54 protein-coding genes and 3 pseudogenes are annotated in these 54675 nt (G+C 70.2%); 26 read left to right on the top strand and 31 right to left on the bottom strand.

Going from position 1 to position 54675, the window contains the following annotated elements:
- Positions 1–86: 86 nt before the first annotated feature.
- The gene (locus STRTUCAR8_RS14855; protein WP_006376572.1) at positions 87–878 is read right to left on the bottom strand and encodes an inositol monophosphatase family protein; all 792 of its coding nucleotides are present in this window, start codon (positions 876–878) and stop codon (positions 87–89) included.
- Positions 879–933: 55 nt separating this feature from the next.
- Here STRTUCAR8_RS14855 and STRTUCAR8_RS14850 point away from each other — a divergent pair, with 55 nt between their 5' ends.
- Complete coding sequence (locus STRTUCAR8_RS14850) at positions 934–1833, top strand: LysR family transcriptional regulator (RefSeq protein WP_006376586.1); 900 nt, start codon at positions 934–936, stop codon at positions 1831–1833.
- Between the two features lie 9 nt (positions 1834–1842).
- Here the strand turns inward: STRTUCAR8_RS14850 and STRTUCAR8_RS14845 are convergent, their stop codons facing one another.
- From STRTUCAR8_RS14845 to STRTUCAR8_RS14835, 3 genes are all read right to left on the bottom strand, one after another.
- Positions 1843–2451, bottom strand: a complete 609-nt coding sequence (locus STRTUCAR8_RS14845; RefSeq protein ID WP_006376547.1) for an NAD(P)-dependent oxidoreductase — start codon at positions 2449–2451, stop codon at positions 1843–1845.
- 156 nt (positions 2452–2607) lie between these two features.
- On the bottom strand, positions 2608–3243 hold the full coding sequence (locus STRTUCAR8_RS14840; protein WP_006376537.1) for a DedA family protein: 636 nt from the start codon (positions 3241–3243) through the stop codon (positions 2608–2610).
- A gap of 67 nt (positions 3244–3310) precedes the next feature.
- The gene (locus tag STRTUCAR8_RS14835) at positions 3311–4417 is read right to left on the bottom strand and encodes an FAD-dependent monooxygenase (RefSeq protein WP_006376520.1); all 1107 of its coding nucleotides are present in this window, start codon (positions 4415–4417) and stop codon (positions 3311–3313) included.
- 303 nt (positions 4418–4720) lie between these two features.
- Between STRTUCAR8_RS14835 and STRTUCAR8_RS54180 the strand changes: the two are divergent.
- Positions 4721–4960 (top strand): annotated as a pseudogene (locus tag STRTUCAR8_RS54180) (hypothetical protein); the annotation flags it as partial.
- 501 nt (positions 4961–5461) lie between these two features.
- Positions 5462–5688, top strand: a pseudogene (locus tag STRTUCAR8_RS55355) (Tn3 family transposase); the annotation flags it as partial.
- Between the two features lie 67 nt (positions 5689–5755).
- On the opposite strand, the gene STRTUCAR8_RS14825 reads toward STRTUCAR8_RS55355, so the two are convergent.
- Positions 5756–6559, bottom strand: coding sequence for a maleylpyruvate isomerase family mycothiol-dependent enzyme (locus STRTUCAR8_RS14825; RefSeq protein WP_044472215.1), 804 nt, complete (start codon positions 6557–6559; stop codon positions 5756–5758).
- On the opposite strand from STRTUCAR8_RS14825, the gene STRTUCAR8_RS55635 reads away from it, so the two are divergent.
- Positions 6471–6791: a LuxR C-terminal-related transcriptional regulator gene (locus STRTUCAR8_RS55635; RefSeq protein WP_078507203.1), complete on the top strand. Its 321-nt coding sequence runs from the start codon at positions 6471–6473 to the stop codon at positions 6789–6791. The two genes, STRTUCAR8_RS14825 and STRTUCAR8_RS55635, sit on opposite strands and share 89 nt — an antisense overlap.
- Here STRTUCAR8_RS55635 and STRTUCAR8_RS14820 read toward each other — a convergent pair.
- A complete protein-coding gene (locus tag STRTUCAR8_RS14820) occupies positions 6709–7182 on the bottom strand; it encodes a hemerythrin domain-containing protein (protein WP_006376576.1) in 474 nt (157 codons plus the stop codon). The genes STRTUCAR8_RS55635 and STRTUCAR8_RS14820 overlap by 83 nt on opposite strands.
- A 234-nt stretch (positions 7183–7416) precedes the next feature.
- On the opposite strand from STRTUCAR8_RS14820, the gene STRTUCAR8_RS14815 reads away from it, so the two are divergent.
- Positions 7417–9873, top strand: a complete 2457-nt coding sequence (locus STRTUCAR8_RS14815; protein WP_006376535.1) for a SpoIIE family protein phosphatase — start codon at positions 7417–7419, stop codon at positions 9871–9873.
- Between the two features lie 48 nt (positions 9874–9921).
- Positions 9922–10200, top strand: a complete 279-nt coding sequence (locus STRTUCAR8_RS14810; protein WP_006376532.1) for a hypothetical protein — start codon at positions 9922–9924, stop codon at positions 10198–10200.
- A gap of 105 nt (positions 10201–10305) precedes the next feature.
- On the opposite strand, the gene STRTUCAR8_RS14805 is transcribed toward STRTUCAR8_RS14810, so the two are convergent.
- Genes STRTUCAR8_RS14805 through STRTUCAR8_RS14790 form a run of 4 tightly spaced genes read right to left on the bottom strand, consistent with a single transcriptional unit; the run spans position 10306 to position 14724 of the window.
- Complete coding sequence (locus STRTUCAR8_RS14805; protein ID WP_006376569.1) at positions 10306–11556, bottom strand: ABC transporter permease; 1251 nt, start codon at positions 11554–11556, stop codon at positions 10306–10308.
- A gap of 17 nt (positions 11557–11573) precedes the next feature.
- A complete protein-coding gene (locus tag STRTUCAR8_RS14800) occupies positions 11574–12275 on the bottom strand; it encodes an ABC transporter ATP-binding protein (protein ID WP_006376539.1) in 702 nt (233 codons plus the stop codon).
- Positions 12272–13750: a peptidoglycan-binding protein gene (locus tag STRTUCAR8_RS14795; protein WP_006376561.1), complete on the bottom strand. Its 1479-nt coding sequence runs from the start codon at positions 13748–13750 to the stop codon at positions 12272–12274. The genes STRTUCAR8_RS14800 and STRTUCAR8_RS14795 overlap by 4 nt, the downstream gene beginning before the upstream one ends.
- Entirely contained in the window at positions 13747–14724 is a 978-nt protein-coding gene (locus STRTUCAR8_RS14790) for a hypothetical protein (RefSeq protein ID WP_044472214.1), read from the bottom strand. The genes STRTUCAR8_RS14795 and STRTUCAR8_RS14790 overlap by 4 nt, the downstream gene beginning before the upstream one ends.
- Positions 14725–14863: 139 nt before the next feature.
- On the opposite strand from STRTUCAR8_RS14790, the gene STRTUCAR8_RS14785 reads away from it, so the two are divergent.
- From STRTUCAR8_RS14785 to STRTUCAR8_RS14775, 3 genes are read left to right on the top strand one after another with little or no spacing between them, the layout of a single operon-like run.
- A complete protein-coding gene (locus STRTUCAR8_RS14785; protein WP_006376534.1) occupies positions 14864–15556 on the top strand; it encodes a response regulator transcription factor in 693 nt (230 codons plus the stop codon).
- Positions 15553–17049, top strand: a complete 1497-nt coding sequence (locus STRTUCAR8_RS14780) for a sensor histidine kinase (RefSeq protein ID WP_006376584.1) — start codon at positions 15553–15555, stop codon at positions 17047–17049. Before STRTUCAR8_RS14785 ends, STRTUCAR8_RS14780 begins: the two co-directional genes overlap by 4 nt.
- Complete coding sequence (locus tag STRTUCAR8_RS14775; RefSeq protein ID WP_006376545.1) at positions 17046–17612, top strand: hypothetical protein; 567 nt, start codon at positions 17046–17048, stop codon at positions 17610–17612. Before STRTUCAR8_RS14780 ends, STRTUCAR8_RS14775 begins: the two co-directional genes overlap by 4 nt.
- A gap of 111 nt (positions 17613–17723) precedes the next feature.
- On the opposite strand, the gene STRTUCAR8_RS14770 is transcribed toward STRTUCAR8_RS14775, so the two are convergent.
- Entirely contained in the window at positions 17724–18314 is a 591-nt protein-coding gene (locus STRTUCAR8_RS14770) for a TetR/AcrR family transcriptional regulator (protein WP_006376544.1), read from the bottom strand.
- A 148-nt stretch (positions 18315–18462) separates the two neighbouring features.
- Between STRTUCAR8_RS14770 and STRTUCAR8_RS14765 the strand changes: the two genes are divergently transcribed.
- Positions 18463–19401 (top strand): alpha/beta hydrolase family protein, encoded by a 939-nt coding sequence (locus STRTUCAR8_RS14765; RefSeq protein ID WP_006376579.1) that lies wholly within the window; start codon positions 18463–18465, stop codon positions 19399–19401.
- A 59-nt stretch (positions 19402–19460) separates the two neighbouring features.
- On the opposite strand, the gene STRTUCAR8_RS14760 is transcribed toward STRTUCAR8_RS14765, so the two are convergent.
- The 5 genes from STRTUCAR8_RS14760 to STRTUCAR8_RS14740 form a co-directional block, all read right to left on the bottom strand.
- Complete coding sequence (locus tag STRTUCAR8_RS14760) at positions 19461–20282, bottom strand: NAD(P)-dependent oxidoreductase (protein ID WP_006376567.1); 822 nt, start codon at positions 20280–20282, stop codon at positions 19461–19463.
- Positions 20279–21148: an NAD(P)-dependent oxidoreductase gene (locus tag STRTUCAR8_RS14755; protein WP_006376568.1), complete on the bottom strand. Its 870-nt coding sequence runs from the start codon at positions 21146–21148 to the stop codon at positions 20279–20281. Before STRTUCAR8_RS14755 ends, STRTUCAR8_RS14760 begins: the two co-directional genes overlap by 4 nt.
- 109 nt (positions 21149–21257) lie before the next feature.
- Positions 21258–24326 (bottom strand): FG-GAP-like repeat-containing protein, encoded by a 3069-nt coding sequence (locus tag STRTUCAR8_RS48735; RefSeq protein ID WP_006376541.1) that lies wholly within the window; start codon positions 24324–24326, stop codon positions 21258–21260.
- 102 nt (positions 24327–24428) lie between these two features.
- Positions 24429–24989, bottom strand: a complete 561-nt coding sequence (locus STRTUCAR8_RS14745; RefSeq protein WP_006376575.1) for an SRPBCC family protein — start codon at positions 24987–24989, stop codon at positions 24429–24431.
- A 37-nt stretch (positions 24990–25026) separates the two neighbouring features.
- On the bottom strand, positions 25027–26787 hold the full coding sequence (locus STRTUCAR8_RS14740) for a SpoIIE family protein phosphatase (protein WP_006376552.1): 1761 nt from the start codon (positions 26785–26787) through the stop codon (positions 25027–25029).
- Positions 26788–27062: 275 nt separating this feature from the next.
- On the opposite strand from STRTUCAR8_RS14740, the gene STRTUCAR8_RS14735 reads away from it, so the two are divergent.
- Together STRTUCAR8_RS14735 and STRTUCAR8_RS14730 are read left to right on the top strand one after the other, a co-directional pair.
- Complete coding sequence (locus tag STRTUCAR8_RS14735) at positions 27063–27404, top strand: DUF5713 family protein (RefSeq protein ID WP_006376518.1); 342 nt, start codon at positions 27063–27065, stop codon at positions 27402–27404.
- Between the two features lie 85 nt (positions 27405–27489).
- Complete coding sequence (locus tag STRTUCAR8_RS14730; protein WP_006376578.1) at positions 27490–28044, top strand: hypothetical protein; 555 nt, start codon at positions 27490–27492, stop codon at positions 28042–28044.
- Between the two features lie 430 nt (positions 28045–28474).
- Here STRTUCAR8_RS14730 and STRTUCAR8_RS14725 read toward each other — a convergent pair whose 3' ends face one another.
- The 8 genes and pseudogenes from STRTUCAR8_RS14725 to STRTUCAR8_RS14695 all read right to left on the bottom strand — a co-directional run bounded on the left by STRTUCAR8_RS14725 (position 28475) and on the right by STRTUCAR8_RS14695 (position 32225).
- Entirely contained in the window at positions 28475–28954 is a 480-nt protein-coding gene (locus tag STRTUCAR8_RS14725; RefSeq protein WP_006376566.1) for a hypothetical protein, read from the bottom strand.
- Positions 28955–29067: 113 nt separating this feature from the next.
- Positions 29068–30000: a hypothetical protein gene (locus tag STRTUCAR8_RS14720; protein ID WP_044472226.1), complete on the bottom strand. Its 933-nt coding sequence runs from the start codon at positions 29998–30000 to the stop codon at positions 29068–29070.
- A 233-nt stretch (positions 30001–30233) separates the two neighbouring features.
- Entirely contained in the window at positions 30234–30626 is a 393-nt protein-coding gene (locus STRTUCAR8_RS14715; RefSeq protein WP_006376553.1) for a type II toxin-antitoxin system VapC family toxin, read from the bottom strand.
- Entirely contained in the window at positions 30623–30895 is a 273-nt protein-coding gene (locus STRTUCAR8_RS14710) for a hypothetical protein (RefSeq protein ID WP_006376577.1), read from the bottom strand. Before STRTUCAR8_RS14710 ends, STRTUCAR8_RS14715 begins: the two co-directional genes overlap by 4 nt.
- A 123-nt stretch (positions 30896–31018) precedes the next feature.
- Complete coding sequence (locus STRTUCAR8_RS14705) at positions 31019–31309, bottom strand: hypothetical protein (protein WP_006376588.1); 291 nt, start codon at positions 31307–31309, stop codon at positions 31019–31021.
- Between the two features lie 20 nt (positions 31310–31329).
- The gene (locus STRTUCAR8_RS53355; protein WP_199791684.1) at positions 31330–31692 is read right to left on the bottom strand and encodes a hypothetical protein; all 363 of its coding nucleotides are present in this window, start codon (positions 31690–31692) and stop codon (positions 31330–31332) included.
- Between the two features lie 87 nt (positions 31693–31779).
- A pseudogene (locus tag STRTUCAR8_RS53350) lies at positions 31780–31947 on the bottom strand (DUF397 domain-containing protein); the annotation flags it as partial.
- Positions 31944–32225: a Scr1 family TA system antitoxin-like transcriptional regulator gene (locus tag STRTUCAR8_RS14695; RefSeq protein WP_044472213.1), complete on the bottom strand. Its 282-nt coding sequence runs from the start codon at positions 32223–32225 to the stop codon at positions 31944–31946. The gene STRTUCAR8_RS14695 and the pseudogene STRTUCAR8_RS53350, both read right to left, overlap by 4 nt.
- A 237-nt stretch (positions 32226–32462) precedes the next feature.
- Here STRTUCAR8_RS14695 and STRTUCAR8_RS14690 point away from each other — a divergent pair, with 237 nt between their 5' ends.
- From STRTUCAR8_RS14690 to STRTUCAR8_RS14680, 3 genes are all read left to right on the top strand, one after another.
- A complete protein-coding gene (locus STRTUCAR8_RS14690; RefSeq protein WP_006376536.1) occupies positions 32463–32783 on the top strand; it encodes a hypothetical protein in 321 nt (106 codons plus the stop codon).
- Positions 32784–33040: 257 nt separating this feature from the next.
- Complete coding sequence (locus tag STRTUCAR8_RS14685; protein WP_100247554.1) at positions 33041–34291, top strand: acyltransferase family protein; 1251 nt, start codon at positions 33041–33043, stop codon at positions 34289–34291.
- Between the two features lie 218 nt (positions 34292–34509).
- A complete protein-coding gene (locus STRTUCAR8_RS14680) occupies positions 34510–35946 on the top strand; it encodes a hypothetical protein (protein ID WP_006376571.1) in 1437 nt (478 codons plus the stop codon).
- Positions 35947–36023: 77 nt separating this feature from the next.
- Here the strand turns inward: STRTUCAR8_RS14680 and STRTUCAR8_RS14675 are convergent, their stop codons facing one another.
- Entirely contained in the window at positions 36024–37805 is a 1782-nt protein-coding gene (locus STRTUCAR8_RS14675; RefSeq protein ID WP_006376574.1) for an FAD-binding dehydrogenase, read from the bottom strand.
- A gap of 263 nt (positions 37806–38068) precedes the next feature.
- On the opposite strand from STRTUCAR8_RS14675, the gene STRTUCAR8_RS14670 reads away from it, so the two are divergent.
- From STRTUCAR8_RS14670 to STRTUCAR8_RS49670, 3 genes are all read left to right on the top strand, one after another.
- Complete coding sequence (locus STRTUCAR8_RS14670; protein ID WP_006376564.1) at positions 38069–39412, top strand: helix-turn-helix domain-containing protein; 1344 nt, start codon at positions 38069–38071, stop codon at positions 39410–39412.
- Positions 39413–39508: 96 nt separating this feature from the next.
- Positions 39509–40441, top strand: coding sequence for a glycosyltransferase family 2 protein (locus STRTUCAR8_RS14665; protein ID WP_006376560.1), 933 nt, complete (start codon positions 39509–39511; stop codon positions 40439–40441).
- Between the two features lie 263 nt (positions 40442–40704).
- Positions 40705–42945: an AfsR/SARP family transcriptional regulator gene (locus STRTUCAR8_RS49670; protein WP_006376538.1), complete on the top strand. Its 2241-nt coding sequence runs from the start codon at positions 40705–40707 to the stop codon at positions 42943–42945.
- 6 nt (positions 42946–42951) lie between these two features.
- On the opposite strand, the gene STRTUCAR8_RS14655 is transcribed toward STRTUCAR8_RS49670, so the two are convergent.
- Positions 42952–44700: a bifunctional 3'-5' exonuclease/DNA polymerase gene (locus STRTUCAR8_RS14655; protein WP_044472211.1), complete on the bottom strand. Its 1749-nt coding sequence runs from the start codon at positions 44698–44700 to the stop codon at positions 42952–42954.
- 74 nt (positions 44701–44774) lie between these two features.
- Positions 44775–45521 carry a Clp protease N-terminal domain-containing protein gene (locus STRTUCAR8_RS14650; protein WP_006376519.1) on the bottom strand — a complete coding sequence of 249 codons (747 nt, stop codon included), beginning with the start codon at positions 45519–45521 and terminating at the stop codon, positions 44775–44777.
- A gap of 93 nt (positions 45522–45614) precedes the next feature.
- On the opposite strand from STRTUCAR8_RS14650, the gene STRTUCAR8_RS14645 reads away from it, so the two are divergent.
- Positions 45615–46793, top strand: a complete 1179-nt coding sequence (locus STRTUCAR8_RS14645) for a DUF2786 domain-containing protein (RefSeq protein WP_006376580.1) — start codon at positions 45615–45617, stop codon at positions 46791–46793.
- 600 nt (positions 46794–47393) lie between these two features.
- Here STRTUCAR8_RS14645 and STRTUCAR8_RS14640 read toward each other — a convergent pair.
- From STRTUCAR8_RS14640 to rpmB, 3 genes are all read right to left on the bottom strand, one after another.
- On the bottom strand, positions 47394–47942 hold the full coding sequence (locus tag STRTUCAR8_RS14640; protein WP_006376551.1) for a hypothetical protein: 549 nt from the start codon (positions 47940–47942) through the stop codon (positions 47394–47396).
- Positions 47943–48084: 142 nt separating this feature from the next.
- The gene (gene rpsN, locus STRTUCAR8_RS14635; protein ID WP_006376556.1) at positions 48085–48390 is read right to left on the bottom strand and encodes a 30S ribosomal protein S14; all 306 of its coding nucleotides are present in this window, start codon (positions 48388–48390) and stop codon (positions 48085–48087) included.
- Between the two features lie 75 nt (positions 48391–48465).
- Positions 48466–48702, bottom strand: a complete 237-nt coding sequence (gene rpmB, locus STRTUCAR8_RS14630; RefSeq protein ID WP_006376581.1) for a 50S ribosomal protein L28 — start codon at positions 48700–48702, stop codon at positions 48466–48468.
- A gap of 61 nt (positions 48703–48763) precedes the next feature.
- Between rpmB and rpmG the strand changes: the two genes are divergently transcribed.
- The 5 genes from rpmG to STRTUCAR8_RS14605 all read left to right on the top strand — a co-directional run bounded on the left by rpmG (position 48764) and on the right by STRTUCAR8_RS14605 (position 51243).
- A complete protein-coding gene (rpmG, locus tag STRTUCAR8_RS14625; protein ID WP_006376523.1) occupies positions 48764–48928 on the top strand; it encodes a 50S ribosomal protein L33 in 165 nt (54 codons plus the stop codon).
- 9 nt (positions 48929–48937) lie between these two features.
- Positions 48938–49186 carry a type B 50S ribosomal protein L31 gene (locus STRTUCAR8_RS14620; RefSeq protein WP_006376554.1) on the top strand — a complete coding sequence of 83 codons (249 nt, stop codon included), beginning with the start codon at positions 48938–48940 and terminating at the stop codon, positions 49184–49186.
- A gap of 26 nt (positions 49187–49212) precedes the next feature.
- The gene (locus tag STRTUCAR8_RS14615) at positions 49213–50427 is read left to right on the top strand and encodes a CobW family GTP-binding protein (RefSeq protein WP_006376540.1); all 1215 of its coding nucleotides are present in this window, start codon (positions 49213–49215) and stop codon (positions 50425–50427) included.
- 7 nt (positions 50428–50434) lie between these two features.
- Entirely contained in the window at positions 50435–50668 is a 234-nt protein-coding gene (gene rpsR, locus STRTUCAR8_RS14610; protein ID WP_006376563.1) for a 30S ribosomal protein S18, read from the top strand.
- A gap of 302 nt (positions 50669–50970) precedes the next feature.
- Positions 50971–51243: a DUF397 domain-containing protein gene (locus tag STRTUCAR8_RS14605; protein WP_006376583.1), complete on the top strand. Its 273-nt coding sequence runs from the start codon at positions 50971–50973 to the stop codon at positions 51241–51243.
- A gap of 149 nt (positions 51244–51392) precedes the next feature.
- Here STRTUCAR8_RS14605 and STRTUCAR8_RS14600 read toward each other — a convergent pair whose 3' ends face one another.
- On the bottom strand, positions 51393–51902 hold the full coding sequence (locus STRTUCAR8_RS14600; protein WP_078507199.1) for an ATP-binding protein: 510 nt from the start codon (positions 51900–51902) through the stop codon (positions 51393–51395).
- Between the two features lie 346 nt (positions 51903–52248).
- On the opposite strand from STRTUCAR8_RS14600, the gene STRTUCAR8_RS14595 reads away from it, so the two are divergent.
- Positions 52249–53073, top strand: coding sequence for a helix-turn-helix domain-containing protein (locus tag STRTUCAR8_RS14595; RefSeq protein WP_044472220.1), 825 nt, complete (start codon positions 52249–52251; stop codon positions 53071–53073).
- Between the two features lie 93 nt (positions 53074–53166).
- Positions 53167–54636, top strand: coding sequence for an aldehyde dehydrogenase family protein (locus STRTUCAR8_RS14590; RefSeq protein WP_006376557.1), 1470 nt, complete (start codon positions 53167–53169; stop codon positions 54634–54636).
- Positions 54637–54675 lie beyond the last annotated feature (39 nt).

The raw sequence follows: 54675 nt of genomic DNA, 5'->3' as shown, positions 1-54675 counted from the left end.
GGCCGACGTGCGCGGCACAGTGGCCGTCAGTCGTGCCTCTCCCGTTCGTGGCGTGATGGGGGAGAGGGGGAGAGGGGGGGGCAGGGTCAGGACTTCGCTCGGGGGGTGAGGATTTCCAGGGCGGCGGCGTGCACGCCCGGTGCGGCGGCGAGGTAGCTTCCCGCGGCCAGTTCCCACGGTTTGCCCTCGAGGTCGGTCACGGCGCCTCCGGCCTCCTGGACCAGCAGTACCCCTGCCGCGTGGGACCGGACGTTGTCGAACTGCCAGTGCAGGTCCATCCGACCCGCGGCGACCTGGGCGAGCTGATGGGTCACCGGTACGGAGACCCGTACGTAGAGGGCGGAGTTCGTCATCGCGGTGAAGGCGGAGCCCATGCGCTCCGCGAGCTCGGGGTCGTGACCCGGCTTGGCCTGGCCGGTTCCGGCCAGTGCGCCGTCCAACGACGTCTTGGCCGAAACCCGCAGCCGTACGCCGTTGAGGAACGCCCCGCCGTCCTCGGTCGCGGTGAACATCTCGTCGAGGACCGGGAAGTAGACCACGGCCAACACCGGGCGCCCGTCGCGGACGAGGCTCACGCCGATGTTCCAGTCGGGCATGCCGTGCACATGGTTGACGTTGCCGCCGACCGGGTCGACGAGCCACCACTCGCCCGTGGCCATGGGCCCCGAGCCGTGCTCGTCGTTGAGCCACTCCGCGCTGGGCAGAGCCTCGGTCAGCGCTGGGCGCAGCGTTTCGATGACGGTCTCGTCGTTGGCGCGGAGGTTCGCGAGCAGCTCGGGGAGCCCGGAAGGACGGGACTCGGTGGAGTAGCGCGTCATCATCCGGGCGCCGGCGTGGCGGACGGCGGCGACGGTGGCGGCGAGAAGTTCCTGGCTCATGGGATGCTCCTGGAGTTGATCGAAGTGGATCTACGGGTCGTGAGGATTTACTTTTATGCAATTGGACTTGAATCTGCTGACCGTGCTGGACGCCCTGCTCGAAGAGGGGAGCGTGATGGGAGCGGCCGAGCGGCTGCACCTGTCCTCGCCCGCGGTCAGCCGCACTCTCGGCCGGCTTCGCGTGGTCACCGGCGACGACATCCTGGTGCGCACCGGTCACTCGATGACTCCCACCCCGTACGCCCTGTCGGTGCGGGAGGACGTGCACCGTCTGGTCAGGCAAGCCCGTGAAGTGCTCTCGCCGATCCGTGAGTTGAACCTGGCCGAGATGGATCGCACCTTCACGATCCAGTGTCATGACGCGGTGGCCGTGTCGCTGGTACCGGTGCTGGTCGGGAGGATCCAGCAGCTGGCTCCCGGGGTGCAGTTGCGGGTGCTGGCGGAGCACACCGTCGACACCGATGACCTGCGTCACGGCCGCGTCGATCTGGAACTCGGTGGCGGCAGGCCCGGTCTGCCCGAGTTCCGGTCCGAGCCGCTCGGTGACGACCGGCTCGTCGTGGCGATGCGCGCGGACCACCCTTGCGCCGCCGGACTCGACCTGGCTTCCTACGCGGCGCAGCCGCATGTGGTGATCTCCCGGCGTGGCCGCCTCACCGCGCCGATCGACGACATGCTGGCCGCCGAAGGTCTGCGGCGCCGGGTGGTCGCGGCGGTGGCGACGGTGTCCGGCGCCCTGCAGATCGCCGCCCGTGGCGACGCGCTGGTCACCTGCACGGCGATCTTCAGCCACCCGCTCATCACGGCGTTCGGGCTTGTCGCCCGGCCGCTGCCGATCGAGTCTCCGGCGGCGACGATCAACTGCAACTGGCACCAGCGTTACGATTCCGACCCCGCGCACGCCTGGCTCCGTGAGCAGGTCCGGGCGTCGTTCGAGGAGATCGCCGCCTGCTGACCGCTGCGCCTACTCCGCCAACGGCAGGGCCACGGCACCGGGAAAGCCAGGCGTCTCGGCTTCGTCGAGCATCGCCGCGGCCACGGTTTCCCGGCTGACTTTCGCACCGAGGTCGAAGGGAGGCGCGGCCTCCAGGCCGACGGTGCGCCGAGAGGGGCTTTCCGGCCCGTCGGCGAGCATTCCGGCGTGGAAGACGGTGCCCCCGGCCGCGAGAACGGTGTTGTCCGCCTCGACCTTGTCCGCGAGCCGGTCGCCCAGCACCTTGGCGAGCACGCCCGCGCCCTCCCCGGCCACTTCGGCCGACTTGCCCGTGCCGTAGGCGCCGAGCCAGATGACGCGCCGGGGGCCGGCGGCGACGACAGCTCGGGCGCCGGTCAGGAGAACCCCGGCCCGGTCCGTGCCGAGTGCGGAGAGGACCACGGAATCTCCGTCCACCACGGCGGCGATACCGGCCGCGTCGTTCACGTCGCCCGCCACTTTGCGCAGGTTCGGCGAGTCGGGCAGTTCGATTCGCTCGGGATCACGTGCGATGGCGGTCACGGTGTGGCCACGTCGCAGGGCCTGTCGGGTGAGGGCGATTCCGGTCTGGCCGGAGGCTGCGAGGACGGTGAGGTTCATGTCGAGAACGTTAGAGAGGGCGTCACTTAACATCAAGTGCAAGTAACTGACTTGATAAGTTACTCAGACGCAATCGATCTCGTCGGAAGGCCAGGGCAGCGGGAAGGCCAGGACGGCAGGGTGGCGGGAAGTGTGGCGTCCGGAACGGCAATTCACCTATATCTCCCGTCCGGAAACGATGTCATCCGGATTGACGGGATTGTTACGGCGGCGAATATGTCGTGAGAGCTCCATCGCACCCGTTACCGCGAACGCGAGCCCGACGCCGACGGCGACAGCAAGGAGCGTGTTCTCCTGGAAGAAGACGCCACCCAGGTAACCCGACAGGGCGGTGTAAGCACTCCATGTGGAGGTGGAGATCGCGACGTACAGCATGAACCTGCGCAGCGGGTATCCCACCACCCCCGCCGTCCCTGTGGCGAGATAGCGTCCGACCGGGATGAATCGCGTGGAGACGAGTACGAAACCGCCGCGTGATTCAAGTTCGCGTTTGAACCAGTCATACGCTTTCCGGCGTTTGGTGCCGACCGGCATGCGCTTCAACGCGCGTTCCCCAGTCAACCGGCCGATCGAGTAGGGGACAAGGTCGCCGAGGAAGGCGCCGACCGTCGTCGCGCTGATGACAAGAATGATGTTTGTCTGCCCGGTTGCGCCGGCGATGCCTGCGAGGATCACCACGGGTTCACTCGGGATCAACGGGAGAAAGGAATCGAGTAAAGATACCGCGATGAGTACGGCGTAGAGTGCGGGCGACGCCAACAACGACTCCGTGAGGTCTATCCAGTCCGGCATTTGATATCCGCTTCCTGTCGGGTGGGTGCGGAACTCCGTGGGTGATTTCCCTGTTTTCTCGGCCGCGTCAGGCAGCGGGTGCGGTGGTGAGCATCCAGTGACTGAAATCGGCGTAGCGCTGCGCGAATTCAACTGCGTCGTCGGCGTTCTCTACGGCAGCGGAGTGCTGTCGCACCGCAGCGAAGCGGGCGCTGCGGGCGTGCTCGTAGGTGGTGAGAGCCTTTGCCAGGTCGGCCTCGGCTGTCAGGCTGCCGCGCAGGACGCCGACGTCTTCGATGCCGAGAGTGCCGCCGGAAGCGATGTGAGGAGACAGTCCGTGCGCGGCGTCACCGATCAGAGCGACGCGTGCGCTGGTCCAACGGGGCAGCTCCGGGACCAGCGTGATCTGGTTCTCCAGGATGGACTCCTCCGGCGTTTCGGCGATCATGGAGAGGAGGTCGTCGTTCCATCCCGCCCGGGCCAGATTCCGGGCGCGTTCAAGTGCTCGTTCGCGTTTGCTTCCGGTGAGCGGTCCGGCGTCGAACTGGTTGACCATCCACATGGTCCGATCACGAGCGAACCTCGCGAATCCGCCACGGGTTCGGCGGTGGCCGACGGTGAGTACGGTGGCCTCTGAGTCCTGGTTGCCGGTCGGCACGATCGCGCGCCAGGCGTAGTGGCCGGAGTGCCTTACGGCGTCGCTTCCCGGCACCAGTTGCTTGCGCACACGCGAGTGCACGCCGTCCGAGCCGACGAGTAGATCCGTGCGAAGTGTCTCGCCGTTGGCGAGGTGCACGACGACGTCCGTTCCGGTCTCGGTATATCCGGTCACCTGTGCGCCGAGGCGGATTCGGTCGCGACCGATGGTGTCGGCCAAAAGGTCGTTCAACTCGGGGCGTGGCACGAGGAGGAACCGGTGATCGCTGTCGGTGTAACCCGGGGCGCGGACCGGATCGCCGGCGGGGTTGAAGAACCACGTGTTCTGTTCGATGCCCATGCCGCGAATTGCGGGGCCGATGCCGAGGTGGTCGAACTCTCGCAACGCGTTGGCCCACAGGCCGATACCGGCGCCGGCGGCTCGAATCCGCGGTGCCTGTTCCAGCACGATGACCTCGTGCCCGATGCGTTTGAGGGAGGCCGCAGCTGTGAGCCCTACCAAGCCGCCGCCGACGATCACCGTGGATTTCGTGGACAAATTCTTTGCTCCTTCACGTGACGGACAAGGGATGCCGGAAATGCCGCCGTGAGCCGACAATGCGCTGAAGGGTCATAGCGGAAGTTCAGAAGTTCAGTTGCCGGTTCTTCGGTTCATGTCGAGGGGATGAACCGGGGCGCCCCTCATTCGGCGAAGCACGCCGAGAGGCACATCTCGACACTACGAGCAGTTGCTGAATGCTTCAAATGCAATTTGATCAATGAGGGATTTACCTGCATGCATTTGATCCGGGGCGCACACCGCCTACGGGGAATGCTGCTCGTCCGGGACAGCGCACTGCAGATGGCCTCGGCCGGCCTGCCGGACCGTCAGGAACGGCTGGGTGCCGGACGGGCGGGGTTCGCCGCCGTGGTCGATGCCGAGGAGGACCTGACGGTCGTCGGTGAGGCCGCCGAGGCCGGCGCGGCGCCTCTCGCCGTGCAACTGGCCCCCGACGTGGTCATCATGGACGTCCGGATGCCCGTGTTCGACGGCATCGTCGCCACCCGAGTCATCGCCGGCCACCAGGACGCGCCCCGGGTCACCGAGCGGCGTCTCGCACTCCTGTCGCCCGGCAGGAGAGAACGAGGACATGATGATGTGCAAGAAGTGCGGCGCGCGAAAGCGTCGTTGGCCCCGTTCCTGCTCTCGGTGCCGTTCCACGTCCGCCCGGATAGAAGCTGCCGGAGACGCCGTCGACATCGCGGTGGCGGGAGGACTGCTCAGTTGGATCTGGCGAGGCGTCACGGCAGTCGTACGGCTGGTGCTGCGAGCCCTCAACTGACGGGACCCAGCGGGCACTTCTTGTCTGGACGCCGATTCGTCCGGGACGCCGTTGCGGTGAAACGCCAGGGGGCGATCACCCAGAAGGGGGTTGCCGTCGTCTGATGGTGGTGCCTCGGAAGGCGGCCGTCCGGCCGGGCGAGGAGGTCTGGGGGCGGGCGGCGGGCACGGCGTTCACCCGGTCACGGAGCGGGTCCATGAGATCTGTGCGTTCCAGCTGGGCCGCCGGGTGATGCTGGCGCGGGTCCCGCCGAATCGGCCGGCCGCGCCGGTCCCACCATCCATCAGGCGTACCGCGACGGGATGGAGGACCAGCTCGGCGCGCTCGGCCTGGCCTCAACGTCATCGTCCTCCGGACGACCCGTTACATCGTCGGCGCCCTCGCTCGTCTCCGCACCGATTGCCACGAAATCCGGTACGAGGACATCGCCCGGCTCTCCCCGCTGAAGCACAAGAACCTGAACCTGCTCGGCTGCTACGGCTTCACCGACGGTCGATGAGATGCGGACGACGAGACCAATGAGGAGAACTGACGGCGTCAGTCGCCGATACGTCCTACTCGTCCGGGTCCCAGGCGCTGAGCTGGTCGAAGAGACGGCGGTCGCCGTCGAGCTTCAGGGAGTTGAACGGAATACGGTCGTGCAGGATGAGGACCAGCTCGTCGGCCGTGCCCCAGACGGAGGCGGAGGTGGAGGCGTTGGCCGCGTCCTGGTCGGCAGCGGTGTCCGATATGGTGCCGGGCCCGGGAAGACGGGCGCTCCGTGCGCCGCCGGCGGAGAGCGAGAGGCGCCAGGAGCGGCCCTCGGAGGCGTGGAAGTCGATGACAGCGGGCCCGTGTGGCCAGGCACTCGTCGTTGCGACGCAGGTGGACAGGAACTCGTCGACACCGTCGAGTGCCACCTCGGTCGGCAGCGGCTCCGGGGCACCTATGGTGATCTGGGCGTCGTAGGTGTGCACCGCCATCTGCTGGAGCTGGTGCCTGGCCACGGCACCGGTGGTCGGCGGTGACTGCAACGTCTCCCACCACGTCCAGCAACCGCGATCCGGGCCGGCCTTCCGCAGTGCGTCCAGCAGTTGCTCCGTGGACTCCGCCAACCAGGCCAGCAGCGCCTCGCGCTCCCGGGGCGCAAGGCGCGCGCCCGCCGCTGCCGACTTGGCCGGAGCGGGCCCGGCGGCGACGGTGGCGGCCCAGTCGCGGCGCCCCTCGCCGATGTGCTGCGCCAGATCGAACAGCGTCCACTCGGGGCAGGTCGGCACCTGTACGTCGAGGCTGGGCGCGGAGGCGACCGCGGCGCGGAAGGCGGTCGAGCGTTCGTCGATCAGTCGCAGCAGCACGGGGAACTCAAGTGTCGTTGTCACCCGGACTCTCTATCACCGCATTCCAACATCGGACAGCGATTTTCACAGCCCCCCGGTTCGCCAGGAGCTGAGAGTCGTCCCGCTGGCCGCGGAGGGGCTCACCAACCGGGAGATCGGGACACAACTGCTGATCAGTCCCCGCACTGTGACTACCGATCGGCGCTGGGAACGGCCAGGGGGTCGCCCGGTGCCCTCTTCTTCGCCTTTTCCATCTCTTCGCCGAGCTCGGTGAGGCGGTTGCGGCCCATGGCCTTGCGTACGTCGGGAAACCACTCCTTCTCCTCTTCCTCGACGTGGTGGCGGACGTTCTCCATGAGGACGGTCATCTTGGCGTCGAACCGCTCGTCCTTCGGGTCGAGGTCCTTGAGCTCGGAAAGCATCCACACCACGACGTGGTGCTCCTCGACGCTTTCGAGGACGTGGTCCTTGGTGTCGGGAGCGGACTGGCGGGCGGCCGGATAGAAGATGTTCTCCTCGATCCAGGTGTGCGTGGTGAGCTCGTCGATCACCTGGTCGACGATTTCGCGCTTCTCGGCGTGGGCGTCGTCGTCGGCCTTCTCGAACCGCTTGAACAGCTTCTCCACGGTCTTGTGGTCTTCCTTGAGCAGCACGATCCCGTCCACAGGTATCTCCTCGCCCTAGTTCACGCCGTATCGGGCGGCGCGGTCGGCCGCCCCAACGCCGTGTACCCCGGGTATCGGCGCACAGCGCATGGACACGGCCGAGTCGACTCGGAAGAGCGAGCAGGCGTACGCCATATCCCTCGGGATCCTTCGGGGCACGCCTCCGAGGGGCGCAGTGCCGGGCGATACGTCATAGAATCGTCCATATGCCATCCGCCAGATGGGACGGCCTTCATGATGTTCCCCAGGGAGGTAACGCCGGACGGAACGCATGGACCGTTCGAGACGGCGAACGTCGCCGCCGCCGTGATCGATGCGAAGGGCACGGTCATCGGCTGGACGGGGGCCGCCGAGCGGCTTCTGGGATACGGCGCGGCGGAGGTGCTGAACCGTTCCGCCGCCGTTCTGCTGGCGCGGTCCGAGGACGCGCCACGGGCGGCCGAGGTCGTCGAGGAGTGCGGAACCCGGGAGAGCTGGGGCGGCCTGGTGGGCGCCCGGCACCGTGACGGCCGCCGGGTCGAGGTCGGACTGCGGGTGACCGCGATGTCCGACACCGACGACCGCAGGGCCTGGCTCGTGTCGGCGATCGACGTGTCGAAGGCTCCTACCTGGGCGGTCAGCGGCGAGGTGCTGGCAGGATTCCTCACCCGCTCACCGCTCGGCATGGCCGTGCTCGGCCCGGACCTGCGGTACGTGTGGATGAACGACACCCTGGAGCGCTACGGCGGAGTGCCGCGCGACGAGCGGCTCGGGCGCCGGATGTCGGACTCGCTGCCGGGCCTGAACACCGAGGCGCTCGAAGCACAGATGCGGCAGGTGCTGGAGACGGGCAAGCCGGTCGTCGACTACGAGTACCGGGGCTGGACCTGGGCGGATCCGCACCAGGAACACGCCTACTCCACCTCCTTCTTTCGCCTCGACGACCCCGAAGGCAACCCGCTGGGCGTCTGCTACATGGGCATGGACGTCACCGACCGCTGGCGGGCCCGGGAGCGCCTGGCCCTGCTCAGCGAGGCAAGCGCCCGTATCGGGGGCACGCTGAACGTGATGGCGACCGCCCAGGAACTGGCCGACTTCTCGGTGCCGAGGCTCGCCGACTTCGTGACCGTCGATCTGCTGGAATCGGTGCTGCACGGCGACGAACCCGGTTCGGGGCCGGCCGACAGCGCGTATCAGGTACGGCGGGCCGGGCAGCAGTCGATCCACGAGGGCTGCCCGGAGTCGGTGATCGCCACCGGCGACTCGATCGACGCGCCCAGGTCGTCGCCGTACTTCGCGAGCATGGCCAGCGGCACGGCGGTGCTGCAACCGTTCCTGGACCCGGTCACCGCCCCGTGGATCGCGGAGGATCCGGCGCGGGCCAGGAGCATCGCGAAATTCGGGATGCACTCGGCGATGTGGGTGCCGCTGTCCGTGCGCGGCACCGTGCTGGGGGTGGCCTCCTTCATCCGTATGGAGCATCCGCAGCCGTTCGAGGAGGACGATCTGCTGCTCGCCGAGGAGCTGGTCAGCCGGGCCGCGGTGTGGGTGGAGAACGCCCGCCGCTACACCCGGGAGCACGCCGCCGCGCTGGCCCTGCAGCGCAGTCTGCTCCCGCAGAAACTGAACGGCGGCACCGCCATGGAGGTGGCCTCGCGGTATCTGCCGACCGACGCGCGGGAAGGGGTGGGCGGCGACTGGTTCGACGTGATCCAGCTGTCCGGGGCCCGGGTCGCGCTGGTCGTCGGTGACGTCGTCGGGCACGGCCTCAACGCCGCGGCGACCATGGGCCGGCTGCGTACGGCCGTACAGACACTCGCCGACATGGATCTGCCGCCCGACGAGCTGCTGGCCCACCTGGACGACCTGGTGATCCGCCTGACCGAGGAGAAGGGCGGCGACGACGAGCCCATCGCCACCGCCGTACTGGGCGCCACCTGCCTCTACGCCGTCTACGACCCGGTCACCCAGCTGTGCACCATGGCCCGGGCCGGACATCCGCCGCCCGCCGTGGTCACCCCGGGCGGCAAGGTCACCTTCCCCGACCTTCCGTCGGGCCCTCCGCTGGGCCTCGGTTCGCTGCCCTTCGAGTCCGCCGAGATCTCCCTCCCCGAGGGCAGCCTGATCGCCCTCTACACCGACGGCCTCATCGAGAGCAGCGACCAGGACATCGACGTAGGCCTGTCCCGGCTCAGCGACGTGCTCGCGCAGTCCGGTCTGCCTCCGGAGGAGCTGTGCTCGGCGGTCGTGAACAACCTGCTGACCGGCCCGCAGACCGACGACGTCGCCCTGCTCCTGGCCCGGCCGCACGCGCTGGGCGCCGACCGGGTCGCCTCGTGGGACCTCCCGACGGACCCGGCGATCGTCTCGAGCGCCAGGGAACTCGCCGTCCGCCAGCTTCTCGGATGGGGGCTGGAGGATCTGGCGATGACCACGGAACTGGTGGTCAGCGAGCTGGTCACCAACGCCATCCGGCACGGCACCGCACCCGTCAGGCTGCGCATGATCCGGCACGACAAGCTGATCTGCGAGGTGTCCGACACCAGCAACACCTCACCCCGGATGGGCCATGCGCGGACCACCGACGAGGGCGGCCGGGGACTGTTCCTCGTCGCCCAGCTGACCCGCCGCTGGGGCACGCGCTACACCCGCGCCGGAAAGATCATCTGGGCCGAGCAGGACCTTCCGGGGCGGGCGGGATCGGGGGCGTGATACTGGCGGAGGACCAGCCTTGGAACCAGTTCAACAGGAGAGTGCCTGATGCCTGATCGTGGGGCGTGGCTGAAGGCGTTGGCGCGCGTCGCCGACGGCCACGACGAAGCGGGCGGCGGCCCGTGCCCGGCCTGTGGGCGGGACGGACTCCGGGCGCGCTACATCGTCGACGCCGGCAGCAGGATCGGCTACGCGCTGCTCTGGTGCGACGCGTGTCTGCACGGCATCGGGGTGTCCCGTGTGCGCGCTCCGGAAGGCGTGCGGATGTGGCCGATCGGGGATCCGGCCTCGGTCGCGGGTGTCCCGGACTTCACGCACGACGGCTGACGACGGTGGCGTGGCGGGAAGCGCCCTACGGACGGCCGGGCGGGGTGCGCGCGCCCACCTCGCCTCGGTCGCTCTGACCCGCCGCCGCACCGGTGACCGGCGTCGTCAGGAAGGCGCCCGCAGGGCGTCCACCGGTTCCATTCGGGCGGCTCGTAGGGATGGGTAGAGGCCGGCGAGGAGGCCTACGAGGGCTCCGGCGAGAGGGGCGCCGAGGGCCAGGTTCATGTCGAGGACCGGGGTCCACTCCTTGAAGACGGCTACGCCCACCACGACGGCGATGCCCAGGGCCGCGCCGACGATGCCGCCGAGCAGGCCGATCGTCGTCGACTCCAGGAGGAACTGGCCGGCCACCTGCCGTCGTGACGCGCCCAGCGCGCGCCGCAGGCCGATCTCGCCGACCCGCTCCATCACCGTCACGAGAGTGACGTTGGCGATGCCGATCGCGCCGACCACCAGGGAGACCAGGCCGAGGACGAGGAAGAGGCCGTTGACGTCGTTCTGGACGCCGTCGCGTGCCTTGGAGAGATCCTGAGGGGCCACGACGGACAGGGATTTCTCCTTCCCGGGAGCCAGGGCGATCGGCGCCTGGCGTGCCACCTGCCGGGCCGCGCCCATCGCGGTGTTGATGAGGACGCGGGTGACGTCCCGCAGGCCGAGGCGGTCCGCGGCGGTGGTGGGCGGGAGCATCACGGCGGTGGACAGCCGCTGTTCGCGCTGGATACCGCCGAGGATGCCGATGACGGTGTACGACTGGCCCTGGAAGAAGATCGCCGGGGAGTCCTGCACCCGGCCGATGCCGAGCAGCCGCGCCGCCTGGTCGCCGAGCACCGCAACCTGGGCGCGGCGGGTGATGTCGCCGGCGTCGTAGAAGCGCCCGGCGGTCATCGCGCCGCGTACACCGGCGGGCAGGTCCGCCGAGGCGGCGACCACGGCCAGGGTCTGGGCGGAGAGGTCGCCGGGTGCCTTCACGTCGTTGGCCCGCACCTGGACGCTGTTGGTCAGCGGGGAGTCGGCGAGTGTGGCGGCCGAGTCGACGCCGGCCAGGTCCCGGACCGCGTCGGTCCCCGACCAGTCCACCAGCGGCCCGTCGTCCGAACCGGCCGGCACGGGCGGCACCGTCACGGTCACCGAGGTCGCGGTGAGCGCGTCGAACCGGCCGACGATCTGGTTGCCCGCGGTGGAGGCCACCCCGATGGTGATGACCAGTGTGGTGATGCCGAGCACCGTGCCGAGGGTGGTCAGGGCGGACCGTACGGGCCGGGCCATGACGCCCGCGAGGGCCTCCGTCCACAGGTCCCGGAGGTCCATCCAGGGGCGTTCGACGCGGGTTCCCGCCCCGGCCGGTACACGTTTCACTCGGGGTTTCACTCGGATCACTCGGTCTCCAGGGTGAGGCGGCCGTCGGTGATGCGAACGCGCCGGCCCGCCCGGCGGCTGACCGTCTCGTCGTGGGTGATCAGCACCAGGGTCATGCCCTGGGCGCACAGGTCGTCGAAGAGTTCCAGCACGGAGAGGGTGTTCTCGCCGTCCAGGTTGCCGGTGGGCTCGTCGCAGAGCAGCAGGGCGGGGTCACTGATCAACGCCCGCGCGATGGCGACGCGTTGACGTTCGCCGCCGGAGAGCCGGTCGGGCCGGAAACCCGAGCGGTGCCCGAGCCCGACCCGGTCCAGCGCCGCCCGGGCCCGGGCGAGGCGGGTACCTCGCCCGAGCCCGGGGCGCGGTCTGCGGTACGCCTCCGCCAGCATGACGTTCTCGTCGACGGTGCGGTACGGGAGCAGGTGGAAGGACTGGAAGACGAACCCGATGCGGCTGCCGCGCAGCGCGGTGCGTTCGAGGTCGCCCAGCCCGGTGGTCTCGACGCCGTCGAGCCGGTACGTTCCCGCGGTGGGCCGGTCGAGCAGGCCGAGCGTGTTGAGCAGCGTCGACTTCCCCGAGCCGGAGGGGCCGACGACGGAGAGATGCTCCCCGCGCCGCACGGTCAGGCCCACACCGCGCAACGCGTACACAGGGGGCTCGGAGTCGAACGTACGCTCCACGTCGGTGAGTTCGATGACGGCGTCCGGGTCGGGGGTCACTCGCCGACCACCACCTTGTCGCCCTGTTCCAGGGTCCCGCCGGTCGGCTTCACCTCGACGAGTCCGGCCGCGGAGAGCCCGACGGTGACATGGACGTCGCTCACCTTGCCGGCGCGCTCGACCTGTACCCGGGCCTTTCCGTCGGCCGAGGTGCGGATCGCGGCGAGCGGTACGACCAGCACCTCGCCGTCGGAGGCGCCGATCCTGATGGTCACCTTCACCGCGGTCTCGGCCTCGCCGGCCAGTGCGCCGGTGCTGGGCACGGAGATCCGCAGCTGCACCGGGGAGGAGGCGCCACCGGCGGAGGTGCCGGTGGCGGCGCCGCCGGTGCCCTCCTCCGGCGCCCCGTCGGACCCCTCGCCGCCGCTCGTATCCGTATCCGAATCCTCACCCGTGCCTGCACCGGTCGAGGGCGCGGCATCGGCGCCGAGTGCGGAGACGGTGCCCTTCGCCTTCTTGCCGTCCGTCGTCGTCAGCTCGACGGGCATGCCCTTCCTGAGCAGTTCGGCGTCCGTGCCGGGGACGACCGCCTGCACCTCCAGGTCGGAGCTGGTCACGGTGCCGATCGGGCCGGTCGCGGTGTCCCCGGTCTTCACCGTCACCTTGTTCAGCCGTACGGGCAGCTCCGGGAAGAAGACGACCTCCCCGGCCGGGAGCTTCGTCCCGTAGGTCGCCTGGAAGGTGCCGAGGGCGTCGTTCGCCAGCTCCAGCGACTTCTTCGCGGAGCCGACCTGCAGCTGGTGGATCTGTGCGTCGGTGCTGGACTGCGGGCTCGGTGAGCTGGTGCCGCCCTCCACGCCAGTCCCTGTCCCGCTGGTGGTGCTGGTGGTGCTGTTGGTGGTGAGGAGCGTCTCCTGGGCGGAGGACACCGCCTGCTGGAGCTGGCCCAGTTGCTGCTGGTCCTCCGCGCTCGGCTTCTGCGCTTCGTACCCCTTGTCCGCGTACCAGGCGGTGACCGCCGACGCGGTGCCCTGCCGGTAGTTGCCGCTGATCGACCCGGGATCGAACCCGAGCCGCCGCAACGCGCCCTGAAGTTGCTTGACATCGTCGCCGGAGGCACCCGGGCCCATCGCGCGGTACATCGGTACCTTTCCGCGCAGCGCGAGCACCGGACGGCCGTTGACCGTCATCAGTACGTCGCCCTCCTTGACCTCGCTGCCGGCGACCGGCGCCTTGGTGATCCGCTGCTCCGCACCCTCGCCGGCCGCGGCCGAGGACGCCCCGGTGCCGACCGAACCGGCCAGCGACAACGGGCGCGGCGAGGCGAACTCCACCGACCCCGACGCCACCACGGTCGCGACGAGGGACTGCCGCCGCACCGCCACGGTCACCGGGCCGGCCTTCGGGGCGCTGTGCTCGGCGGCGGCGTCGGCGGGGGAGCGCACCTGCGTACCGGCGACCCAGCCGCCCGCGCCGATCAGGACCACCACGCCTACCAGGACGGCCAGTTGCCGACGGCTGTTGAGTCGGCTCACGCGTTCTCCCCCCAGTACGGGTGGGCCTTCTCCTTGGGGAAGTACGCGGCGCGGAACTTCTTGCCGCACTCCAGGTCCTTCAGCGAGATGTCGATCTCCTTGGTGAGCAGCGGCAGCGCCTCCTCCTTGGTCATGCTGCGGGCGTTCTCCGGCACCTGCTGGTCGCGGCGCACCATGTCGGCCATGCCGGTCGGCTGGGTGGTGCTGACCGGGAGGCCCTGGCCCTTCAGACAGGTGGCGAACTCCTGTGCCAGCTGCACCAGTTGGGTGTCACCGTTGAGCGCGAGACCGTTCGCGCGGTTCTCCTCCACCTTGGCATCCCACGCCTTCTTCTCCTCCTCGGCGCTCTTGGCCGGCCCGTTCGCCGCCACCGAGCCCGCCAGTTCGCAGCCGCCGAGTTCCTCACGGCCCTTGCTCTTGGACGGGGAGCCCATCAGCGCCGCCTCGTACGCATTCTTCTGAGCGTCGGTGAACCCCTTCTCGTCGTTGTCGACGGGGCCGACGACCTTTCCTCCCAGCCTCCCTCCCCCGTTACCGAAGGGCGCCTGGGGGTCGTCGGGGTAGACGGCGGCCGCGTAGGTGCCGAACCCGTACTTCTCCCGGGCCTTCTTTCCCGCCGCGTAGTCCTCCGCGTCGAGCTCGGCCACGGCGTCTTGGCCGCCCCCGCTCGCCACGTGCGGGGTGTAGGTGAAGCCCTGCTTCTTCATGCAGGCCGCGATGGTGTTCTCCGAGAGGTACAGCTTCTTGGTGTCGTCGTCCGCGTCGTCCGGGACGTTGAGCTGCACCGCCCCGTCGGCATTCGTCGTACTGTCGTTCGCCGCGTTCGCGCCGCTCGCTCCGTTCGCGGAGGTGGAGCCCGTGTCGGACTTGCCGTCCGAACCGCCGCAGGCGGCCAGGATCGGCAACAGGCCGATCGCCAGGACGGTGGCCACGGAAACGCGGAGCCTCTTCGGCATGCTGGTGTGTGCGGTCATGGTGGAGAGGCTGGCCCCGCGGTGTGATGGGAACCGGCCCGGAGTGTGACCGAACGGCAACAGCCGGCCGCGGGGGGCGAGTATGTGATCGTCCCGTAACAGCCCTGGCCTGGCCTGGTGTCATACGGATACTGAGCACATGCCACGTGTCCTGCTCATCGAAGACGACCGCGCTGTCCGTGAGGGTGTCCAGCTCGCCCTGCGCCGTCAGGGACACGACGTCGCCGCCGCCGGGACGGGCGAGGACGGGCTGGAACAGCTGCGGTGGTTCCGGCCGGATGTCGTGGTCCTCGACCTGATGCTGCCCGGTATGTCCGGGCTCGACGTGTGCCGCCGCATTCGCGGAGCCGACGACCAGGTTCCGATCATCATGGCGACCGCCCGCGGCGACGACGTGGACATCGTGGTCGGACTCGAAGCGGGAGCCGACGACTACGTCGTCAAGCCGGTCCAGGCCCGGGTGCTCGAAGCCCGTATCCGTGCAGTCCTGCGCCGGGTCGGCGGCGCACTCGCCGACGGAACGGTACCGAAGATCGAGACCCACGGTGAACTGGCCATCGATCGGGCCGCGTTGACCGTCACACGCGAGGGCTCACCGGTCGCCCTCGCACCCTCCGAACTGCGGCTCCTGCTGACCCTCTCCGCCTCACCAGGTCAGGTGTTCAGCAGGCAACAGCTCCTGGAAGCCGTCTGGGAACACAGCTACCACGGCGACTCACGGCTGGTGGACGCCTGCGTCAAGCGGCTGCGCACCAAGATGGGCGAGCCCCCGGGGCAGCCGCGCTACATACAGACCGTGCGCGGCTTCGGCTACCGGTTCATGTCCCGGTGAAGGCCCCACCGCCGCTGCGCGGCCTGCGCGGCCGACTGCTGGTGGCGTTCCTGCTGGTCGCCGGTGTCGCCACCCTGACCACCGGCGCCCTCACCTTCCGGGAGGCGCGCACCGGGGTGCTCCAACAGAGCCAGGACAGTGTGATCGCCCAGTTCCGCGACCACGTCAACACCCTCGCCGCCGACCTCGACTTCCCGCCGGACCAGGGCCGACTGGACACGTTCGCGGCCAGGTTGGCGCGCTCCGAACCGTCGAAGAACTGGCGGGTGCTGGCCACCTACGGCGGCCTGAGCGCCACCTCCGCACCCGGAGACAGCTTCGACGAGCTGACACCCGCCCTGCGCAAGGCCGTTGCCGCCGACAGGAGCACCGTCTTCCAGCGGGTGACGACACGCGGCAGCCCCGCACTCGTCGTCGGCCTGCCGGTCACCTACGGCACCGCGGCCAAGCCCACGTCCGACCTGTCCGGCCTCGGCGTTTTCCTGACGGTGCCACAGACCACAGAACAGGCCTACGTCCAGGCCCTGGTCCCCGCCGTCGAGCGGGCCACGGTTCTCGCGCTGGTTCTGGCCGTCCTGCTCGCGCTGCTCGCCGCCCGCGGCGTGCTGCGGCCGGTACGGGAGCTGCGCCGGGCCACCCGCAGCATCGCCGAGGGCCACCTGGACACCCGGCTCGCCGTCAACGGCTCCGACGAACTAGCCGACCTCTCCCACACGTTCAACGAGACAGCCGCCGCGCTGGAGGAGTCGGTGGCCGAACTGCGCCGGATGGAGGCCCGCGCCCGGCGCTTCGCCGCCGACGTGTCGCACGAGCTGCGCACCCCGCTGGCCGCCATGTCGGCGGTCACCGACATCCTCGACGAGGACGCGGCCAAGCTCGACCCGGACACCGCGACCGCCGTACGGCTCATCAGCGAGGAGACCGTCAAGCTGGCCCGTCTGGTGGAGGACCTGATGGAGATCTCCCGCTTCGATGCGGGCGCTGCGGCACTGCACCTCGACGAGATCGACCTCGCCGACTCCGTCCGCCGTACCCTCGCCTCCCGGGCCTGGCTGGAGACGGTGGAGACACAGCTCCCCGAGCCCGGCGCGATCCGCGGGCGTCTCGACCCGCGCCGCCTGGACGTGGTCGTCGCCAACCTGGTCGGCAACGCCCTGCGCCACGGAGCGCGCCCCGTGCGGTTGCACCTGTTCGCGTGGGAGGACCAGGACACGGGACGGCGGGCGGTCATCGAGGTGCGGGACAGCGGACCGGGCATCCCCGACAGCGTTCTGCCGCACGTCTTCGACCGCTTCTACAAGTCGGACTCCGCCCGCACCAGAACCGAGGGCAGCGGCCTCGGGCTCGCCATCACCGCGGAGAACGTCCATCTGCACGGCGGCACGATCACCGCGGCGAACGGTCCGCACGGCGGCGCCGTGTTCACCGTGGAACTCCCGCTGTGGCCCGACGAGTCGACCCACGAAGCAGCACAGGAGGAGAGCCACCCATGAGGCGTGCCCACGGGGTCGTCCGGCCCGCGCTGCTGGCCGCGGCGGCGCTGCTGCTCTCCGCGTGCGGCATCCCGACGACCGGTGTGGTGGAGTCGGGGGAGCCCGGCACGGGTATCCGGTCGACCGTGACGCTCTACCTCTTCCAGGACCATGGCGGTCTGTTCGCGGTCCCGCGTGACATCCCTCAGCCGGCGGGCGTCGAGGCGGCCGTGAACACCCTGTTCGACGGTCCGGACGAAGCAGAACGGCGCGCGGGCCTGACCAGCGGACTTCCGAAGCTGACGAAGGATCCGAGAGTCCGGAGCGAAGGCGCCGGCGTGTGGATCGAACTGGACTTCGACACCAGGCCGCAGTTCGAGAAGACCCTCAAACAACTGAGCGGCTTCTCCCTCAATCAACTGGTCTGTACGGCCGCCAGAGCCCGCCAGGCCGAGGCCCCGGACCTGGGCGTGGTGTCGGTGACGATCACGGCCTCCCTGGGGACCCCGGAGAGCCGCTGGAGCACCAAGGGGGACAGCGTGGTCTGCGCCAAGGCGGGCCTGCTGCCCAGCAGTTCACGCTGATGCCGCGCTGATGCCCGGAGCGACGCTCCCAGCAGCCACCGGCACCGGGCGTCCAGCACCACGAAGCTGAGCGTCGAGCGGCAAACGGTTCCAGGCACCCGCCCGGCGTCGTCAGTCCCTCGCCAACCCCCGCAGGAGCAGTTCGACCAGGCGCCGCGGGTCGTAGCGCCCGTCGCTGTCGTGCCCGATGCAGAGGTTGCCGATGCCGCGCATCAGCTCGTAGGCCTGGGTGCCGGGCCTGATCTCGTCGGCGTCGACCGCCGCGTCCAGCAACCGGGCGCAGACGGGGACCAGGCGGTCGAGGAAGTAGGCGTGCAGGGCGTCGAAGCCACTGGTGTCCGACTGCATCGCGTTGGCGAGGCCGTGCTTGGTGACCAGGAAGTCGACGAACAGGTCGACCCACTGACGGAGTGCCACGAGCGGTGAGCCGGCGCCCGCCAGCAGGCTCGGGCCGGCCTCGGCGCAGGCCTCGACCTGGTGCCGGTAGACGGCGACGACCAGGTCCGCCCGCGTCGGGAAGTGCCGGTAGATCGTCCCCATCCCGACGCCCGCCCTGGCCGCGATCTCACGGATCGGCGCGTCGACGCCGGACGTGACGAACACCGCGGCGGCCGCGGTGAGGAGCGTCTGCTGGTTGCGCTGCGCGTCGGCCCGTTTGCCTCGGGTCGGCAACTCCCCCGGCCTGCCTGCAGAGTTCGCCACGCTGTCTTCCTCCGCCTTCTCCGCCTTCTGCGCCGTCCACGCCTTCACCGTCTATGTCTTTTCCACCTTTGACAAAGCGGAACAGTGCTCCGTATCGTAAACGGAGCAACGTTCCGCTTAGGCCCTCAGTGTAAGGGAAGTGCGCGTCATGACGGGAACCCCTGTCCTCTCGATCGCCCCGATAGTGCTGCCGACCCCTGACCGGGCCGTGGACCTGCGGTTACGTGTCTCCGCACCCGCTGTGTCCGTCACCGGGAACGGTGACCTGCCGGTCGTCCTCCTCTCGCACGGCCAGGGCTACTCGAACAACCTCTCCTCCCTCAACGGCTACGCCCCGCTCGTCAACTACTGGGCGGCACACGGCTTCGTCGTGATCCAGCCCACCCATCTCAGCTCGACGACGCTGAACCTGCCCGCCGACACCCCCGGCGCACCCCTCTACTGGCGATCGCGCGCCGAGGACATGTCGCGCGTCCTCGATCGGCTCGACGAGATCGAGGCCGCCGTTCCCCAACTCCCCGGGCGGCTGGACCGGGACAGGGTCGCTGTCGCCGGGCACTCGATGGGCGGCCACACCGCGAGCCTGTTGCTCGGCGCCAGGCTCACCGACCCGCAGGACGGGGAGGAAGCGGACCTCACCGAGCCCCGGATCAGGGCGGGCGTACTGCTCGCCGCGCCCGGCCGGGGAGGCGATGCCCTCACCCCGCACGTCAGGGAGAACTGGCCCTTCTTCTCGACCACCGACTTCTCCCGTATGACGACACCCGCGCTCGTGGTCGCCGGTGAGAAGGACGCCTCCGCCCACCTGACCGTCATGGGCCCGGACTGGCACACCGATCCGTACACCCTCGCCCCCGGCCCCAAGTCCCTGCTCACCCTCGTCGACGCGGAGCACGGTCTCGGCGGCATCTCCGGGTACGACGTAGCCGAGACCACGGACGAGAACCCGGCGCGGGTGTCCGCACTCCGGCGGCTCACCTGGGCGTACCTCCGCAGCGAGCTCTACCCCGGCGACCCCGCCTGGCGGACGGCGCGAGACGAGCTGACGGCCGACACCGACCCGGTCGGCCGGGTGGAGTCCAAGTGACCGGGTGACCGGTGGGCCACGTGACCGGCTGCCCGGCGGGCTGTGTGCTCAGGGTGTGATCAGGGCCGGTCGCTCGCACGCATCCCGGTGACGAACCGCCTTGCCACGTCCACCAGTTCGCTGCCGGGAGCGTCGCCGAGCAGGTCCGCCGTCAGGGTGACGTCCTTGGTGAGGGTCGCGTCGGCCGGCGTACCGGCGATCCCGGCCAGGGAACCGGCCCGCAGCCGTACGCCCGAGGCGACGCAGGCCGAACTGCTCGTCGTCAGGATGGCGGCGAGGCCCGCCGGGTCGATGCCCAACGCCTCACCGGCCCGCATCGCGTCGTCGGCGAGGGCGATCTGAGCGGCGAACAGGGTGTTGTTGACGAGCTTCGCGTACGACCCGGCCCCGACCCCGCCCAGGTGCACAACCTGTCCTGAGAGCGCGGCCAGCAGCTCGGCAACCTCGGCCAGCGCCTCCGCCTCCCCGCCCACCATGATCGTCAACTCGCCTGCGAGAGCCCGGCCTTGGCCCCCGCTCACCGGTGCGTCGAGGACGCGGAGGCCGTACGGTGTCGCACGCTCGGCTATCCCCCGTATCTGCGCGGGGGACAGCGTGCTGTGGACGAGCACCACGCTCCCTGCCCCGAGGGCGCCGGCCAGCCCGTCCGGCCCGAACAGGACCTCCTCCACGCCCGCCGCGTCGAAGACGCAGATGCCGACCGCGTCGACCCCCGCGCCCAGTTCGGCAGGGGTCGCCGCGAACGTCACGCCCTCCGCGCCCGCGAAGGGTTCGAGGGAATCCGGTCGTCGGGCGTACAGGGTGAGGTCGTGACCCTCGGCCCGGATGCGCTGTGCCATCGGCAGCCCCATGTTGCCGAGCCCGATGAAACCGACCTTCACGATGCCGCCCTCCGAGTCCCCGTGCCCTGGTCGTCCGGTGTCCGCGCAGCCCCCAGCACCTTCTCCGCCACCGCCTCCGAAGCCAGCACCGTCCCGATGATCCCGAGGTCGGCTCCCGCGTTCCGCGCGACCTCGTGCACCACGGTGACGTCCTTGCGCATGAGCGTCGCCAGCCGTTCCGCGACCGCGTCGACCGAACCCCCGCCGGCCACGACGGCCAGGGCGCGGCTCGCCCCGCTGCCGTGCGGCAACGCGCCCAGGAGGGTCCGTTCGTCGATCCCGAGCGAGCCCGCCAGCCGTACGGCGTCGATCGCGAGCCCGACCTGGGCGACGAACAGCGCGTTGTTCACGAGCTTCACACGCTGCCCGTCCCCGGCTTCCGCCCCGACCCGCAGGATTGGTGAGGCGTACGTCGCCAGCAGCGGTCGTACGTCCGCCAGAACCGTCTCGTCCCCGCCCACCCACAGCGTCAGTCGCCCTTCGGTGATGTCCTGCGGGCTGCCCGAGAGCGCCGCGTCGAGCACCCTGATCCCGCGCTCGACCGCGCCCTCCGTGAGGAGTCGGGCGGTCGCCGGGTCGGAGGTGGTGTGCTGGACGAGGGTCGCCCCGGGGCGCATCGCCGTGAGGGCGCCGTCCGGGCCCAGGCACACCGACCGCACCTGCTCGTCCGTCAGGACGGCGACGAACACGGCCTCGGCGCCCCGGACGGTCTCCGCGACCGTTCCGGCGCAGGTGAGGCCGTCGGCCTCGGTGGACGGACGGGACTCCGGGCGGCGTACGAGAACGGTGACCTCGTGGCCGGCGGCCCGCAGGCGGTCGACGATCGGGCGGCCCATCCGGCCCGCCCCGATGAATCCGAGCCTCACTGCTCCTCCGGTGTCGGCCGCACAGCAGGATCAGGTCTTTGGTTCTCAGGTTCTCCTGAGTGAGAAGAAGGTTCTCTTCCCGCTCAGGACAGTAGCGGTGCCCCGCGCCTCAGTACAGCCCCTTGTACGTCTGCCAGCCCGTCGCGATCCTCGTACGGGGCCCGAACGACCCCTTGCCGTTCCCGGAGTTGCGCCACACGTTCCCGGCCGTGTCACGCGAGACGATGTCCGCCCTCGCGTCGCCGGTGATGTCGCCGACGCCGATGACGGCGTTGTAGTTCGAGCCCCAGTTGGCGGCTACCTTCACCCGCGCCTTGAAACCGCCGGTGCCCGTGCCGTCGAACCGCCACAGGGTGTTGGACTTGTCCTGGGCCAGCAGGTCGCCGCGGCCGTCGCCGTTGAAGTCGCCGACGCCCACGATCCTCTTGTACGCCGACCAGTCGGCGGCGATACGCACCCGTGCGGCCAGCCTGTTCCCGCTGGTCCCCTTGTAGAGGAACACCTCACCCGTGGACGCCTTGCGCGCGATCAGGTCGGGGCGGCCGTCGCCGGTGATGTCGCCCGGGTAGGTGAGGACGTTGTACTGGTTCCAGCCGGTGCCGAAGGAGGTGCGCGCGGTGCTGGTGGTGAAGGTCTGCGCGTGCCCGGTCCGGTACGCCCGCAGCTCGCCGCTGCCGAACCGGACGAGGATGTCGTTGTCGCGGTCGCCGTTCAGGTCGCCGAACGGGACCAGCGTCACCGTGGAGGGCCAGCCCGAGGCCGACATGGTGGTGCCGAACGCACCCTTCCCGTTGCCGGGGATGTAGCTGATGACGCCGGACGGCTTGAGGCCGACGACGTCGCCGATGCCGTCGGGCTCCCAGGAGTTGTTGATGTAGTCGTGGCGTACCGGCGCCGCGGTGGAGATGTTCACCGTGCGGGACATCGTCAGCGTCGCGCCGGAGCCGTCGGCGGGCGGAGCTGTCAGCGTGAACGTGTACGCGCCGTTGGGGACCATGACACCCGCCGTGTCGCGCAGGTTCCAGCGCACGGTCGGTGCGCTGTCCGCCTCACCACCGGTGAACGTACGGATCAGGGCGCCGGTGGCCTTACTGGTGATCGTGGCCTTCCAGGACGAGGCGGGCCTGCTCAGCAGTCCGCGCCACTGCCACCACGGGTTGGTCTCCCCGTCGCCGTCGTGCTTGTTGTCGGTGGCCTCGGACTCGACGATGCCGAGCGGCTGGGGGACGACTCCGCTGGGTACCAGATGGATCCGGTTGGCCGCGTCGACGTACGCCGCAGGTCCGCCGAACTTGTCCACGGTCCAACTCGCCCCGCGCAGGCTGGAGTTGCCCGCAGCGAGCTCGCCGATCTGCCGGGTGGCCGCGCTGCCGTCGGCGAAGTCGGTAAGGAGCAGAACCCCGGCCGAGGTGTCGTGGCGTACGAGGTAGCCGTCGCCGAGCAGGGCCTCGCCGGACGGGACGGGGATGTTCTTCTTCGTCGTACGGTCCCAGACGCCGGCCGACGCGGTGGGGCCGCAGGACCAGTAGACCCAGCGACCGACGGTCTGGAGTTCCTTGGCGACGCAGGGAGCACCGGTGCTGACGGTGTCGGTCGTCCTGCCGGTCTTCAGGTCCCGGGCGGTGACGACGCCGTTGGCGGTGCCCGGGGTCCAGAGCCGGGATCCCCAGACGGAGGCAGCGGTGACGGAGCGGGTGAGGATCGGGTTCGGGTCCGTGTTGACGCCGAGGTCGCCGACGTACTGCCTGGCGGGGGAGGTGCCGTTGACGATCACATAACGGCCGGTGATGTCGAGGACGCTGCCGGAGGCGGACGGCATGAAGAAGCCCGCCGGGTCGGCGTCGATCGACTGGACGTACGACCCGATGGACGGGTCGGGAGAGTCGCTGAACGTCACCGCGAGCCCGCTGCCGGTGGCGTACGGACCCGCCCCGCGGCCGTCCCACGTCTGCCAGGTCGACGGTCCCGGCGAGTAGGACGTCCCGGTCGTCGAGATCCGCCGGGTGTAATAGGCGCCCATGAAGCTGCTGTTGGCCTCGTCGGTCGCCAGGTTGCCGTTCTGCAGCGACAGATGATCGATCCGCGCGGCCACCGCCGGAACAGCGGTCACCTCTGTCAGCGTCGGCGCGTCCGCCCCCGTGTCGGCGACCTTCCGTACCGCCCAGTGCCCGGAGTCGGCACCACCCGCGACCAGCAGGCCGCCGTCGGGCGTGGGCGTGAGCGAGGTGCTCGCGTGCGGGAGCAGGACGGCCGGGTCACCGCCCGCCAGCGGGACGGCCATGAGCCGTTGGCCGGAAGTGCCGGAGCCGGAAGACGAGGGGACGGAACGGGCGACCACCAGCCAGCGCCCGGCGATGCCCAGATAGGGGGTGCCCTCGGTGCCCGGCAGCGTCACCGTCGTCTCGGCGGCCGAGAGGTCGGCGCGGTCCAGGACGTGGGCGGTGGTGAGTGTGGCGGACCAGACCAGTCTGTCCGCGCTCAGCGCGACGGCCGTCGGCGCGGTGGACACGATCACGTCGCCGGTGACCTTCGCGGCGGCCAGGTCCACCAGGGCGAGGTGGCGCTGACCGCCGAGCGCGTAACTGATGACGGCGGTGTCGGCGTCGCCGCCCAGGGCGACGAAATTGCTGGTGATCCCGGTCGGCCAGCCGTCGACGGTCGTGCCCTCGGCGGGCGCGCCGTCGCCATAGAGCCACAACCCCCGGTTTCCGGCGGCATCCCGAGCCTGCGTCAGCACATGTCTGCCGTACGTGGCCCAGTACGCGCCGTGGGTGAGGGTGACATCGGTCGACGTACCGGCGGCCATGTCTCGCAGGACGACCTTCGAGGTCGACGAGACGACATCGGTCACGGTGTCGGACGACGAGCCGAGGTACGCCGCGAATTCAGCCCGGGGGAGTTCGCCCAACTCGGTCGTCGTACCGGTGCCGTACGACGTCCAGAGGTAGCCCGACCGGCCCTCCTGGGCGTGGAGATAGCCGCTCGGACCGGCGGAGTACACCCGGTCCCCGCGCGGGACATACCGGCCCGACTGGAAGACGGTGTCCGCGCCGGCCGTGGCGGCAGCGGTGGTCTCCGCGCCCGCTGGGACGGACAGCGGGCCGGGACCGGCGGTCACGATGAGAACGGCGAAGGCGGCTGTGGCGCCACGGGCAGCGGTACGGCGACGACGGGCCAACGTGGGTCTCCTGGACAGCGGCTGGACGGAAAAGAGATGGTCCAGCCCCCCGGCTGTCCCCCCATGACAAGCGTCACGAGGTTAACAGCGGCCCCACAGCCATCAGGTCAGGTACTGGTCAACATTCCGCACGCTTCGGACATCCCGCTCGACGGTCCGCGCGAGAATCCCCAACGTCGCCCGCAGCGCCGACTCCTGGAGGATGGGGAACACCCCGGCGGCCCGGTAGCGCTCGTGGATGCGGCTCCAGTCGTAGTACGAGGTGACCTCGGTGCCGTCCGCGGTGGGGCGGAGCCGGTAGCCGAAGTGGTGGTTGACGGAGGGCTGGAAGCCGGGGGACGTCGGGGTCCACTCGATGAGCGTGTCCTGCTCGAACCGGGTGATCTCCACGGTGACGTCGTAGCGGCCCATCGGCCGGTCGTTCAGCGCCTCGCGGTCCATGTGCACGACGAACGAGTCCCCGGCCGCGCGCACGGCCTCGCCGTCGGCGGCCTGGAGCATGCCCGAACTGTCGATCGCCACATGCCCGTCGGGGTCGCAGAGAAGGCCGAATATCCGGGCCGCCGGTGCCGCGATGACCCGGACCACCTCGAACCGCTCCACCACCTTCGCCTCCTCCACTTGCCCTTCCTCCTCCTGCTGCTGCGCTCGCTCCGCTGCCATGGCGCTTTTGCTCCCTCTCGTCGACCGGCCGGGAATTCTAGCTTCCGGGCAGGTTGTACCGGGCGGCGACCAGCGCGATGTCGTCCTCCGGGTCGATGGGGGCGACCTGGTCGAGGACCAGGTCGAGAAGGTCCTCGGGGGCCGGGCAGCCCCGGATGCGGGTGAGGCGGCGCAGAGAGGCGTCGATGTCCTCGTGGCGGCGTTCGATCAGGCCGTCGGTGTAGAGGAGAAGGGTGTGGCCCGGCTCGCAGGGGGCCGTGAAGGAGTCGTAGCGGCTGTGGCCGGTGCCCAGCGGCGGGCCGGGCGGCACGGGGAGGAGCGTGGCCAGGCCGTCGGGGCGGAAGACGACAGGGGGCAGGTGCCCGGCGCTGGCGTAGGTGCAGGTGCCGCGGCGCGGGTCGGCGATGGCGATCAGGCAGGTCGCGGGGCGGTCGGCGGCGGTGGTGTGCAGCAGGTGGTCGAGTTCGAGCAGGATGCGGTCGGGGCCGGGTTCACGGGCGGCGACCACACGCAGCATGGCCTGGTAGCGGCTCATCGCGACGGCGGCCTCCAGACCGTGGCCCATCACGTCGCCGAGGGCCAGCAGCGTACGTCCGTGGTCGAGGGCGACGGTCTCGAACCAGTCCCCGCCGACGAGCACACCCCGTCCGGCGGGCCGGTAACGGTAGGCGACATCGATGTCGGGGTGCGGCCGGCCCGGCTCGGCCAGCAGGGCGCGCTGCAGCTGGACGACGGCGTCGTGCTCGGTGGTGTAGCGGCGGGCGTTGTCCAGGCTGATGGCGGCCCGGCCGGCCAGGTCCTGGGCGATCACGGCGTCGGTCTCGTCGAACACGGGTGACTCGCCGGCCCGGACCATGGTGACGGTGCCCACGTCGTGGCCGCGCGCGGTCAGCGGCACGATCAGGGCGGAGTGGATGCCGGCGGCCAGATAGGCGGAGACGTTCCCGGTGTGGGCCCCGGCGCGGCCCATGTCCTGCTCGTCCATCAGGTTGTCGATCACCGGCCGCCCGGCCGCCAGGCACCGGACGACGGACGAGCCGGGCTGGTGGTCGACGTACTCGCCGGGCCGCCCCAGTGGCCGCATCACCGTCTCCAGCTCGGGCACCGCCGCGAGGGCCGCCCGGCGCAGCCGCAGCGATCCGTCGCGGGGCGCCCGGCTGGTGCCGTGCTCGGGGAGGACCTTCACGGTGGCGGCGTCGGCGAGCTTCGCCACCAGGAACTCGGCCAGCTCCTGGCAGGTGGTGTCCATGTCCAGGGTGGTACCGACACGGGTGGCGGCCTCGTCGAGCAGGGCGAGTCGCTCGCGGGCCCGCTCCAGCTCCCGCTGCTCCTGCCGGGCGGCGGAGATCTCCAGGACGATGCCGACGATGCCGAGGGTCTGGCCGTCCTGCCGCAGCCGGTGGTAGGCGCCGTGCCAGTAGCGGCGCTCCAGGGGTGAGTCGGCCTGCGTGTGACCGCTGGAGATCGTCTCGCGGGGGACGCCGTCGTCGATGACGGCCCGCAGTACGTCCTCACGTGCCTCGACACCCGGGACGACCTCGGCGACGGTACGCCCGATGTGCTCGGCGGCCGGTACGCCGTTCATCCGCGCCAGGGTGGCGTTGACGTACCGGAAGCGCAGCTCGGTGTCGAGGACGGCGATGGCGGCGGGCGTCCCGTCGAGAATCTGCCCGAGCAGCTCACGCACCCGCGCGGACCAGACGCGCCAGAAGCCCGGATCACCCTCCGGCGCCTCCACGCCCAGGCCCTCACCCTCACTTTTGCCCGCGCCCATGTCGCCGGCCCGCTGCCGGTCCACTCCAGCATCCGATCACGAGTCGGGGGGGAGCGCATGTGGAGGTGGGGAGGAGATGTTCGGGCCACCTCGCGTTCGTGCCGCAGCCGAGCGCTGGTCATGGCTCACCGTCGCCCCCTCTCCCGGACGGCTGACGGCCTGCCTGCGGCGCCCCTGGGAGGGGCCGGCCCCGCCGCATGCGGGCTGCTCACGACCGGTCGGACCCTGATGGACACCATCGTTGTCAGTGGTGGCGTGCATGATCGGCGCATCACTTCTTCTCTACCGGGGCGGGACACATGCCGATCACGAACCAGCAGGCAGCGGGGCACGCGTTTCTGGGGCTGATGTACGAGGACTCGTACTACCCCGACCACGTCGTCGACAAGGGCAGGACGATCCTGGTGCGGCTGTGCGAGCGGATCGAGGCCGAGCAGCCGTCGGATCTGGCAGCCCTGTACGTGTTGACCCACGCGGCGACGGAGGAGTTCAACCTCCTGGACGCGGAGTTCGGGGCCGCCGGGAGCGAGATCGAGACGGTTGCCCGCGAGGAGATCGGCGAGAACTTCTGGTTCGTCGCACAGGCCTACGGGTTCACGGACGCGGACGTGGAAGAGCTGATCGCCACCCGGGAGTGGTGAGGGACAAGCCGGCCGCAGCGGCAGGCTCGTGCGCGGCTACGCTTCACGGCACAGCCGCTCTGGAGCAGGACCGGGGGAGCTACCGGTGAACCGACCGCTGCTGTTCCTCGACGTGGACGGGCCGCTCAATCCCTACGCGGCCCAACCGGAGAGGCGTCCCGTCGGCTACACGACTCTCCGAGTGCCTCACAACAGCGGAACCTCGGACGAACACCGGGGACTTTCGTCCCGGCGGCGCCCCTTGCGGGTCTGGCTCAACCCGGAGCACGGGCGATCACTTCTCCAGCTCGGTTACGAACTGTGCTGGGCCACCACATGGATGGACAAAGCCAACCGGTGGATCGCCCCGGTACTCGGGCTTCCCGAACTCCCCTTCGTCGATTTCGGCGACGCGTTGTTCCAGGACCGCCCCGACGGGATTCACTGGAAGACCGCTCCCCTCGTGGACTACGCCGACGGCCGTGCCTTCGCCTGGGTGGACGACGAACAAAGCGTTCTGGACCAGGCGTACGTGGCCGCCCACCACCACGGGCCCGGGCTCCTGCACCACGTGAATCCGCGAATCGGCCTGCTCGAAGACGACTTCCGCACCCTCGCCGACTTCGCCGAATCCCTGGACACTCCCCAGGCCACCGGCTGAGCGAGTTGTCCCCTTCACGGACGGCTGGGGCAACCCGAGGGGCGCAGTCACACGTTGATGGCTACGGTGCCGTCCCGGCCCGTCACCGCCAGGACCGCTCGCCGACCTCACAGTGGTAGCAACGCGCGACAACGCCGTCGTGGTTGTACCACTCGTGCGCACCGCAGTCAGCGGTGCCTTTCCCGGCGATCCCCCGATCGACCAGGAACCACGGCAGGCCCCGCCGTAGCCGGGTCCGCCACCGATACCTGCCCTTGCGCGTCATGAGGCCAGGCTACGGCTGCCGTCATCAGCGCTGCCGGAGACCGGTACGACGGCGTTGCCGTCGGCGGTGCGGCGTCTGGCGGACGTGAGCGGGCCACCGTACTGCTGGGCGCAGTTCGACGGCCCGCTCGTTCACCTGTACACGCGGCTGGGACGGCGAGGTCGGTCAGGTGAGCCAGCTGTTCGCGGCGCAGCCGGAGCTCTGCACCCACCGGTGGGAGGAGATGTGGGTGGGCACGCTGCCGCTGGTGTACTGGTTGTCGGTCACGTCGTCCGCGTACAGCTCGTACGGTGAGAGGCAGACGTACCCGTGCTCGTAGGCGTAGTTGAGCGCCAGGTAGAAGGCGACGACGTCGTTGCCCCCGATCGTGCCGTTGTTCGCGACGGACTTCGGCTGGTTCCAGTCGCTGCCCTGGAAGGGCCCCGAGCTGTCGCTCCAGTCGGGGTCGTTGCCGGGGGTGACTCCGAGGAGCGTGCCCGTGCAGTCGTACCCGGACCAGGCGCGGACGTTACCGTCGCGGCCGTGGCTGCTCCACTCCGCTGCGCAGTACCCCTGGCTCTGCACCGCTGCGTGGGCGGACGCTGGGACGGCGAGACCGAGGGCCAGCAGGCCCGAGGTCGCGATCGCTGTGGTCAACTTGCGCATGTGTACTCCTGGTTGTCTGTCTCATCGGAGATGTGCTGATCCCACGGTGGTGACCATGGACGTGGTGCGTGACCGTGCGCGCCGTCGTCACGGGAGATCCTGAAACGGGGGTCTCACGTGCGCGGTTCGACGACCTCCGCGGCCCGGGCGAGGGCCTGGAGCTGGAGGCGCGCGTAGGTGTCGAGGTCGCTGCCGTACCGGCTGCGAAGCCTGTTGACGTAATAGGTCTCGCGCTCGTTTCCGATGGACCGGAGCGAGGTGTTCTTCGCGCATGTCGCATCGGCGACCGCGAGCTTCCGTTCCGCCTCGAACGCCTTGTCAGGGCCTGTCTTCAGGCCCTGCTCGACGGCTGCCTGACGGGCCTCTTGGGGATTGCGGAACGGGTGACCGGCACGGGTCATGCACCGGGACCAGGAGACCAGCGCCGAAGCGAACCGTTTGTCGGCCATCACCTGGGGGACGTACAGGGGTTGCAGACCCATCGTCGTCTTCTCCGCACGGAACCAGGCAACCGGCTCTCCGTGCAACTGTCTCTCCGCCTCTGCCACACAGCCGCCCACCCGCTTGCGGACTGTCCCGCCGGTGGGCACCTTGGCCGTGATCACGGGGGCCTCGACGCCTTCGTCCAGGGCCTTGTCGTACGCCGCACGTCGCTCGTCGGAGAGGCCTTTGCGGTAGGCGAGGTTTCTGTTGGTGAGCCGGGCGCGCTCGTGCTTGGCGTCGATACGGCTGCCGTAGCCGTGCTTGTTCGCCCAGGCGACATCGTCGGTGACCCAGCCGAGCGTGCGGCTCTCCTCAAGGCTCAGCCGCTCCGCCTCCCAGAAATCGAAGCCCTTGCGCGTCATGCAGCGTTTGATCAACCGCTGTTGGGCATCCGCGATACGGAGCTGCTCGGCGTCGGTCAGCTCGCGCAGTTGCTTGCTGTCGGCCGAGTTTCCTCGCTCGGCCCCAGGCTGCTTCGCATCCCGCTCCTGCGGGCCACACCCCGTAGTGACAACGCCCAGAGCCGCCGTCACGACGAGCGCAGCAGCGCACATGCGCTTCATGAACACCCACTTCCCCCGATGCGGCGCGTAGTCCCGGTCCGCGGTTGCCGCCCTGCGGACCGAGAGCAACGTACGCGGCGAGGCGCCGCCTGCTGTCCTGACATCTGTCAGGACCACTCAGGCCGCTACCGGAGCGCCTTGCACGACCACGACCAGGAAGCACGGGGTGCGTCGGCGAGATCAGCTTCGTGTCTGCGACGCGTACGACGACACCGCCGCCGGAGAGCCGACAGTCAGACCTTGATCACATGGGCACTCGTGCCGCACAGCCTGAAAAGATCCTCGGGGTCCGAGGTCAGGACGGTCACCGGAGCCGGTGAGGCGAGTGCCGTGGCGGCGACGATCGCGTCGAGGGCGTACTTGTGCCCGTGCAGGCCTGCTGCGGCGAGCAGCTTGCCCGCGTGACGGGCGATGGCCTCGGTGGGCGGGACGATGTTGACGCGGGACACCACATGGTCGAAACGGGCCTGGCTGGTCCTGGGATCGCGGGCTTCGACGAGGGTGACGGAGCTGACGACCACACGAATGTCCTCGGCTTCGGCAGCGGCGAGCCACTCGGTGAGCTCGGGTGTGCGTCGTACGACGTTGGACAGCCCCTCGCAGTTTAGAACGAGCGTCCCCGTCACACGGCGTCCGCCGAGTCGGCCGTGCCTCCACGCAGCAGCGCCCGCTTGGCCTCGACGGCGGCCTGATCGACCGGGCCGTGTTCGGCTTCGGCTTCTTCGATGAGTTCGCGCAGCCGGTCCCGCTCCAGCTGGCGCTGGATGAGGGCTTCGACGTACGCGGACATCCCTCGTTTGCCGGTCCGCTCCTTGAGGGCGGCGATGGTGCCCTCATGGAGAGAGACGGAGACGGGGCGGACGGGGCCTTCGCCGGGGGCGGGGGGTGTGGCCATGCCGCCGACCTTAACAAGAGTTTTGTTATTCAGACTGATCACACACTCGAACTCGTGGCGGGCCGCTACGAGGAAGGCTCATCGCACAGGGAAGCAGGCCGCGGGTCTCCGAATGGGTGGTGGTCAGCGCCACTCGGCCGGAATGTGGGCCACCTGCTCCAGCAGGTCCCAGTCCTTCGGGCGGGAACCGGGTGAGCTCCACGGGGCACCCTGGCCGAGCCAGTACCCGCGGTAGCTACGGATCCCCATGACGCCGACGTCGCTCATGCTCGGCTCGTTGCCGCAGCACGGGCAGACGGCACCTTCATTGGGCCAGCCCTGTTCCCAGAAGGGCTCCACTCCGTCGTCGTATCCACAGACGCGGCAGACGGTCTCCCACTCGGGGCCCGGCGGGCTCCCAGGTTCGGACGGCATGCGGTGGTGCGACTCCTGCTTCAGCGGAACTCGTGAACCACCTGGATCTCGCCGACGATGTGGTCGTTGAGGTCGTCCAGTTCCTCGGCCGGAATCCAGAGTTCGAGGATGGTCCGGCCGCCGGCCTGCTGGACGGGATACCGGCTCAGGAACTCCGAGTCGACCTCGAACCGGGTGACGAAGCCGGCACCGTCATGCTTCACGTTCCAGTCCCGCGCGATCTTGACCGCGTAGTCCTCGTTGAGGACCGGATAGAAGATCGGCTGCTCAGGCAGTCGAGGCGGCCACGCACGCCAGTTCAGATCACGGACCAGGTCCAGTTCCTTGGGGCCGGTAGGACGCCACAGGGTGGTGGTCGGTGCATGCCGGCTGGTCATGTGCATCGCTTTCTGAACCTGTGATTCTGTGAAACTCGTCGCTGAGGCCTCACCGCGAGCGGCGCGACCGAACTCCCCGTCCTTTGCACCGACCAGGAACGCCTGCCGGCCGCCGGGGGCGAAGGTGAGCAGCGGTCCGCTGAGCCGGTCCTTGCTGTCGCGTACGGCTCGGCCGCCGGTGATGGTGTCGGCGACCTCTACGCAGTTGCTCTGTGTCCCCGAGTACGACGACTTCCGGAAGGTGCCTGCAACCTCGGTCACGATGTGTCTTCCTTGGTGGTCCGCAGTACACGCCGGATGAGCCTCGTACTCGCGTCCGGTGTCAGTGCCGCCGAGCGTAGTAGGTCGTACGCGTTGGCGTAAGCGGTTAGATCCTCGGGCCCTTCGAGGACCGATGTGCCGCGCAGGTTCTCCAGGGTCACGGCTTCCACCGTCGGTTCCGCGTCGAAGCTGAAGGTGGAGAAAGCAGAGGTCAGGGCAGCCAGTGCACCCGCGCTGAACGGCAGCACCTGCACGGTGATGTTCTTCCGCTTCCCGATTGGCCTTCGTTGTCAGTGGCGGATTTTAGGGTGTGGCCGAGAGGCTGGAAGAGCGGGAGGCCCTGGCTTGGGCCCGGTCAACCGGTTCGGCCATGCCGGTGAACCTCGTTGAGGACGTGCCGCGTTCGCGCCAGGTCTTCGCGGAGGAACAGTTCGCCCCGCTCTTCGACAGGCTCGGCCTTCCTCGCGCGCCGGAGGGTGAGGAGGGGCACGACGAGGACAAGGAAGCGGGCCGAGATGGGTTTCGAGGGTCAGGTCTGGCGCCTGGAGCGGGACAAGGTGTTGCTCGGCGAGATCATGATCGAGGACGCCGACTTCCCCTGGCTGAGCGGGCGTTTCGTACCCGAACCGGCGTTCGCCGCAGTCGAGCCGTGGTTCTCCGAGACGCTCGCCCTCCTCGACGCGGAGCGGTACGACGAGTTCGAGGACACCTACGACCGCATCTCCCGCGCCCTCACCCTCGTAGCCCCGTCAGGCCCCGTTGCAGAATTCCTTTTGCACATTCAGGGAAGTCAGGCCTGGTTCCGGTGGAGTGACGAACCCTTCGGCGAATCGTAGGAGGACGGGGCTCCGCACCAACATCAACAGGAACAAAACCTTCCACATCTCGTCGAAACTCGACCTCATCCGCTCTACAACCCTCGTTCTGCTCCAGAAGTCTCTGTGCGTGAACCTTGAGGTTCTACGGTGTTCGCGGGTTTGCCGTGATTACTGCTGGGCAAGCGCCCGCCGTTCCGCTGCCGGCCGTCGTCGTCGTTCTCGGGGCGTGGCCGGTTGACGTGGGCGAGCTGTGTGATGGGGGAAATCGGGTGTCGATGCAGGACGCGGACAGTGGGCCGCCGATGCGGGGGCGGGTCATGGGCGGGATGCAGAAGGTGATCCCCTCCCCACGGCAGCCGCTCCCGCTCGCCACGACCGAGCAGTCGCGCGGGCCCGCCGGGACGACGAAGAAGCCCACCCGGACGGCCGCGAAGCACGCCGCCATCCCGGGGCGCGGTGACCGCCGGCTCTACGCCATCGACGGGCTCCGTCTGCTCGCCGCCCTCGTCGTGGCCCTCCACCACTACGCCGGAACCTGGCGGGCGAACCAGCCGGGCAACGTGATCTGGGACCGGCCGGCCTCCGACATCATGCCGACCTGGTTCCGGTTCTCCGCGTACGGCTGGGTAGGCGTCGAGATCTTCTTCGTGATCAGCGGGTTCGTCATCTGTATGTCGTGCTGGGGGCGCACCCCTCGACAGTTCTTCACCTCCCGAGTGATCCGCCTCTACCCGGCGTACTGGTTCGGCATCATCTTCACCTCCGTGGCTCTGATGGTCATGCCCGGTGTGTGGCCGCGGCACCGGGCACGTGACATCCTGCTCAACTTCACGATGATGCAGTCCGGTTCGTTCGGCCCGAACGTCGACAACGTGTACTGGACGCTGTGGGCGGAGCTGCGCTTCTACCTGCTCTTCATGGCAGTCGTCGTGACCGGGCTGACGTACCGCAAGGTCGTGGTGTTCTGCTGCCTCTGGGGCGCCGCCGCGATGATCACGCCGGCGGCCGGCTTCCGCCCGGCGACGCTGATCGTCAACCCCGAGGGTGCCTGGTACTTCATCGCCGGCCTCGCCCTCTACCTCATGTACCGGTTCGGCCAGGACCTGTTGCTCTGGGGCATCCTCGCCCTGACCTGGCTGATGGGGCAGCGGGAACTGGGGCATCGCATCGACACCGTCGAACGGGTCTCCAGCTGGCGCGGAAGCACACTGATCTTCACCGTGTTCCTGCTGGTGATGGTCGCCGTCTCGCTCGGCTACACCGACCGTATCCGCTGGAAGTGGCTGGTCACGGCGGGTGCGTTGACCTACCCGTTCTATCTGATGCACTACCTGGTCGGTACGACGCTCATCAACCGGCTGCGCGACATCATGGACGCCCGGCTTCTGGTCGTCTCCGTCATCGCCGGCTTCCTCGCACTGAGCTGGCTGGTGCACAAGTTCGTGGAAGCGCCCCTGGCGCGGCTGATGAAACGCGGACTGGATACGTCGTTCGCGCGACTGCGCAACGCCTCGTCCGTGCCCTGACCGGCCGACGGCCGACCGCGCCCCCTCTACCGAAACCCCGGGTCACCCTCCTGGCCCGGGGTTTCCTCCTTCCGCCGAACTCCCGACGTGCTGCCGCCGCACTTCCGCCATGGCAGTTCAACCTGCGTGCACAGCAGGGGCGTTGACCCGCCCAGGGTGCGGCAGCAGAATGAGCCAGCGCGTTCGTGAGAGCGCTCTCAGACCAGCAGAGGAGACCCATGAACGGCAGAAACGGCAGGTCCGACAGAGAAGACGCGCCAGGTCCCGCGCTCAGCCGCCGGGCGCTCATCGGTGCCGCCGGCCTCGGCGCCGTCGCGCTCACGGCAGCCGGATCGGGCGTAGCGGGTGCCTCCAACTCCCTTACTGGCTACGGGAGTTCCGTCGCGCCCGCCGAGCGCCGCGCCCACTCCTTCCTCGCCGCCGCCATGGACGCCTACCCCGACCACGGCGACATCCGCCTCACTCAGAGCTACACCGACCAGGCGGGCCTGTTCAGCACGGCGTTCACCTACGACAACGCCCTCGCGGTACTCGCCCACCTCGCCACCCGCACCGAGGCCGGCCGGCGCCGGGCCGTCGCCCTCGGGGACGCACTGCTGTACGCGCAGTCGCACGACCCGGCGTACGACGACGGCAGGCTCCGGCAGGCCTACAACGTCGGGCCGTACGTCTTCTTCGACGGGGTCGCGCAGCCCGACGGGTTCGTGCGGGCCGACGGCACCGCCAACGTGGGTACGCAGTTCGGGTTCACCGGTACCGCCGTGGGCGACATGGCCTGGGCCGGGATCGCGCTCGCCGCGCTGGCCCGCCGGACCGGGAAGCGCCGCTTCGTCGACGGCGCCGTACGGATCGGCACCTGGATCCAGGTGAACGCCAGTACCGAACAGCCCCTGGGCGGCTACAAGTTCGGCGTCGACGGCGGCAACGCGAAACTGCCGTTCAGCTCGACCGAGCACAACACCGACCTGGTCGCCCTCTTCGGGCAACTCGCCCTGCTCACCGGGGACCCGGTGTGGCGGCAACGGCGGGCGACAGCGCGGGCGTTCGTCGAGAAGATGTGGGAGCCGGTCGGCACAGCGGGCGCCGGGTTCTTCTACACGGGCACCAACGACGGAGTGACCGTCAACAAGTCCCCGATCCCCGAGGACACCCAGACCTGGACCCACCTCGCCCTCAACTCCCGCAGATACTCGCGGTCGTTGGACTGGGCCGCCACCGAACTCGCCGTCCTGGACCGGGCCGACCGCACCAACAGCACGGTGCCCGCGGGACAGTCGTACGAGGGCGTCACCTTCAGCTCCGCGAGCCTGCTGGCGAACGAGGCCGCCCCCATCGCCGAGTTCCAGCCGAAGCCCGACCGCAACGGAGTCTGGTTCGAGGGGACCGCGCACCTCGCCCTCGCCCTCCGGGACCGCGCCGGACACGGCGACGAGGCGCGCGCCCACCGGCTGATCGCCTCCGCCGAGCGGGCCCAGGAACTCCTCGGCACGGGCCAGACCGTGGGCACCCTGGCCCTGCCCGAACGCGCCGGGGTCGTCTCGGCGAGCAGCCCCCTCGACACGGGCTTCGGCTTCGGCTACTACCCGTACCGCCACACGGGCGCCACCGCCTGGTACCTGCTGGCGGCGACCCGCACGAACCCCCTTCGCGCGTAGCGGCCCCGTCGGCCCGGCCGGGCAGACCGGGCCGTCCGCCGGGGGTACGGTGAACCGCCGTACCCCCGGCTACGCCGTCAGGCCGTCGCCGCGGCCGCCGCTCTGCCCGCCTGGCGGCCCGAGAACAGGCAGCCGCCGAGGAACGTGCCCTCCAGCGACCGGTATCCGTGGACGCCGCCGCCCCCGAAGCCCGCGACCTCGCCGGCCGCGTACAGACCGGGAACCGGCGTGCCGGTGGCGTCGAGGACGCGGCCCGACAGGTCGGTCTGGAGGCCGCCGAGTGTCTTACGGGTGAGGATGTTGAGGCGCACGGCGATCAGTGGTCCGGCCGAGGAGTCCAGGATCTTGTGGGCCGACGCCGTACGGCTGAGGACGTCACCGGGGTAGGAGAGGGCGTTGCGGATGCCCATCACCTGGGCGTCCTTGCTGTACGCGTTGTCGATCTCACGGTCCCGGGCCTCGATCTGGCGCTGGAGCGCGGCCAGGTCGATCAGGCTCGTGCCGGTCAGCTTGTTCATGCCCCGGACCAGCTCGGGCAGTGTGGTCGACACGACGAAGTCCTCGCCGTACTTCTTGAACCGTTCCAACGGCTCGGGCGTCTGCCAGGCGCGCGAGAGCAGCATCCAGACGTCCTTGTTGGTCAGATCAGGGTTCTGTTCGGATCCGGAGAGCGCGAACTCCTTCGCGAGGATCTTCTGGGTCGTCACGAACCACGAGTAGTCGTAGCCCGTGTCCATGATCGACTTGAGGGTGTGGAGGGTGTCGTAGCCCGGCATGTCGGGTGCGGAGAACCTCTTGCCGGTCGCGTCGAACCACATCGACGACGGGCCGGGCAGGATACGGATGCCGTGGTTGGCCCAGATCGGGTCGTAGTTCTTCAGACCCTCCGTGTAGTGCCACATCCGGTCCGGGTTGACGATCCGTCCGCCCGCCTGCTCGGTGATCCCGAGCATCCGTCCGTCCACGTGCGCGGGCACGCCCGTGATCATCGACTTGGGGGGAGTGCCCAGCCGGGCCGGCCAGTTCTGCCGTACGAGATCGTGGTTGGCGCCGATTCCGCCGGACGTCACGATCACCACCTCGGCGTTCAGCTCGAAGCTTCCGACCACCGTCCGTGAACTGGCCTTGCCGCGCGCCGCGGTGCTCGGTTCGAGAACCGCCCCGCGTACGCCGGTGACGGTGCCGTTCGTCCGGATCAGCTCGTCCACGCGATGGCGGTGCTTGAACGTCACCAGCCCGTTCGCCACCGCCGTCCGCACCTTCTTCTCGAACGGTTCCACCACGGCGGGACCCGTGCCCCAGGTGACGTGGAAGCGCGGTACGGAGTTGCCGTGGCCGTCCGCGAGGCCGCCGCCGCGCTCCGCCCAGCCGACGAACGGGAACCACTGCATGCCCAGGCCGGCCAGCCAGGCCCGCTTCTCACCGGACGCGAAGTCGACGTACGCCTGCGCCCACTTGTAACCCCAGTGGTCCTGGCCGAGCGGGTTGTCGATGTCCCGGTCGAAGCCGGCCGCGCCCTGCCAGTCCTGCCAGGCCAGGTCCTTGGAGTCCTTGACGCCCATCAGGCGCTGCTCGGCGGAGTCGACGAAGAACAGCCCGCCGAACGACCAGAAGGCCTGGCCACCCAGGTTGGACTCCGGTTCCTGGTCGAGGAGCAGCACCTTGCGGCCCGCGGCGGCGAGTTCGACCGTGGCGACCAGCCCGGCGAGCCCGTGGCCCACGACGATCGCGTCGGCCGACGTAACCGCCGCCGAGGCGGCGAACGCCGTGCCCGTCTGGGTGAGGGCGGTCGCGGCGACCGCGCCGCCTGCCAGCGTCAGTGCCCGGCGGCGGCTGACAGGGTCAGTCAAGTGCTCCATGGGGGTGCCTTCCGGGGGAGAGGACGTGCGGCGGGTGCGGGTGCGGGTGCGGGTGCGGGTGCGAGTGCCGATGCGGGGCCGGATGCGCGTGCACGGGCGTGTGGGCGCCCGTGAAAAGGGTGTGTCGGTGGCGAGCCTGGGGTTACCGTCGGTAGCGCTCAGGGAATCAGGTCGGAACGGCAGCGCGGTAGTAGCCGGGAACCAACGCGTCCGCCCCTCCGTTGTGTGTCGGCGACACCGCACCGACGCGAAGGGGGAGGCCCATGACGGCCCTCACCGACGTCAGCGACCTCAGCGAGCGCCCCGAGCGGCGGCCCAAGAGGCGGCCTGAGCGGTCCGAACGGTCCGAGCGCGAGACCGTCGCCGAGGTGCTGCGCGCCATGGCGGCGGACGCGGGTGTCCAGAGCGAACTCGTGCGTGCGGCCCGCAAGCACTCCCCGGAGGTGGCCCGGCTCGCCGAGGCGGAAACCCTCTGGCACGTCACCGCCATGATCAACGCGGCCGGCGCCTGGCTGGGTGCGGATACGGATACGCATACAGAGGACAGCGACGAACAGGGCGTCGACGCCCAGGACTTCGCCGCCGCCCTGTTGCTCGGCGCCGACCGGGCCGGGCAGGGCGTCCCGATGACCGCCGTACTGCGCGGAGTTCAGGCCGCCCACACCCGCGCCGTCGAGATCACCGTCGACCGCTGCCGCTCGGCCGGGGTGCCCGACGCCGCCCTGCTCTCCGCCGTCCTGCGCCTCAAGGACTACGGCGACGCCCTGCAACGGCACGTCGTCCACGGGTACCGCGTCGCCGAGGGGGACAACCCGCACGAGCTGGGGGAGAGCCGGGCGCGGCTGCTGCGCCGGCTCCTCGTCGAAGGTGAACCGCCGCCTGACGCCGAGGAGTTGGCGGCGGCCGGGCTGCGCCGGGACGCCGTACGCCACCTTCTGGTCGCCGACCCGGGGGGCGAGCCCGCCCGCACCCGGCGGCTGGCCCACCGCCTCGCCGCCCTGCGCGGCTGTCACTTCGGCACACTCGACGGACGGCTGGTGGGCCTGTACCCGCGACTGCCGGCGGGCGAGACGATCGGGGAGGGGGGCGGGGACGCGGAGTCGGAGGAGGAAAAAGGCGCGGGCGTGGGCGGCGGGGCGTTCGTCGTGGTGTCGCCCGCCGTCCCGCTGGACGACCTCCGGGCCACGTACGGCCTCTGCGTCCGCGCCCTGGACCTCGACGGGCAGGCGGCGGCGCCGTCACCGTACGGACGCCACGGTGTGTACGAACTCACCGAACTGGCCGCCGAGATCGCCCTCGCCGACCAGCCCCTCCTGGGTGCCTGGCTCAGTGCCCGTCTCCTCGCCGACCTCGATCCACGGGACGACTTCCACCGTCAGATCGCGGTCACCGCGCTGGCGTTCCTCGACCACGGCCGCCGCCTCGACCGGACGGCGGCTACCCTGTTCACCCACCCCAACACCGTCCGCTATCGCCTCGCCCGACTCCAGCAGCTCACCGGTGAGTCACTGACGGACGATCTCCCAGGCATTGTCTCCGGGCCATTGGGTAGCGTGCACTGGTGGTGGGCGCTGCGGACATGGTTGGGGCCAGGCTCCGACCAATAGCCGTAGGGTGTCGAAGCCGTAGGGTGTTATGGATAAGAGACGTACTCAATGCGTACTTAATACATCCTTACTGTAAACAGATAGCATCCGACCGCGATGGTGTACGTCGGCGGCCGGAACGAGGTGGGTCTGGTGGGTGGCATGGCGGTGGAACCGCGTATCGCGGTGGCCGTGGTGACCATGGGAAACCGGCCCGTCGCGCTCAACGCGCTGCTGGAGTCGATCGCCAAGCAGGACCTCGCCCCCGACCGCATCGTGCTCGTCGGCAACGGCTGTCCACTGCCCGAACTCCCCGGCCTCTCCGGTGAGGTCACCACCATCGAGGTCGACGAGAACCTCGGCTGCCCGGGCGGCCGGAACGTGGCCCTGGCCCGGCTGCGTGAGTTCGGCGACATCGACGTCGTGGTCGACCTGGACGACGACGGTCTGCTCATCGACCCCGATGTACTCACCCGCGTACGGGACCTGTACGCCGCCGACCCCCGCCTCGGCATCGTCGGCTTCCGGATCGCCGACGAGAACGGCGTGACCCAGCGCCGGCACGTCCCCCGGCCCGGCGCGGGCGACCCGATGCTCGGCGGGTACGTCACCCAGTTCCTCGGCGGCGGCCACGCCCTGCGCATGGAGATGCTCGACCAGACCGGCGACTGGCCCGCCGCCTTCTTCTTCGCCCACGAGGAGACCGACCTCGCCTGGCGGGCCGTCGACGCGGGCTGGAAGATCCTCTACGAACCGCGTCTCCTGCTGCGTCACCCCAGCACCTCGCCCGCCCGGCACGCCATCTACCACCGGGTCACCGCCCGCAACCGCGTCTGGCTGGTCCGCCGCAGGCTCCCGCTGCCGCTGATCCCGGTACACCTGGCCGTGTGGATCGCGATCACCGTCCTGCGCGGCGGCTCCACACGCACGCTGCGAGCCTGGTTCGCCGGCTTCGTGGAGGGCCTGCGCGAACCGGCCGGCGAACGCCGCCCGATGCGTTGGCGCACGGTGTGGACACTGACCAGGCTGGGCCGCCCGCCCATCCTGTGAACCGGGTGACCAGAGGCTCTCCGAGAGCCCTTTCGGCAAGCCCGCCGCACACGCCACGCGATACGAGGGCCCCGGTCGTCACCTCTGGCGACCCGGGCCCTCTCGCGTATCCGGACCCGGCCGCGACGGCGACACTCCCCCGAGCTGCGCGACATACGCGCGCACCCTCGGGCCGGCTCCGTTGAGGTGATCACATCAGGCCACGCCAACAGATCGCTAACATGGGAAGCGGTTGGCGGACGAGAGGGCAGTGAGGCGACGACATGCGGTGCGGTCTGCGGTTCGGACTGCTCGGCGCGCCCGTCCTCTATGACGGCCACGCCCCCAACGGCCTTGCGCGAGAGGGAATCCAGCCGATCCCCGCCCCTGTTCCGGGTCAGCCGATCGGCAGCGTCAAGGTACGGACGCTGCTCGCCGCCCTGCTCCTCGAACCCGGCCGGGTCGTCCCGGTCGAGACGCTCAAGGACGCGCTGTGGGGCGGGGCGCCGCCGGCGTCCGCGCAGGCCTCGCTGCACAACCACGTGGCCCGGCTGCGCCGCCTCCTCGACGATCCGGCCCGGCTGCGAGCGGTGCCGCCCGGCTATCTGCTGCGGGTCGGCCCGGGCGAGCTCGACGTGCACGTCTTCCACGCCCACGTCGAACGGGCGCGGGCCGCCCACGCCAACCAGGACTGGCAGCGCGTCCTGACCGAGTGCGCGTCGGCCCTCGCACTGTGGCGCGGCGCCCCACTGACCGGCCTCCCGCCCGAGACCTTCGGCTACGCGTTCACTCAGCGCCTCACGGAGGCCCGTCTCCTCCTGCTGGAATGGCGCTACGACGCCGAGCTGTACGTCGGCGGCCCCCGACTTGCCTCCCTGGTACCGGAGTTGACGGCCCTGACGGCCGAACACCCGCTGCGCGAGTCCTACCACCGCCAGCTGATGCTCACCCTCCACCGCACCGGCCGCCGAGCCGAGTCCCTCGCCGTCCACCGCGACCTGCGCAACCGCCTCCTCGAAGAACTGGGCGTGGAACCGGGCCCGGCGATCCGCGCGGCCCACATGGAGGTACTGAGGCTGCCGGGGGACGCGGTGCCTCCGGCGACCACAGCGGATACGACGGGGCCGACAAAACCGGGCAGCCCCGCCGCTCCGGCCGGACCAGCTGACCCAGCGCGTCCTGTGCGGTCGAGGGGCCCCCGGGGGCTGACGGCACATGGGGTCCCGGGCGGAGTCGTGCTGCCCACCGCCCTCGCGATTACCACTGACCTCAAGCTCCCCTACGTCCCCGCACAGCCGACGTCGGGTTCGACCCCACGGCCGGCCCCCGCCCCCACGCCGCGACGCGGGCCGTCGGCAGCACAGACCTCCGCGCCGTCACCATCCCCCGCCCCATCACCGCCCTCCGCGCCGACATCGCACCCCATCCCCACCCCGACCCTGCCTCCCGTGCCCCGCCCTGCTCAACTTCCGCCACCTCCGGCCCACTTCACGGGCCGTACCGCCGTCGCGGACGACCTGCGCCGGATCCTGGCCCCGCAGGTGCGCCCCCGGTCCGAGGGTGCGGCCGGTGCCCCCGTGGTCGTGGTCCACGGGATGCCCGGCGTGGGCAAGAGTGCCCTGGCACTGCACGTCGCCCACGCCCTTCGGGAGCGCTTCCCGGACGGGCAGCTCTACGTCGACCTCCACGGCGGCACCGCCGACGTGCCCCCGCTCGCTCCCGCCCAGGCACTTGCCGCGCTGCTGCGCGACCTCGGCGCCGATCCACGCCGTGTCCCCGAACACCCGGACGGGGCAGCCGCGTTACTGCGTTCCCTCCTCGCCCCGACCCGCACCCTGCTGGTCCTGGACGATGCCGAAGGGGCCGCGCAGCTAAGGCCGTTGCTTCCGGCGGGCCCCGGCTGCGCGGTGATCGTCACCAGCCGTTCCCCGCTGACCGCCCTCGACGGCGCCCACCGCTTCCCCCTCGCCTCCCTGACCGGCGCGGAGAGTGCCGAGTTGCTGCGCGCGGTCTCCGGGCGCGGTGGCCTCGACGCCGACCACCCCCTCGTCGAACTCACCGGCCGCCTCCCGCTCGCCCTGCGCGCGGTCGCAGCCCGGCTCGCCGCCCGCCGGGCCCTCACTCCGGACATGGCCGCCGCTCAACTGGCCGCAGGAGAAAGCAGGTTGCCGTATCTGGAGTACGACGACCTGAGCGTCCGCCGTTCCCTGGCCGGCGCCCACGACGCGCTGAGTGTCTCCGCCCGCGAGACCGACCGGGACGCGGCCCTCGTCCTGCTCCGCATCGGCGCCCTGGACCTCCCCACGTACGACGCCCCGCTCCTGGCCCGCCTCACCGCGACCGACGAACGCCGGGCCGGGGCGGCCCTGGACCGCCTCGTCGACGTATCCCTCGTGGAGGAGACCGCGTACGGCCGGTACGCACCCCACGACCTGGTCAGGGACTTCGCCCGTGAACTGGCCGCGGCCGAGGCGGCGACCGGCGACCCGACGACCGGCGAAACACCGACGCCCGGCCAGGGTTGACGCGCGTCACTTGGCGTCGGCGTAACACTCCACCACCGCCGTACTGAACGGAAACCGCACCGGCGTCTCGCCGAACGTCAGCCTCCCCGCCAGCTCCGCCGCCTCCCGGATCGCCGCCACGACCGTCTGAGCCTCCTCCTCGGGACAGTGCACGATCACCTCGTCGTGCTGGAAGAAGACCAGCTCGGCAGCCATCCCCGCACAGCTCCGGCGCAGCGCGGCGAGCAGCAGCAGGGTCCAGTCGGCCGCGCTGCCCTGGACGACGAAGTTGCGCGCGAAGCGGCCCCGGGCACGGGAGTTGGAGGAGGCGTACCCCGGCACCCACTCCTGCGCCCCCGCCCCTGCCCCGCCCGCGCTCCCGGCGGTGTCGACGCCGCCCTCGTCCTCCGGGAGCGGGATGCCGGCCTCCTCCGCCGAGTCGTCGGCGGTGTCGGCCCGCACCGCCGGGGGGCACGTACGCCCCAGCCAGGTCCGCACGAGCCGCCCCTCCTCTCCCGCGCGGGCGGCGTCGTCCACGTACGCCACCGCCTTCGGAAACCGGCGTCTGAGCGCGGCGAGGTTCTTGAGGCCGTCCCCGGAGGTCTGCCCGTACACCGCGCCCAGCACGGCGAGCTTGGCCTGCTCCCGGTCGCCGGAGAACGCGCGGTCGGAGACGGACTGGTAGAGGTCGCTCTCCCGCCCCGCGACCTCCATCAGCCCGGGGTCGCGCGAGATCGCGGCGAGGACGCGCGGCTCCATCTGGTCGGCGTCGGCGACGACGAGCCGCCATCCAGGGTCGGCGACCACGGCGCGCCGGATCACCTTGGGGATCTGCAGCCCGCCCCCGCCGTTGGTGACCCAGCGCCCGGTGACCGTCCCGCCCGCGAGGAACTCGGGCCTGAACCGCCCGTCCCGGACCCAGTCCTGGAGCCAGGACCAGCCGTGCGCGACCCAGATGCGGTACAGCTTCTTGTACTCGATCAGCGGCTTCACGGCCGGATGGTCGATGCTCTGGATCTCCCATCTCCTCGTGGACCGCACCTTGATCCCGGCCTGCGCGAAGGCCTTGACGACATCGGCGGGCAGATCGGGCCGCACCCTGCGCCCGAACGCCGCCGACACCTCGTCCGCCAGCTCGGCGAGCCGCCGGGGCTCACCCCCGCCCGCGTACCGCTCGCCCAGCAGTTCATGGAGGAGGTCCCGGTGGACGTCCGCGCGCCACGGCAGCCCCGCCGCGTTCATCTCGGCGGCCACCAGCATCCCCGCCGACTCGGCGGCCGTCAGCAGCCGCATCCGGTCCGGGTGCGCGGCCCGGTCGTGCCGCCGCTGCTGGTCGGCGTACACCTCCAGCAGGTCGGCCAGGGGCACGTGCACCGGCCCCGGTTCGAAGAGCGGCGACTGCGCGCCGGGTTCGGCGGACCGCTGCGGCGGATCCGGCGGTACGGGACCACCGCGCAGCCGGGCGAGGGCCGCCGCCGCCGACCGGGGCTCACCGAGCCGCCCCTCGTGGCCGAGCAGAATCGTCTCGGCGTCCTCGATGTCGTAGCACCGCTCGACTCGCACCCCCGTGGCGAGCAGTCGCGGATAGACATCGGGGGTGGACCGCCACACCCAGCGTGTGACATCGGGCCGGTCACGGACGGCCGCGCCGAGATCCGCCTCCCGCCGCACCGGCCCGGCGGGCAGCCCACCGGGGCCGAGGGGGGCGATCTCCACACCGCCGTCCTCGGCCGGAGCGAGCGCCCACCGCTCGGCCGTCTCCGCCACGCCTGCCATGCCCGTGAGTCTGGCAGGAGGGTCTGACAACGCCTGTGACCAGCGCGTTCAGCTCTGCCTTCCGGATTCGCCCGTCAGCTCGGCTGCTCGCCCTGTTCCTCGAACTCGACCTTGATCTTGGCGAGGGCCGCGGTGATGTTCTCCTCCGCCGCCGGCTTGGTGAGGCCGAGGCCGGACAGGAGCCCCTCGCCGTTCTCGAACTCCAGCAGCGCCAGCAGGACGTGCTCGGTACCGACGTAGTTGTGGCCCAGGCGCAGGGCCTCGCGGAAGGTGAGTTCGAGGGACTTCTTCGTGTCGGAGTCGAAGGGGATGAGGGCGGGGACACTCTCGGCGGGTGCCGGCAGACCCGCGGTCGCGGCCTCGCGCACGGTGTCCAGGGAGACACCCTGCGCGGTGATCGCCTTCGCCCCGAGACCCTCCGGTTCGGCGATGAGACCGAGGACCAGGTGTCCGATGCGGATCTGGTCGTTGCCGGCGGACTTGGCCTCCTCCTGGGAGACGACCACCACGTTCCTGGCCCGTGGCGTGAAGCGGTTGAAGCCCTGGCTCGGGTCGAGATCCGACTCGCCCTTCGGCACGAACCGCTTCTGCGCGGCCTGCCGGGTGACACCCATGCTCCTGCCGATGTCGGTCCAGGAGGCACCGGAACGGCGTGCCTGGTCCACGAAGTGCCCGATCAGATGGTCGGCCACGTCGCCGAGGTGATCGGCGGCGAGCATCGCGTCCTGGAGCTGGTCGAGGGCGTCGGTGTGGACTTTCTTGATCGCCTCGATGAGGTCGTCGAGGCGTACGGAGGCCCGTACGGGCTGATGGCTCGTCATGTGTCAACCCTAGGTTGGCAGCAACAGGACTGTCAACCCGAAGTTGACAGTCGGTGTCGACGGCATCGAACGACGCCATGAAACGATCGACGGGTGACCAGCAGCACCCCCCTCCCGCCCGACCCGCCCGGCACGGTCGAGCGCGCCTTCGAGGCCGCCCTGTACGCCGACACGGACACCTCCCTCGACACGGGCGCGTCCCTGCTCGCAGCCGACCCGGCCGCCGACGCCGAACTCGCCCGGCGCGGCGCGGAGTTCGTGGCGTCGGCCTGGCGCCGGGGCTGGCAGCCGGCTGACGTCGTACGTCTCGTGCGGCGCGAGCTGGACGACGTACACGTACGCCTGGTGTCGGCGCTGATCACCGCCCAGGCACCGGACGACCGGGCCCGGGGCCCCCGCTGGACGGAACAGCTGGCCGAGCTGGCCGCGACCCCCGCCCCACCGCGCGCGGACCGCTTCACGCACGCGACGACGGTCCTGGAGCTGTACCGCCTGCTGCTGGGGCTGCCGACCCTCGAGTCCCTCGACGAGCAACCGACGCCACCGGGGAAGAGCGCCCGCCGGACGCATCCGGAATCCCGCATGCTGCCGCGTATCCGCGCGCTGCTGGCGAAGGCGGAGGCGACCGGGTTCCCCGAGGAGGCCGAGGCGCTGAGCGCGAAGGCCCAGGAACTGATGGCCCGGCACAGCATCGACGAGGCCCTGCTCGCGGCCGGCGCCCCGGCGGCCGACGCCCCGCGCGCGCGGCGCCTCGGTGTGGACGCTCCGTACGAGGAGGCCAAGGCGATCCTCCTGCACGCCGTGGCCGACGCGAACCGCTGCCGCGCGGTGTGGAACGAGGCGCTGGGCTTCTCCACGGTGGTGGGCTTCGAACCCGACCTGGAGGCGGTGGAACTCCTGTACACGTCCCTGCTGGTCCAGGCCACGACCGCGATGACCAAGGCGGAGGCGGCGCAACGGGCCAAGGGCCGCAACCGGACGAAGACCTTCCGGCAGTCCTTCCTGGCGGCCTACGCCCACAAGACGGGCACCCGACTGGCGGAAACGGCGGCGGCGGAAACGGCGGACGCCGCGGCGGCGACCCAGACCGCCGCCGCCCTGCTCCCGGTCCTGGCCACCCGGGACCTGGCGGTCACCGCCCACCTGGACCAGATGTTCCCCACGACCACGACAACCCGCCTACGGGGCATCACGGACGAGGCAGGCTGGACAGAGGGCACCGCAGCAGCCGACCGAGCCCAACTACGAACCCGCCCCCGCCTGCACTACTGACGAGGCCCAATGGAGCGCCCGCCCTCGCCTGCGTGACTGACGGGGGCCCAATGGTGCGTCCGCGCGGCCGACTGGCGGGAGTCCGATGGGTGCCCGTTTCCCGTGGCCGACTGTCGGGGCGCACCTGCGGGTCTGCCTTCACGCTGGGCGACTGACCCGATGCCAGTGGGATGGCCGCCTTCGTCCGCGTGACTGACGAGGCCCAATGGAGCGCCCGCCCTCGCCTGCGTGACTGACGGGGGCCCAATGGTGCGTCCGCGCGGCCGACTGGCGGGAGTCCGATGGGTGCCCGTTTCCCGTGGCCGACTGTCGGGGCGCACCTGCGGGTCTGCCTTCACGCTGGGCGACTGACCCGATGCCAGTGGGATGGCCGCCTTCGTCCGCGTGACTGACGAGGCCCAATGGGAGGCCTGCGTCCGCGTGGCTGACTGGCGGGAGTCCGATGGGTGCCCGTTTCCCGTGGCCGACTGTCGGGGCGCACCTGCGGGTCTGCCTTCACGCTGGCGATCGACCCGGGCCCAATTACGGGCCCGCCCCCGGCTGCGCGACCGACCCGAGCCCAATGGGGCGCCCATCCGGTCCGCACGACCTACCCGATCCTCAGGACCCCAGCCCCGCCGTCGGCAGCCCCGACGGCAGCGAGCCGCCCTGCGCCTTCGTGTACGTCTCGGTGCCGAGGCTGCCGGTCCAGGTGACCTTCATCGACGTCTTGTCGACGGAGGTGACCATCCCCGAGGCCCGGTCCTTGCTCTTGTCGCTGCACGTGAGGTGGATCATCTGCATCCCCGCCTCCTTGCCCGCCGTACCGCTGCACACGTTCCCGCCGGTGGCGAACAGCCCGGCCTTCGCCCCGGTGATCACCAGCGCCACGGCACTGCCCTTGCTGGTGGTCAGCCAGCTGCCCGCCAACTGACTGTCCGCGGCCGGCGAGTCGCTACCACCGCTCGCGTCCCCCGAACCCGCGGACGAGCCCGAGGACGACTCCGACGAGCCCGACGAGGAATCCGCGCCGGAACTCGGACTCGCCGACCCGTCGCCGGACCCCCCGTCGCCACTGCACCCGGTCAGCGCGAGCGCGGCAGCCACCGCGACCACCGACGCCACACCAGCCCTGCGCGTCAGCACGCGCGCGTACGTCACCGAAGTCACCGGAAGCTCCCAAGCAGTCAGCCGCTGTGCGTTAGCCGTGAGCAGCGGCCATCGGGGCCGCACGACCGCAGCAAGCTACCAGGGTTCCTTGTCAGCGGATGAGGAGGCCGGAGTCCGCGGCCCCCCGGCCCGGGGGAGCATCTCACCAGGACGACTTGCGCACCCCCGGAAGGAACCCGGCATGCGCCTGCTCCCGCAGACCGACCCGGGAGAGTCCGAACGCCCGGAAGTACCCGCGGGGCCGCCCGTCCACCTGGTCCCGGTTGCGCACGCGCGTGGCGCTCGCGTCACGCGGCTGCCGTTCCAGCTCCCGCCGGGCCGCCGCCCGCTCCGCGTCCGTCGAGGCCGGCCGCCGGACGATCTCCTTCAGCTCGGCCCGCCGCAACGCGTACCGGGCGACGATCTCCTGCCGCTTCTCGTTCTTCGCGATCTTGCTTTTCTTCGCCATGTCGCTCCTGTCTCCCTGTCCTTTGTCCCCGGTCCTCGCAGGCCATCTCGGGCCGTCTCAGGCCCTCTCAGACCCTCAGACCTTGACCCCACGGGCCCGAATCCGGGCCACCGCCGCCTCGACGCCGATCGTGTCGACGGTCTTGATCCCCTTCGTGCTCAACCGCAGCCGGACGTTCCTGCCCTCACTGGGCAGCCAGTACCGCTTGGACTGGATGTTGGGGTTGAAGCGACGGGACGTACGCCGGTGGGAGTGGCTGATGTTGTTGCCGAAGCCCGGCTGGGCGCCGGTCAGCATGCAGTGGGCGGACAAGGTGACGCACCTCTCTCGGTCGAGTTATGCAAATGGAAGTCGTTTTCAGTAAGATACCAGCATGGCTCGCAACGAACTCCGGCCGGTCGTCAAGCTCCGGTCCACGGCCGGGACCGGCTTCACCTACGTCACCCGCAAGAACCGCCGCAACGACCCGGACCGTATGACCCTGCGCAAGTACGACCCGGTCGCCCGCCGCCACGTCGACTTCCGAGAGGAGCGCTGATCAGCCGCCATGCGTGAAGGAATCCACCCGGCGTACGGGCCCGTCGTCTTCCGCGACCGGGCCGCGAACCACGCCTTCCTCACCCAGTCCACGATGACCAGCGAGAAGACGATCGACTGGGAGGACGGCAACACCTACCCCGTCGTCGACGTCGAGATCTCGAACATCAGCCACCCCTTCTACACCGGCACGGCCCGCGTCCTGGACACGGCCGGCCGCGTGGAGCGCTTCGAGCGCCGGTACGGCAAGAACCACTAGCAAGGACTGAGGGAACACACGTGCAGGTGCATGAGCACGGGCCCTCCGGGGCTCACGAACTCTCCGTGGCGATCGTCGGCGGGCTGCACGCCGACGCCCGCAAGGCGACCGTGGCGCGGCTGCTCGCCGACGTCCCCGGCAGTGTCGTACTCCACCACGACCTCGCCACGGCCGTGGCCGGCACGGTCGTCCGGACCGTCAGCGACGCCACCGGGATCCTCTCCGCGGGTGAGGCGCCCCTGGTCAATGACTGTGCGTGCTGTGCCCTGCGCGAGGACCTCGTGCCGGAGCTGCGGCGGCTCGCGGACGCCGGGCTGACCCGGCTGGCGATCGTCGAACTGTGGGACTCCGTCGAGCCCAAGGCGATGGCCGAGGTGGTGACGTCCGGCGGCCTCACGGTCACCGGCGTCATCACGGCCGTCGACCCGGCGCTGCTGCTGCCGTACCTCGGCAACGGCGACGACCTGGCCGAAGGCGGCCTCGCCGCCGCGGCCACCGACCAGCGGACGGTCGCGGACACCTTCGCCCGCCAGCTGGAGTACGCCACCGTCCTCGCCCTCGTCGACTCCCCGGAGGCCGACGACGAGGACCGCGAGCTGCTCGCGCAGCTGCACCCGACTGCCCGCCAGGTCCCGGTCATGGGCGGCCACCCACGGGACCTGGCGGGCGCCCCCGACGCCGCCGACGGGAGCGCGGCCCCGCTCTCGGCTCTCGCCTCCGCCGCGCTGGCCGGATTCGATGTCGAGGCCGCCGCCGCTGCCCAGCACCCGGCGTGCGCGCTGCTGCCCGCCGAGGCCGACGCGCACGGCGTGTCCACCTTCGTGTGGCACCGGCGCCGCCCCTTCCACCCGGAGCGGCTGTACGAGGCGCTGGAGGACCTGACCTGCGCCGCCGCGCGCAGCCGGGGCCGGTTCTGGCTCGCCGACCACCCCGACACGCTGCTCCACTGGGACGCGGCGGGCGGCGCGCTGTGCGTGGAGAGCGCCGGCCCCTGGCTCGCCTCGCTCCCGGACGCGGCCTGGGACATGGTCGAGCCCGTACGCCGGGCCGCCGCCGCCCTCGACTGGCACCCCGAGCACGGCGACTGCTGCCAGCACCTGGTGTTCACGTCCCCCGGCCTTGACCGCGACGGACTCGAACAGCTCCTGGAGTCCTGCCTGCTCACCGACGCCGAGTACGCCGGCGGACGCACCGCCTGGAAGCGCCTGCCGCCCGCCTTCGACACCCTCCTGGAGGTCTGACCCCGCCATGGCCCGCAAAATCGAACGCAAGCCCCTCAAGGCTCGGCCCAACCCGCTGGACGCGGCCAAGATCACGTACATCGACTACAAGGACACCGACCTGTTGCGGAAGTTCATCTCCGACCGCGGCAAGATCCGCAGCCGCCGGGTCACCCGGGTCTCGGCCCAGCAGCAGCGGCTGCTCGCCCGCGCGATCAAGAACGCCAGGGAGATGGCACTCCTGCCGTACGTGTCCCGGTAGCCGAGCGTGCCCTTGCCCGACCCTGGTCCGACCCCGCCCCCGCCGCCCCCACCCCCGCACCCCCGTCTCCGTGGTCCCAGGAGGCGGGGGTGCGGCGTGCGGGGGAACGCGCGGGGGCGTGCGTGCGTCAAGGTGAGTAGCGGAGTGAACACCCCGCGTGCACGTGCATCTGCTTGTGCGTATGCCTGTGCATAAGCCCCTGCATCTGTCCACGCGTCTGCACGTGAACAGAGTTATGATCCGGCACAGTTGACCATTGCACCATTGGCCTCTTCAGCCAGTGCACCACCAGGGAGCGACCTGTGGACCACGACGTGTACGGCGTTGGCGCGGCCGATGACTCCGGCGTGTACAACGGCATGGCCGCCGCGCGGCTGGAGGTCGCCTGGCAGAAGAGCCGGCACAGCAACTCGCAGGGCTCCTGCGTCGAGTTCGCGAGACTGCCCGGCGGTGAGGTGGCGGTACGCAACTCGCGCTTCCCCGACGGCCCGGCGCTCGTCTACACGCGCGCGGAGATCGAGGCGATGCTCCTGGGCATCAAGGACGGCGAGTTCGACCACCTGACGGCGAGCTGACCGTCCTGCGGTCAACTCGCCCCAGGATCAAGGCGAACAAGCGCGCAAGGTGCAAGGCGTACAAGCTGTGCAGGTCACGCGGGTCACCTCGGCCACTCCGGGCACCGCGACGCGCGTAGAAACCCGGCGCGAAGAAACACCGCGGTGCCTCACTCGGCGGAGTGCAGTCCGAACAGCGCCCAGACGACCTTGCCGCCCAGCGCGCCCGAGAGCGGATGCCAGCCCCAGCTGTCGCTGAACGAGTCGACGAGGAACAGGCCGCGCCCCGACTCGGCCGAGAAGTCCTCCGAGAACTCCTCGGCGTCGTACGCCACCGGACACTCCCGGCTGGGATCGCGCACCGCGCACACCAGCCGCTCGGTCCAGCGCATCAGATGCAGCCGTACGGGCGGCTCCTGGGCCGACGCGTGCGGGGGATCCGTGGGCAGCGCGTGCCGGAGGGCGTTGGTGACCAGCTCGGAGACGACCAGGCAGACATCGTCGAAGCGGTCCCCGATGTCCCACTGCGCGAGTGTTCTGCGGCTGAACTGCCGCGCTTCGCGCACAGCTTCGAAGCGGGCGGGCAGAGCGCACGACGCCGCGTTGGACACGGTCGAGGGATCCAGTGGCGGAAGCCCCTGCCTTAACGGCTCGAGCATGGTCGATCCATTCGTCCCCATGCGAGGCACTCCCGGGAGATCGCGGTCGTTGCGATGCAGTCATTGCGATGCAGCGGTGGCGCGAGACCATGGTTTCCGATGCTCACGGCGGATGCAAGGGCAGATGCACGTGCACGTGCCCCAATTGGACCCTCCCGTACCGCTTCTTGGTCATTTTTTCCGCCAACTTTTCACCTGTGGCCGGTCTTCCCCTTGCCTCTTCCTGTGCGTACGCTCTGACGTCTTCCCATTTGAGTAACCGGACGAGTACTGCTCGGAGTGATTTAGTGGCAGACTGCGGCCCCTGGAGAGGTTGGGGAGGGTGACGAACGTGAGCGCGGGAGAGCCGGGATCGGTGGTGCGGCGCATGCTGCTCGGATCGCACCTGAGGCGACTGCGTGAGGCGCGGGGCATCACGCGAGAGGCGGCGGGTTACTCGATCCGCGCGTCCGAATCGAAGATCAGTCGTATGGAGCTGGGCCGGGTGAGCTTCAAGACACGGGACGTCGAAGACCTGCTGACGCTCTACGGCATCAACGACGAGGCCGAGCGCGACGCTCTCCTCTCGCTGGCCAGGGAGGCCAACGTCGCGGGCTGGTGGCACAGTTACTCGGACGTCCTGCCCAACTGGTTCCCCACCTACGTGGGTCTGGAGGGCGCGGCATCCCTGATCCGCGCCTACGAGGTGCAGTTCGTGCACGGTCTGCTGCAGACCGAGGCGTATGCGCGTGCGGTCGTCGGCCGCGGTATGAAGGGCGCGAGCCCCGCCGACATCGAGCGTCGCGTCGCACTGCGCATGGAGCGCCAGAAGTACCTCCAGTCCACCGGCGGCCCGGAGTTCCACGTCGTCCTCGACGAGGCGGCGCTGCGCCGGCCGTACGGCGACCGCGAGGTGATGCGCGGTCAGCTCCAGCACCTGATCGAGATCTCCGAGCGGCCCAACGTACGGCTGCAGATCATGCCGTTCGGCTTCGGCGGGCACTCGGGCGAGAGCGGCGCGTTCACGATCCTGAGCTTCCCGGAGTCCGACCTGTCCGACGTGATCTTCCTGGAGCAGCTCACCAGCGCGCTGTACCTGGACAAGGCGGAGGACGTCAGCCAGTACGAGACGGCGATGAAGGAACTCCAGCAGGACAGCCCCGGGCCGGACGAGAGCCGTGACCTGCTCAGGGGCCTGCTGCAACTCTCGTAACCGGGTTCCCTGATACCCCCCAACTCCCTTCGGCCGCACGTACGATGACGTGCGATCAGACCGTGATACGGGATTGAGGGATTGAGGGATCACATGTCAGCGCCCGAGTACTACTTCACCGATCTCGCGCAGCAGTACATAGGCGGTGAGTGGCGCCCGGGCACGGGCTCCTGGGACATCATCGACTTCAACCCGTACGACGGTGAGAAGCTCGCCTCGATCACGATCGCCACGGTGGACGAGGTCGACGAGGCGTACCGAGCCGCCGCCGCGGCCCAGAAGGAGTGGGCGGCGACCAGCCCGTACGCCCGCCGCGCGGTCTTCGAGAAGGCCCTGCGCATCATCGAGGACCGGGAGCGGGAGATCGCCGGCGCGATCATCGCCGAGCTCGGCGGTACGCACCTCAAGGCCGGCTTCGAACTGCACCTCGCAAAGGAGTTCCTGCGCGAGTCGATCCGTCTGGCGCTGACCCCCGAGGGCCAGATCATTCCCTCGCCGGTCGAGGGCAAGGAGAACCGCGTCTACCGCGTCCCGGTGGGTGTGGTGGGTGTGATCAGCCCGTTCAACTTCCCGTTCCTCCTCTCCCTGAAGTCGGTCGCCCCCGCGCTGGCGCTCGGCAACGGCGTCGTCCTCAAGCCGCACCAGGACACCCCGGTCGTCGGCGGCTCCCTGGTCGCGAAGATCTTCGAGGACGCGGGCCTGCCGCCCGGCCTGCTGAACGTCGTGATCACGGACATCGCCGAGATCGGCGACGCGTTCCTGGAGCACCCGATCCCCAAGGTGATCTCCTTCACCGGCTCGGACGCGGTCGGCCGTCATGTCGCCGCCGTCTGCGCCCCCCTCTTCAAGAACGTGGTCCTCGAACTGGGCGGCAACAGCGCCCTGGTGGTCCTGGACGACGCGGACATCGACTACGCGGTCGACGCGGCGGTGTTCAGCCGGTACGTCCATCAGGGCCAGGTCTGCATGGCCGCGAACCGGATCCTGGTGGACCGGCGAATCGCCGACGAGTTCACCGAGAAGTTCGTGACCAAGGTGCGGTCCCTGAAGGTGGGCGACCCGAGCGACCCCGAGACGGTCATCGGCCCGCTGATCAACTCCTCCCAGGCGGAGGCGCTTTCGGGCCTGGTGAGACGCGCGCTGGCGGAGGGCGCGACGGCACTCCTGCACGGCAGGACGACGGACAACCTCGTCGAGCCGTCGGTGCTGACCGACCTTCCCACCGACTCGCCCCTCCTCCACCAGGAGATCTTCGGTCCGGTGGCCCTCCTCGTCCCCTTCGACGGCGAGGAGGAGGCGGTCCGTCTCGTCAACGACACCCCGTACGGCCTCAGCGGCGCCGTCCACACGGCCGACGTGGAACGCGGCATCGCCTTCGCCAAGCAGATCGACACGGGCATGTTCCACGTCAACGACGGCACGGTCCACGACGAGCCCCTGGTCGCCTTCGGCGGCGAGAAGTCCTCGGGCATCGGCCGCCTGAACGGCGATGCGACGGTGGAGGCCTTCACCACCCAGAAGTGGATCTCGGTGCAGCACGGGCGGAGCTTCTTCCCCTTCTAGGAAAGTTCCAGAAGTTCTTCTGGGACCCGGGGCTTGCGG

This window comes from Streptomyces turgidiscabies Car8 (genome assembly GCF_000331005.1).
Lineage (GTDB): Bacteria > Actinomycetota > Actinomycetes > Streptomycetales > Streptomycetaceae > Streptomyces > Streptomyces turgidiscabies.
This window is presented reverse-complemented; position numbering and strand designations above follow the sequence as displayed.

Bases quoted from the DNA above. Each gene is read 5' to 3' on its own strand.
- STRTUCAR8_RS14685 (WP_100247554.1), top strand. From the start codon at position 33,041: ATGCAGGACGCGGACAGTGGGCCGCCGATGCGGGGGCGGGTCATGGGC.
- STRTUCAR8_RS14665 (WP_006376560.1), top strand. From the start codon at position 39,509: ATGGTGTACGTCGGCGGCCGGAACGAGGTGGGTCTGGTGGGTGGCATG.
- STRTUCAR8_RS14815 (WP_006376535.1), top strand. From the start codon at position 7,417: ATGATGTTCCCCAGGGAGGTAACGCCGGACGGAACGCATGGACCGTTC.
- STRTUCAR8_RS14655 (WP_044472211.1), bottom strand. From the start codon at position 44,700: ATGGCAGGCGTGGCGGAGACGGCCGAGCGGTGGGCGCTCGCTCCGGCC.
- STRTUCAR8_RS14720 (WP_044472226.1), bottom strand. From the start codon at position 30,000: ATGAAGCGCATGTGCGCTGCTGCGCTCGTCGTGACGGCGGCTCTGGGC.
- STRTUCAR8_RS14850 (WP_006376586.1), top strand. From the start codon at position 934: ATGCAATTGGACTTGAATCTGCTGACCGTGCTGGACGCCCTGCTCGAA.
- STRTUCAR8_RS14790 (WP_044472214.1), bottom strand. From the start codon at position 14,724: ATGACCGCACACACCAGCATGCCGAAGAGGCTCCGCGTTTCCGTGGCC.
- STRTUCAR8_RS14710 (WP_006376577.1), bottom strand. From the start codon at position 30,895: ATGGCCACACCCCCCGCCCCCGGCGAAGGCCCCGTCCGCCCCGTCTCC.
- STRTUCAR8_RS14855 (WP_006376572.1), bottom strand. From the start codon at position 878: ATGAGCCAGGAACTTCTCGCCGCCACCGTCGCCGCCGTCCGCCACGCC.
- STRTUCAR8_RS14735 (WP_006376518.1), top strand. From the start codon at position 27,063: ATGCCGATCACGAACCAGCAGGCAGCGGGGCACGCGTTTCTGGGGCTG.
- STRTUCAR8_RS14620 (WP_006376554.1), top strand. From the start codon at position 48,938: ATGCGTGAAGGAATCCACCCGGCGTACGGGCCCGTCGTCTTCCGCGAC.
- STRTUCAR8_RS14745 (WP_006376575.1), bottom strand. From the start codon at position 24,989: ATGGCAGCGGAGCGAGCGCAGCAGCAGGAGGAGGAAGGGCAAGTGGAG.
- STRTUCAR8_RS14675 (WP_006376574.1), bottom strand. From the start codon at position 37,805: ATGGAGCACTTGACTGACCCTGTCAGCCGCCGCCGGGCACTGACGCTG.
- STRTUCAR8_RS14595 (WP_044472220.1), top strand. From the start codon at position 52,249: ATGCTGCTCGGATCGCACCTGAGGCGACTGCGTGAGGCGCGGGGCATC.
- STRTUCAR8_RS53355 (WP_199791684.1), bottom strand. From the start codon at position 31,692: ATGCACATGACCAGCCGGCATGCACCGACCACCACCCTGTGGCGTCCT.
- STRTUCAR8_RS14690 (WP_006376536.1), top strand. From the start codon at position 32,463: ATGGGTTTCGAGGGTCAGGTCTGGCGCCTGGAGCGGGACAAGGTGTTG.
- STRTUCAR8_RS14600 (WP_078507199.1), bottom strand. From the start codon at position 51,902: ATGGGGACGAATGGATCGACCATGCTCGAGCCGTTAAGGCAGGGGCTT.
- STRTUCAR8_RS14765 (WP_006376579.1), top strand. From the start codon at position 18,463: ATGACGGGAACCCCTGTCCTCTCGATCGCCCCGATAGTGCTGCCGACC.
- STRTUCAR8_RS14650 (WP_006376519.1), bottom strand. From the start codon at position 45,521: ATGACGAGCCATCAGCCCGTACGGGCCTCCGTACGCCTCGACGACCTC.
- STRTUCAR8_RS14670 (WP_006376564.1), top strand. From the start codon at position 38,069: ATGACGGCCCTCACCGACGTCAGCGACCTCAGCGAGCGCCCCGAGCGG.
- STRTUCAR8_RS14775 (WP_006376545.1), top strand. From the start codon at position 17,046: ATGAGGCGTGCCCACGGGGTCGTCCGGCCCGCGCTGCTGGCCGCGGCG.
- STRTUCAR8_RS14590 (WP_006376557.1), top strand. From the start codon at position 53,167: ATGTCAGCGCCCGAGTACTACTTCACCGATCTCGCGCAGCAGTACATA.
- STRTUCAR8_RS14725 (WP_006376566.1), bottom strand. From the start codon at position 28,954: ATGCGCAAGTTGACCACAGCGATCGCGACCTCGGGCCTGCTGGCCCTC.
- STRTUCAR8_RS14810 (WP_006376532.1), top strand. From the start codon at position 9,922: ATGCCTGATCGTGGGGCGTGGCTGAAGGCGTTGGCGCGCGTCGCCGAC.
- STRTUCAR8_RS14705 (WP_006376588.1), bottom strand. From the start codon at position 31,309: ATGCCGTCCGAACCTGGGAGCCCGCCGGGCCCCGAGTGGGAGACCGTC.
- STRTUCAR8_RS14680 (WP_006376571.1), top strand. From the start codon at position 34,510: ATGAACGGCAGAAACGGCAGGTCCGACAGAGAAGACGCGCCAGGTCCC.
- rpsR (WP_006376563.1), top strand. From the start codon at position 50,435: ATGGCCCGCAAAATCGAACGCAAGCCCCTCAAGGCTCGGCCCAACCCG.
- STRTUCAR8_RS14840 (WP_006376537.1), bottom strand. From the start codon at position 3,243: ATGCCGGACTGGATAGACCTCACGGAGTCGTTGTTGGCGTCGCCCGCA.
- STRTUCAR8_RS14845 (WP_006376547.1), bottom strand. From the start codon at position 2,451: ATGAACCTCACCGTCCTCGCAGCCTCCGGCCAGACCGGAATCGCCCTC.
- STRTUCAR8_RS14785 (WP_006376534.1), top strand. From the start codon at position 14,864: ATGCCACGTGTCCTGCTCATCGAAGACGACCGCGCTGTCCGTGAGGGT.
- STRTUCAR8_RS49670 (WP_006376538.1), top strand. From the start codon at position 40,705: ATGCGGTGCGGTCTGCGGTTCGGACTGCTCGGCGCGCCCGTCCTCTAT.
- rpmG (WP_006376523.1), top strand. From the start codon at position 48,764: ATGGCTCGCAACGAACTCCGGCCGGTCGTCAAGCTCCGGTCCACGGCC.
- rpsN (WP_006376556.1), bottom strand. From the start codon at position 48,390: ATGGCGAAGAAAAGCAAGATCGCGAAGAACGAGAAGCGGCAGGAGATC.